General features: G+C 66.8%; 52 protein-coding genes, 1 pseudogene and 1 riboswitch (1 of these 54 running past the window's edge). Of the genes and pseudogenes, 12 read left to right on the top strand and 41 right to left on the bottom strand.

The genetic code is table 11. The annotated features are described in order from the left end of the window. From IV088_RS11920 to IV088_RS11900, 5 genes are all read right to left on the bottom strand, one after another. Positions 1-20: the 5' portion of a branched-chain amino acid ABC transporter permease gene (locus tag IV088_RS11920; protein ID WP_291102083.1), read on the bottom strand. 1,273 nt of this gene lie to the left of the window's left edge; only the first 20 of its 1,293 coding nucleotides appear in the window; it begins with the start codon at positions 18-20; the stop codon falls past the left edge of the window. Positions 21-26: 6 nt separating this feature from the next. Then, complete coding sequence (locus IV088_RS11915; RefSeq protein ID WP_291102081.1) at positions 27-1,049, bottom strand: branched-chain amino acid ABC transporter permease; 1,023 nt, start codon at positions 1,047-1,049, stop codon at positions 27-29. Between the two features lie 187 nt (positions 1,050-1,236). Beyond that, positions 1,237-2,469 carry a branched-chain amino acid ABC transporter substrate-binding protein gene (locus tag IV088_RS11910; RefSeq protein ID WP_291102077.1) on the bottom strand — a complete coding sequence of 411 codons (1,233 nt, stop codon included), beginning with the start codon at positions 2,467-2,469 and terminating at the stop codon, positions 1,237-1,239. Between the two features lie 129 nt (positions 2,470-2,598). Further along, positions 2,599-3,834 carry an ABC transporter substrate-binding protein gene (locus tag IV088_RS11905; protein ID WP_291102075.1) on the bottom strand — a complete coding sequence of 412 codons (1,236 nt, stop codon included), beginning with the start codon at positions 3,832-3,834 and terminating at the stop codon, positions 2,599-2,601. 149 nt (positions 3,835-3,983) lie between these two features. After that, the gene (locus tag IV088_RS11900; protein ID WP_291102073.1) at positions 3,984-5,627 is read right to left on the bottom strand and encodes a 3-(methylthio)propionyl-CoA ligase; all 1,644 of its coding nucleotides are present in this window, start codon (positions 5,625-5,627) and stop codon (positions 3,984-3,986) included. 201 nt (positions 5,628-5,828) lie between these two features. Here IV088_RS11900 and msrB point away from each other — a divergent pair, with 201 nt between their 5' ends. The 3 genes from msrB to IV088_RS11885 are packed head-to-tail and all read left to right on the top strand — an operon-like array spanning position 5,829 to position 7,412. Continuing rightward, complete coding sequence (msrB, locus tag IV088_RS11895; RefSeq protein WP_291102071.1) at positions 5,829-6,239, top strand: peptide-methionine (R)-S-oxide reductase MsrB; 411 nt, start codon at positions 5,829-5,831, stop codon at positions 6,237-6,239. A 22-nt stretch (positions 6,240-6,261) separates the two neighbouring features. Beyond that, positions 6,262-7,182 carry a cysteine synthase A gene (cysK, locus tag IV088_RS11890; RefSeq protein ID WP_291102069.1) on the top strand — a complete coding sequence of 307 codons (921 nt, stop codon included), beginning with the start codon at positions 6,262-6,264 and terminating at the stop codon, positions 7,180-7,182. A gap of 17 nt (positions 7,183-7,199) precedes the next feature. Beyond that, positions 7,200-7,412, top strand: coding sequence for a SlyX family protein (locus IV088_RS11885; RefSeq protein ID WP_236961898.1), 213 nt, complete (start codon positions 7,200-7,202; stop codon positions 7,410-7,412). Positions 7,413-7,428: 16 nt separating this feature from the next. Here IV088_RS11885 and IV088_RS11880 read toward each other — a convergent pair whose 3' ends face one another. From IV088_RS11880 to IV088_RS11865, 4 genes are all read right to left on the bottom strand, one after another. Further along, positions 7,429-8,157 (bottom strand): ABC transporter ATP-binding protein, encoded by a 729-nt coding sequence (locus IV088_RS11880; RefSeq protein WP_291102067.1) that lies wholly within the window; start codon positions 8,155-8,157, stop codon positions 7,429-7,431. A gap of 3 nt (positions 8,158-8,160) precedes the next feature. Beyond that, the gene (locus IV088_RS11875; RefSeq protein ID WP_291102065.1) at positions 8,161-8,964 is read right to left on the bottom strand and encodes an ABC transporter permease; all 804 of its coding nucleotides are present in this window, start codon (positions 8,962-8,964) and stop codon (positions 8,161-8,163) included. A 184-nt stretch (positions 8,965-9,148) separates the two neighbouring features. Next, positions 9,149-9,727, bottom strand: a complete 579-nt coding sequence (locus IV088_RS11870) for a TMEM165/GDT1 family protein (protein WP_291102063.1) — start codon at positions 9,725-9,727, stop codon at positions 9,149-9,151. 7 nt (positions 9,728-9,734) lie between these two features. Beyond that, positions 9,735-9,918: riboswitch (yybP-ykoY riboswitch) on the bottom strand. A gap of 24 nt (positions 9,919-9,942) precedes the next feature. Next, entirely contained in the window at positions 9,943-10,764 is an 822-nt protein-coding gene (locus IV088_RS11865) for a hypothetical protein (protein ID WP_291102061.1), read from the bottom strand. Positions 10,765-10,889: 125 nt separating this feature from the next. Here IV088_RS11865 and IV088_RS11860 point away from each other — a divergent pair, with 125 nt between their 5' ends. Then, positions 10,890-13,169: an ATP-dependent DNA helicase gene (locus tag IV088_RS11860; protein ID WP_291102087.1), complete on the top strand. Its 2,280-nt coding sequence runs from the start codon at positions 10,890-10,892 to the stop codon at positions 13,167-13,169. A 6-nt stretch (positions 13,170-13,175) separates the two neighbouring features. Here the strand turns inward: IV088_RS11860 and IV088_RS11855 are convergent, their stop codons facing one another. From IV088_RS11855 to IV088_RS11845, 3 genes are all read right to left on the bottom strand, one after another. Continuing rightward, a complete protein-coding gene (locus IV088_RS11855; RefSeq protein WP_291102058.1) occupies positions 13,176-13,415 on the bottom strand; it encodes a hypothetical protein in 240 nt (79 codons plus the stop codon). Between the two features lie 116 nt (positions 13,416-13,531). Further along, the gene (locus tag IV088_RS11850; protein WP_291102055.1) at positions 13,532-14,539 is read right to left on the bottom strand and encodes a cupin-like domain-containing protein; all 1,008 of its coding nucleotides are present in this window, start codon (positions 14,537-14,539) and stop codon (positions 13,532-13,534) included. A gap of 143 nt (positions 14,540-14,682) precedes the next feature. Then, entirely contained in the window at positions 14,683-15,102 is a 420-nt protein-coding gene (locus IV088_RS11845) for an Lrp/AsnC family transcriptional regulator (RefSeq protein ID WP_291102053.1), read from the bottom strand. Between the two features lie 129 nt (positions 15,103-15,231). Here IV088_RS11845 and IV088_RS11840 point away from each other — a divergent pair, with 129 nt between their 5' ends. Together IV088_RS11840 and ctlX are read left to right on the top strand one after the other, a co-directional pair. Beyond that, the gene (locus IV088_RS11840; protein WP_291102051.1) at positions 15,232-16,326 is read left to right on the top strand and encodes an ornithine cyclodeaminase; all 1,095 of its coding nucleotides are present in this window, start codon (positions 15,232-15,234) and stop codon (positions 16,324-16,326) included. A 19-nt stretch (positions 16,327-16,345) separates the two neighbouring features. Further along, positions 16,346-17,293, top strand: a complete 948-nt coding sequence (gene ctlX, locus IV088_RS11835; protein ID WP_291102049.1) for a citrulline utilization hydrolase CtlX — start codon at positions 16,346-16,348, stop codon at positions 17,291-17,293. 21 nt (positions 17,294-17,314) lie between these two features. Here ctlX and IV088_RS11830 read toward each other — a convergent pair whose 3' ends face one another. From IV088_RS11830 to IV088_RS11805, 6 genes are all read right to left on the bottom strand, one after another. Then, a complete protein-coding gene (locus IV088_RS11830; RefSeq protein ID WP_291102047.1) occupies positions 17,315-17,851 on the bottom strand; it encodes a pseudouridine synthase in 537 nt (178 codons plus the stop codon). A gap of 94 nt (positions 17,852-17,945) precedes the next feature. Beyond that, on the bottom strand, positions 17,946-18,263 hold the full coding sequence (locus tag IV088_RS11825) for a hypothetical protein (protein WP_291102045.1): 318 nt from the start codon (positions 18,261-18,263) through the stop codon (positions 17,946-17,948). 25 nt (positions 18,264-18,288) lie between these two features. Further along, entirely contained in the window at positions 18,289-20,646 is a 2,358-nt protein-coding gene (locus tag IV088_RS11820) for a nitric oxide reductase activation protein NorD (protein ID WP_291102043.1), read from the bottom strand. A 5-nt stretch (positions 20,647-20,651) separates the two neighbouring features. Continuing rightward, positions 20,652-21,455, bottom strand: a complete 804-nt coding sequence (locus IV088_RS11815; RefSeq protein ID WP_291102042.1) for a CbbQ/NirQ/NorQ/GpvN family protein — start codon at positions 21,453-21,455, stop codon at positions 20,652-20,654. A gap of 177 nt (positions 21,456-21,632) precedes the next feature. Continuing rightward, on the bottom strand, positions 21,633-21,980 hold the full coding sequence (locus IV088_RS11810; protein WP_367171583.1) for a ribulose bisphosphate carboxylase small subunit: 348 nt from the start codon (positions 21,978-21,980) through the stop codon (positions 21,633-21,635). 38 nt (positions 21,981-22,018) lie between these two features. Next, on the bottom strand, positions 22,019-23,440 hold the full coding sequence (locus tag IV088_RS11805) for a form I ribulose bisphosphate carboxylase large subunit (protein WP_291102038.1): 1,422 nt from the start codon (positions 23,438-23,440) through the stop codon (positions 22,019-22,021). Positions 23,441-23,623: 183 nt separating this feature from the next. On the opposite strand from IV088_RS11805, the gene IV088_RS11800 reads away from it, so the two are divergent. Next, positions 23,624-24,538 (top strand): LysR family transcriptional regulator, encoded by a 915-nt coding sequence (locus IV088_RS11800; protein ID WP_291102036.1) that lies wholly within the window; start codon positions 23,624-23,626, stop codon positions 24,536-24,538. A gap of 11 nt (positions 24,539-24,549) precedes the next feature. Here IV088_RS11800 and IV088_RS11795 read toward each other — a convergent pair whose 3' ends face one another. Beyond that, the gene (locus tag IV088_RS11795; RefSeq protein ID WP_291102034.1) at positions 24,550-25,842 is read right to left on the bottom strand and encodes a hemolysin family protein; all 1,293 of its coding nucleotides are present in this window, start codon (positions 25,840-25,842) and stop codon (positions 24,550-24,552) included. Positions 25,843-25,913: 71 nt separating this feature from the next. Here IV088_RS11795 and IV088_RS11790 point away from each other — a divergent pair, with 71 nt between their 5' ends. Continuing rightward, entirely contained in the window at positions 25,914-26,750 is an 837-nt protein-coding gene (locus IV088_RS11790) for a symmetrical bis(5'-nucleosyl)-tetraphosphatase (RefSeq protein ID WP_291102085.1), read from the top strand. A gap of 6 nt (positions 26,751-26,756) precedes the next feature. Here IV088_RS11790 and IV088_RS11785 read toward each other — a convergent pair whose 3' ends face one another. The 7 genes from IV088_RS11785 to IV088_RS11755 all read right to left on the bottom strand — a co-directional run bounded on the left by IV088_RS11785 (position 26,757) and on the right by IV088_RS11755 (position 34,903). Further along, a complete protein-coding gene (locus tag IV088_RS11785; protein WP_291102032.1) occupies positions 26,757-28,226 on the bottom strand; it encodes a DEAD/DEAH box helicase in 1,470 nt (489 codons plus the stop codon). Between the two features lie 108 nt (positions 28,227-28,334). After that, positions 28,335-29,249, bottom strand: a complete 915-nt coding sequence (locus IV088_RS11780; RefSeq protein ID WP_291102030.1) for a neutral zinc metallopeptidase — start codon at positions 29,247-29,249, stop codon at positions 28,335-28,337. Between the two features lie 113 nt (positions 29,250-29,362). Then, positions 29,363-30,463: a fatty acid desaturase gene (locus IV088_RS11775; RefSeq protein ID WP_291102028.1), complete on the bottom strand. Its 1,101-nt coding sequence runs from the start codon at positions 30,461-30,463 to the stop codon at positions 29,363-29,365. A 172-nt stretch (positions 30,464-30,635) separates the two neighbouring features. Next, the gene (gene dcd, locus IV088_RS11770; RefSeq protein WP_236961923.1) at positions 30,636-31,211 is read right to left on the bottom strand and encodes a dCTP deaminase; all 576 of its coding nucleotides are present in this window, start codon (positions 31,209-31,211) and stop codon (positions 30,636-30,638) included. A 110-nt stretch (positions 31,212-31,321) separates the two neighbouring features. Then, positions 31,322-32,596, bottom strand: coding sequence for a guanine deaminase (gene guaD, locus IV088_RS11765; RefSeq protein WP_291102024.1), 1,275 nt, complete (start codon positions 32,594-32,596; stop codon positions 31,322-31,324). Positions 32,597-32,696: 100 nt separating this feature from the next. After that, complete coding sequence (locus tag IV088_RS11760) at positions 32,697-33,806, bottom strand: BMP family ABC transporter substrate-binding protein (protein WP_291102022.1); 1,110 nt, start codon at positions 33,804-33,806, stop codon at positions 32,697-32,699. An 89-nt stretch (positions 33,807-33,895) separates the two neighbouring features. Continuing rightward, positions 33,896-34,903 carry an adenosine deaminase gene (locus IV088_RS11755; protein WP_291102020.1) on the bottom strand — a complete coding sequence of 336 codons (1,008 nt, stop codon included), beginning with the start codon at positions 34,901-34,903 and terminating at the stop codon, positions 33,896-33,898. 136 nt (positions 34,904-35,039) lie between these two features. Between IV088_RS11755 and IV088_RS11750 the strand changes: the two genes are divergently transcribed. Genes IV088_RS11750 through IV088_RS11740 form a run of 3 tightly spaced genes read left to right on the top strand, consistent with a single transcriptional unit; the run spans position 35,040 to position 36,381 of the window. After that, a complete protein-coding gene (locus tag IV088_RS11750; RefSeq protein ID WP_291102018.1) occupies positions 35,040-35,423 on the top strand; it encodes a DUF6463 family protein in 384 nt (127 codons plus the stop codon). 2 nt (positions 35,424-35,425) lie between these two features. After that, positions 35,426-35,977 (top strand): TetR/AcrR family transcriptional regulator, encoded by a 552-nt coding sequence (locus IV088_RS11745; RefSeq protein WP_291102017.1) that lies wholly within the window; start codon positions 35,426-35,428, stop codon positions 35,975-35,977. Further along, complete coding sequence (locus IV088_RS11740) at positions 35,974-36,381, top strand: hypothetical protein (protein ID WP_291102015.1); 408 nt, start codon at positions 35,974-35,976, stop codon at positions 36,379-36,381. The genes IV088_RS11745 and IV088_RS11740 overlap by 4 nt, the downstream gene beginning before the upstream one ends. A 21-nt stretch (positions 36,382-36,402) precedes the next feature. Here IV088_RS11740 and IV088_RS11735 read toward each other — a convergent pair. From IV088_RS11735 to IV088_RS11665, 15 genes and pseudogenes are all read right to left on the bottom strand, one after another. Continuing rightward, positions 36,403-37,539, bottom strand: a pseudogene (locus tag IV088_RS11735) (aromatic ring-hydroxylating dioxygenase subunit alpha); the annotation flags it as partial. A 72-nt stretch (positions 37,540-37,611) separates the two neighbouring features. Continuing rightward, the gene (locus IV088_RS11730; protein WP_291102013.1) at positions 37,612-38,439 is read right to left on the bottom strand and encodes a siderophore ferric iron reductase; all 828 of its coding nucleotides are present in this window, start codon (positions 38,437-38,439) and stop codon (positions 37,612-37,614) included. Beyond that, positions 38,436-40,313, bottom strand: coding sequence for an IucA/IucC family siderophore biosynthesis protein (locus IV088_RS11725; protein ID WP_291102012.1), 1,878 nt, complete (start codon positions 40,311-40,313; stop codon positions 38,436-38,438). The genes IV088_RS11730 and IV088_RS11725 overlap by 4 nt, the downstream gene beginning before the upstream one ends. Continuing rightward, complete coding sequence (locus IV088_RS11720; RefSeq protein WP_291102011.1) at positions 40,310-40,915, bottom strand: GNAT family N-acetyltransferase; 606 nt, start codon at positions 40,913-40,915, stop codon at positions 40,310-40,312. The genes IV088_RS11725 and IV088_RS11720 overlap by 4 nt, the downstream gene beginning before the upstream one ends. Further along, the gene (locus IV088_RS11715; protein WP_291102010.1) at positions 40,905-42,143 is read right to left on the bottom strand and encodes an MFS transporter; all 1,239 of its coding nucleotides are present in this window, start codon (positions 42,141-42,143) and stop codon (positions 40,905-40,907) included. The genes IV088_RS11720 and IV088_RS11715 overlap by 11 nt, the downstream gene beginning before the upstream one ends. A gap of 10 nt (positions 42,144-42,153) precedes the next feature. Further along, positions 42,154-43,467, bottom strand: a complete 1,314-nt coding sequence (locus IV088_RS11710) for a SidA/IucD/PvdA family monooxygenase (protein WP_291102009.1) — start codon at positions 43,465-43,467, stop codon at positions 42,154-42,156. A gap of 67 nt (positions 43,468-43,534) precedes the next feature. After that, the gene (locus tag IV088_RS11705) at positions 43,535-45,928 is read right to left on the bottom strand and encodes a TonB-dependent siderophore receptor (protein WP_291102008.1); all 2,394 of its coding nucleotides are present in this window, start codon (positions 45,926-45,928) and stop codon (positions 43,535-43,537) included. Positions 45,929-46,054: 126 nt separating this feature from the next. Beyond that, positions 46,055-47,122, bottom strand: coding sequence for a FecR family protein (locus IV088_RS11700; RefSeq protein WP_291102007.1), 1,068 nt, complete (start codon positions 47,120-47,122; stop codon positions 46,055-46,057). 79 nt (positions 47,123-47,201) lie between these two features. Further along, positions 47,202-47,759 (bottom strand): sigma-70 family RNA polymerase sigma factor, encoded by a 558-nt coding sequence (locus tag IV088_RS11695; protein ID WP_291102006.1) that lies wholly within the window; start codon positions 47,757-47,759, stop codon positions 47,202-47,204. Between the two features lie 214 nt (positions 47,760-47,973). Continuing rightward, a complete protein-coding gene (locus IV088_RS11690; protein WP_291102005.1) occupies positions 47,974-49,041 on the bottom strand; it encodes an aromatic ring-hydroxylating dioxygenase subunit alpha in 1,068 nt (355 codons plus the stop codon). Positions 49,042-49,195: 154 nt separating this feature from the next. Continuing rightward, positions 49,196-50,350, bottom strand: coding sequence for a BMP family ABC transporter substrate-binding protein (locus IV088_RS11685; protein WP_291102003.1), 1,155 nt, complete (start codon positions 50,348-50,350; stop codon positions 49,196-49,198). A 167-nt stretch (positions 50,351-50,517) separates the two neighbouring features. Next, complete coding sequence (locus IV088_RS11680; RefSeq protein ID WP_291102001.1) at positions 50,518-51,438, bottom strand: ABC transporter permease; 921 nt, start codon at positions 51,436-51,438, stop codon at positions 50,518-50,520. A gap of 12 nt (positions 51,439-51,450) precedes the next feature. Then, the gene (locus IV088_RS11675; RefSeq protein ID WP_291102000.1) at positions 51,451-52,506 is read right to left on the bottom strand and encodes an ABC transporter permease; all 1,056 of its coding nucleotides are present in this window, start codon (positions 52,504-52,506) and stop codon (positions 51,451-51,453) included. Next, positions 52,493-54,034 carry an ABC transporter ATP-binding protein gene (locus IV088_RS11670; protein WP_291101999.1) on the bottom strand — a complete coding sequence of 514 codons (1,542 nt, stop codon included), beginning with the start codon at positions 54,032-54,034 and terminating at the stop codon, positions 52,493-52,495. The genes IV088_RS11675 and IV088_RS11670 overlap by 14 nt, the downstream gene beginning before the upstream one ends. Positions 54,035-54,059: 25 nt before the next feature. Next, complete coding sequence (locus tag IV088_RS11665) at positions 54,060-55,013, bottom strand: LysR family transcriptional regulator (protein ID WP_291101998.1); 954 nt, start codon at positions 55,011-55,013, stop codon at positions 54,060-54,062. A 95-nt stretch (positions 55,014-55,108) separates the two neighbouring features. On the opposite strand from IV088_RS11665, the gene xdhA reads away from it, so the two are divergent. Further along, on the top strand, positions 55,109-56,374 hold a 1,266-nt coding region (gene xdhA / locus IV088_RS11660), incomplete at its 3' end, for a xanthine dehydrogenase small subunit (protein ID WP_291101997.1).

Genomic DNA, 56,374 nt, shown 5'->3' with positions numbered 1-56,374 from the left:
TCGTAATGGGTTTTAGACATGTCGGGTCATCCTTCTCGCGTACCCAGCAAGCCTTTGGGCCGGAAGATCAGGATCAGCACCAGGAACAGGTAGGGCAGGATCGGCGCCACCTGCGACAGCGTGAGCTTGAGCACCGAGTTCTCGCGCATCGCGTCGCTCACCTGCATGCCGAACTGCTGCGCGACGCTGACGAAGGAGTGGTCGAGCCCCACCGCAAAGGTCTGGATCACGCCGATCAGCAGCGAGGCCAGGAAAGCGCCCGAGAGCGAGCCCATGCCGCCCACGACCACCACCACGAAAATCACCGAGCCCACCGTGGCCGCCATGTTGGGCTCGGTCACGAAGGTGCTGCCACCGATCACCCCCGCCAGGCCGGCCAGGCCGGTGCCCGCGCCGAACACCAGCATCAGCACGCGGGGCACGTTGTGGCCCAGGCTCTCGACCATCTCGGGGTGGGTCAGGGCGGCCTGGATGACCAGGCCGATGCGGGTGCGCGTGAGCAGCAGCCACAAGGCCACCAGCATCAGGAGCGCGACCAGCATCATGAAAGCCCGGGTGGCGGGGAACGGGGAACAGATCGTGCCCGCCACGCTGCACACATCGCTGCCCACCGCCCCCCAGAACACCGACAGCGTGTCCTGCGCGTCGTGCACCAGCGTGAAGGCCGGGCCACGCAGCAGCTCGGGCGGCGTGAACTCCACCGCCGTGCGGCCCCAGATCAGCTGCACCAGCTCCAGCACGATGTACGAGAGGCCGAAAGTCACCAGCAGCTCGGGCACATGGCCGAACTTGTGCACCCGGCGCAGGGTCAGGCGCTCGAACAGCGCGCCCAGCGCCCCTACCACGAGCGGCGCGACGATCAGGCCAGGCCAGAAGCCCACCAGCTGCGCCACCGAATAGCCGATGTAGGCACCCAGCATGTAAAAGCTGGCGTGCGCGAAATTGAGCACCCCCATCATGCTGAAGATGAGCGTGAGCCCCGAGCTCAACATGAACAGCAGCAAGCCGTAGCTCACGCCGTTGAGCATGGAGATGATGAAGAACTCCATGGATCAGGCCTTTCGAGGGCGAAACGTGGGGGGAAGGAAAACCAGCGAGCGCGATAGCGAGTATGGCCCGCCAGCCAAGTCAACGGAGCGAAGTGCCTGAACCCAGAACGCGGCGGAACCGGCTCCGCCGGGCCGCAGCGCGTTGCCCCCTGGAGGGGGTCGCGCGCAGCGCGGCGGGGGTGCCTCCTTATCCAGGCCGCTTCATGTCGCAGCTCGTCGGCGTGCTGGACACATAAGAAGGGAATTCCTTCACCGGTGCCAGCGTCATGCCGGTGTTCTCCGGGCTGTAGGGGTACTTCTTGTCGGCCTTTTGCCAGACCGTCAGGTACAGCGGTTGCTGCAGCTGGTGGTCCATCTTGCGCACCTCCACTTCGCCGTTGAAGTTCATGACCTTCAGGCCTTCCATGGCAGCGGCCACCTTGACCGGGTCGGCCGACTTGGCCTTGGCCATGGCAGCGCCCAGCACATTGAACGCCGTGGGAATGGCACCGGTGTACATGTCGTCCTTGAACTTGGCCTTGAACTCGTCGCCCCACTTGCCCATCTGACCGCCCATGTTGTAGTGCTGGTAAGCCACCTGGAACACGCGGCCTTCGCCACCCATTCCGAGCGCGGTCGGGGTGCCGGTGACGCCGGTGTAGTAGGTGTAGAACTTGCCGGTGTAGCCGCCTTCGTTCGCCGCTTTCACCATCAGCGCCAGGTCGGAGCCCCAGTTGCCGGTGATCACGGTGTCGGCGCCCGATGCCTTGATCTTGGCGATGTAAGGCGCAAAGTCACGCACCTGGGCCAGCGGGTGCAGGTCTTCGCCCACGATCTTCACGTCGGGACGCTTGCGGGCCAGGTTCTCCTTGGCGAACTTGGCCACTTGCTGGCCGTGCGAGTAGTTCTGGTTGAGCAGGTACACGGCCTTGACGTCCTTCTGGTCCTTCATGAAGGTGGTCATGGCCTCCATCTTCATGGAGGTGTCGGCGTCAAAACGGAAGTGCCAGTAGCTGCACTTGCTGTTGGTGAAATCGGGGTCCACCGCGGCGTAGTTCAGGAAGATCACTTCCTTGCCCGGGTTGCGCTCGTTGTGCTTGTTGACCGCGTCGATCAGCGCACCGGCCACCGACGAACCGTTGCCCTGGGCGATGTAGCGCACGCCCTGGTCCAGCGCGGCCTTGAAGGCGTTCAGGCTCTCTGCGGGGCTGAGCTTGTTGTCGAACGCCACCATCTCGAACTTCACGCCGGCCGGGTTGGTGGCGCTGAACTTCTCGGCAAAAAACTGCCAGCTGCGCAGCTGGTTCATGCCCACCGGTCCCATCAGCCCGGTCTGCGGGTCGATCAGGGCGATCTTGACGGTTTCGCCCTTCTGGGCATGCGCACCCATCATGGTCAAAGACAGGGCGGCGATGGCAACAGCTTGAAGGGCGAATTTCACGTGAAGGCTCCTTGGACAGATGAAGCCGCCAGCGTAGCCGCTATGCCTGTGCCTCCCCTCAGGGATTGCCCCTACCCCCTATCGCACAGGCGACTGGAGGGCCGGCCCATCGGCCCGCACCGCAAGTGCTCAGCCTCCAGGGCGGTCCATCTGACAGGCACTGGGCCGGCCGATCTGGGCGGCGTTGATCGCCATCACTGGCGCAAAGGTGTGGCCCGTGGCTTCGGCCGCGAGCGGGAACCGGGCATCGGTTTTCTGCCAGCGCGACACGAACAAGCCGGCCTGCAGCTGGTGGTCGTCGGCGCGCAGGGTGACCGGGCCGTTGGCGCCCTCAAAGCGCATGCCGCTGAGCACCCGGGCCACGGCCAGCGGTTCGATCGAGCGGGCGCGCGACATCGCATCGCGCAGCATCACGACGCCGTCGTGGCTGGACGACACCACGAAGTCTTCGCCGTGACGGGCGCGGAAGGCCGTGGCCACACGCCCGATCTCGCCTCCCGTGTTGGTGTGGGTCTGGGCCACCTGGTACACGGGGAACCCGACCGTGCCCGCCGCCAGCTCGGTCGGCACCCCTTTGAGCGCCGGGTAGTAAGCCAGCAGAGGCAGCGTCGATTGCCGGGCCTGCAACGAGCGCACCAGGTACACCATGTCGGCCCCCCAGTTCCCGGTCACCAGCGCCTGCGCACCCGAGGCACGGACGCGGTCGACGTGGGGCTTGAAATCCCGGACGAGAAACGGCGCGTGAAACTCGTCGCCCACCACCTCGATGGGCAAGCGGCTCGCGGCCACGGCCTCGCGAAAATAGCGCGAGAACTGCTGCCCGTGCGCGTAGTTCTGGTTCAGCAGGTACACCTTGCGGATCTCGGACCGCTGCGCGAGAAACAGCATGAGCGCCTGCATCTTCATCGCCGTGTCCGGCTCGATGCGAAAGTGCCAGAAGCTGCATTTTTCGCTGGTCAGCGCGGGGTCCATCGCGGCGTAGTTGAGCAGCAGCACCGACTTGTGCGGCAGGCGCTGGTTGTGGCGCGTGATCGCGTCGGACAGCGCGGCCGTCACCCCCGATCCGTTGCCCTGCACGACATAGCGGAAGCCCTGATCGATGGCCGCCTTCAGCACGTTGAGGCTCTCCTGCGGCGAGCCCTTGTTGTCGAAGCCGGCGATCACGAACCGCACACCGGCGCGGTCTTCACCGCCGTTCAGCCGCTCGGCAACGAACTGCCAGCTCTTCAGGCTGTTGCGGCCGATGTCGGCGGCCGGCCCCGACAGCGGATCGATGAAGGCGATGCGCACCGTCTGGCCCTGCTGGGCGCACAACGCCAGCGGCCACCACAGCGCGGCCACCAGCGCGACACAGAACCGGCGCATGCCGTCAGTGCTCCACGGCGCCGGAGCGCCATCCGCACCGCGTGAAACGGTCCAACCCAGAGGCACCGCCGGGCCGGCTTCGCCGGACGGCCAGTGCCGCCCCCCTTGAGGGGGGTGACGCGAAGCGGCGCGGGGGGTGCTTCTTCACCTCACAGCCCGGGCAGCACGTAGTCCTTGAGCTGCTGGCGCAGCGTCATCTTCTGCATCTTGCCGGTGGCGCCCAGCGGGATCGCGTCCACGAAGACCACGTCGTCCGGCACCTGCCATTTGGCGATCTTGCCTTCGTAAAACGCCAGCAGGTCCTCGCGAGTGACCTCGGCGCCGGGCTTCTTCATCACCACCACGATCGGGCGTTCGTCCCACTTGGGGTGCTTCATGCCGATGCAGGCGGCCATGGCCACGGCCGGGTGGGCCATGGCGATGTTTTCCACGTCGATGGAGCTGATCCACTCGCCACCGGACTTGATCACGTCCTTGCTGCGGTCGGTGATCTGCATGAAACCGTCGGCGTCGATGGTGGCCACGTCGCCGGTCGGGAACCAGCCCTTGCCCGCCGCGTCGTAGCGCAGCGGGTCGCCGCCCTCGCCCTTGAAGTAGCTGGCGATGATCCAGGGCCCGCGCACCAGCAGGTCGCCGTAGGCCTTGCCGTCCCAGGGCAGCTCGTCGCCCGATTCGTCCACGATCTTCATGTCCACGCCGTAGACCGCGCGGCCCTGCTTCAGGCGCACCTTCAGCTGCTCCTCGGGCGACAGCACCAGCTGCGCGTTCTTCAGCGTGCACACCGTGCCCAGCGGCGACATCTCGGTCATGCCCCAGGCGTGCAGCACCTCGACGCCGTAGGTGTGATTGAAGGCGTTGATCATGGCCGGCGGGCAGGCCGACCCGCCGATCACCGTGCGCTTCATGGTGCTGAACCTCAGGCCGCCGGCCTGCATGTGGCCCAGCAGCATCTGCCACACCGTGGGCACGCCCGCGGCCATGCTCACCTTTTCGGATTCGATCAATTCGTAGACCGACTTGCCGTCCATCGCCGGGCCGGGGAAGACCAGCTTGCAGCCCACGGCGGCGGCCGAGTACGGCAGGCCCCAGGCGTTGACGTGGAACATGGGCACGACCGGCAGGATGGAATCGCGCGCCGAGCAGCCCAGTGCGTCGGGCAAGGCCGCGCCGTAGGCGTGCAGCAGCGTGGAGCGGTGCGAATACAGCGCGGCCTTGGGATTGCCCGTGGTGCCGCTCGTGTAGCACATGCTCGATGCGCTGTTCTCGTCCAGCTCGGGCCAGACATAGGTTTCACTCTGGCCACCCAGCCAGGCTTCGTAGCTCACCAGCCCGGGCAGGCCGCTGTCGGCCGGCAGCTTGTCGGCGTCGCACAGCGCCACCCAGTGCTTCACGCCCGGGCACTTGCCCGCCACCGCCTGCACCAGCGGCAGGAAGCTCATGTCGAAGCAGATCGCGCGGTCGTCGGCGTGGTTGACGATCCAGGCCAACTGCTCGGGGTGCAGGCGCGGGTTCAGCGTGTGCAGCACGCGGCCGGTGCCGCTGACGCCGAAATACAGCTCCAGGTGGCGGTAGCCGTTCCAGGCCAGCGTGGCCACGCGGTCGCCAAAAGCCAGGTGCAGGCTGTCGAGCGCGTTGGCCACCTGGCGCGCGCGGCGGGCGATCTGGCCCCAGTTGCTGCGGTGGATGTCGCCTTCGACGCGGCGCGAGACGATCTCGGTGCTGGCGTGGTGGCGCTCGGCGTGGGTGATGAGCGACGAGATCAGCAACGGTTGGCTTTGCATCTGTCCCAGCATGGTGGGGGTCTCCTTGGATCGGGTTTCTGAAAAACGAACGGTCGTTCGAAAATTTACCCAGCATCATGCCTCAACTGACAGCGCCCTTCATAGCGGGTTGCCCCCGATAGCCGACCCATCAGGGGGTTCAAGTCATCCGGGGGACAATGCCCCATCGCCCTGCACGTTGCAACGCCCCACGCGGGCCTTTCGGAGATGCCCATGAGCTCTTTCCCCGTCCAGAAAACCGATGCCGAATGGCGCGCCCTGCTCGCCGAGAAGGGTGCCGAACCGGTGGCCTTCGAGGTCACGCGCAAAGCCCACACGGAACGCCCGTTCACGGGCAAATACGAGACCGTGTGGGCCGACGGCAGCTACCACTGCGTCTGCTGCGGCAACACGCTGTTCGACGCCGGCACCAAGTTCGACGCCGGCTGCGGCTGGCCCAGCTTCTCGCAGGCCATCCCCGGCGCCATCACCGAAATCACCGACCGCAGCCACGGCATGGTGCGTGTGGAAACCGTGTGCAGCCAGTGCGGCGCGCACCTGGGCCACGTGTTCGAGGACGGCCCCACCCCCACCGGCCTGCGCTACTGCATGAACTCCGCCTCCCTCGACCTGCAACCCAAATAAGCACTTTGCACAAGGACCTCCCATGAAAGCCCAGAACATCCTCCAGACCATCGGCCAGACCCCCCACATCCGCATCAGCAAGCTGTTTGCCGGCGCCACGCAGCAGGTGTGGATCAAGTCCGAGCGCAGCAACCCCGGTGGCTCGATCAAGGACCGCATCGCCCTGGCGATGGTCGAAGACGCGGAAGCCTCGGGCGCGCTGAAGCCGGGCGGCACCATCGTCGAACCCACCTCCGGCAACACCGGCATCGGCCTGGCCATGGTGGCCGCCGTCAAGGGCTACAAGCTGGTGCTGGTGATGCCCGACAGCATGTCCGTCGAGCGCCGCCGCTTGATGCTGGCCTACGGCGCCAGCTTCGACCTGACGCCGCGCGAGAAGGGCATGAAAGGCTCGATCGCTCGCGCGCAGGAGATCGTGGCCAGCACACCCGGCGCCTGGATGCCGATGCAGTTCGACAACCCGGCCAACACCGAGGTGCACGCCAGGACCACCGCGCAGGAAATCATCGCCGACTTCCCCGAGGGCATCGACGCGCTGATCACCGGCGTGGGCACGGGCGGCCACCTCAGCGGCTGCGCCCGCGTGCTCAAAGCGAAATGGCCCCAGCTCAAGGTCTACGCGGTGGAGCCCTCGGCCTCGCCGGTGATCTCCGGCGGCAGCCCCTCGCCGCACCCGATCCAGGGCATCGGTGCCGGCTTCATCCCGGGCAACCTCGACACCGCGCTGCTCGACGGCGTGATCCAGGTGGACGCCGAACCGGCCCGCGAGATGGCGCGGCGTTGCGCCAGCGAAGAAGGCATGCTGGTCGGCATCTCCTCCGGCGCCACGCTCGCGGCCATCGCGCAGAAGCTGCCCGAGCTGGCGGCCGATGCCGTGGTGCTCGGCTTCAACTACGACACCGGTGAGCGCTACCTGTCGGTCGAAGGCTTCCTGCCCGCCTGAGCGCGCGAGACGGCCCCATGACCGACCGCACCGACGAGCGCCTCACGCAACTCGAAATCAAGCAGAGCTACACCGAGGACCTGCTCGACACGCTCAACGACATGGTGGTGAAGCAGCAGGACCAGATCGACCTGCTGCTGCGCGAGCTGGTGCAGTTGCGCCGGCAGGCGAGCGACGACGGAATGCCCCGCCAGCGCTCGCTGCGCGACGAGCTGCCGCCACACTACTGAAACCCGATCGGCGGGGCTAAGCGGCCACCGCTTCGCTGCGCTCGATCTCCCGCACGGTGCCGTGTTCCAGCCGGAAGAAGCGGTTGCAATAGCGATCGACCAGCTCGTTGTTGTGGGTCGCGAAGACAAAAATGCCCACGCTCTGCAGCAGCGCCTCCATGCGCTTTTTCGCGTTGACCTGGAACTCGGCATCGCCCATGCCGAAGATCTCGTCCACCAGCAGGATGTCGGGCTGCACCGTGGTGGCCACCGCGAACATGAGCCGGGTCGACATGCCCGACGAGTAGGTGCGCACCGGCAGCTCCAGGAACTCCCCCAGCTGGCAGAAATCCTCGATGTCGGCGGTGTGCTTTTCGATCTCTTTCAGGCTCATGCCGAGCAACACGCCCATGCGGGTGATGTTCTCGTAGCCGGAGAGCTCGCCGTCGATGCCCGCGCCCAGTTCCAGCATGGTCGACACCCGGCCCTCGCGCACGATGGTGCCCGAGATCGGGGTGTAGACCCCGGCCAGGGTGCGCAGCATGGTGCTCTTGCCCGCGCCGTTGTGGCCGATCAGCGCCACGGCGTCGCCGTTCTTCAGCTCGAACGACACGTCCTTGAGCGCGGTCACCACGTTGACCTGGCCGGCTTCGCTCTCGATGCGCCCGCCCGTGCTGACCCGCACCAGGTGGTTGCGCAATGAAAAGCTGCGGCTGTTGTACACCGGGTACTGCACCGTCACGTTCGACAGGGAAAGGCGTGCCATGAATCAGATCCAGAAGGCGATGCGATCGCGCTTTTTGTTGAACAGCCAGAACGCCAGCAGCGAGCCGCCGAGCAACAGGGCCAGGTTGACCCAGATGACGAAGAGCGGCGGGGCATGCCCCAGCAGCGGCGAGCGCACCAGCTCGATGCCGTGGGACAGCGGGTTGAACCAGAGAATGCGCTCGCTGAACGGCAGGTAGTTGGGCCGGTAGAACACCGGGCTGATGAACATCAGCAGGGGCAGCACCGCCCCGACGATGTGCTCCAGGTCGCGGAACCGCGCCCCCAGCACGCTGACCAGCACGCAGATCCAGTACAGGTTCGCAATCAGCAGCGCCAGCGCGGGAAACACCAGCAGGCTCGCCCAGGTCACCGGCACGCGGTACACCAGCGCAACGATGAGGAAGATGGGCAGGTTGTGCAGCAGGTTCACCACGTGCCGCAGCAACAGTTGTGGCGGGTAGATGCTCAGCGGCAGGCTCAGGTTGCGGATGATCGACGCCTGGCGCACGTACACCGTGGTGGACTCGCTCAGCACGCCGGACATGAACTGCCACAGGATCAGGCCCGCCGTCAGCGTCGGCACGAACTGCGCGGCCGGCACGTTCATCAACTCGCTCCAGAGCAGCCCCAGGCCCATGGACCCGATGGCCGTGCCCAGCGTGAGCCACAACGGGCCGAGCACGCTGCGCTTGTAGCGCGCGCGCACATCGCTCAGGGCCATGAAACTGATGATGGGCCAGCACTTCAGGCCGGCGGCGACATCCAGGATCGCGGGCCATTGCCGCCAACCCTTGCTTGCACTCATGGAAATACCTCGTTCCGGTCGGTGGTCCCGACGCATGCACACCTGTTCATGGGGGACCGGCCAATGCCCAGCTCCCTGGACCGCCCCTCTCCGGCCGGTGCACCGCCCCATGGTGCGACCGGTCGATCAGGGGCCTCGGGAGAGGCTATCACAGGCCTGCCGGGTCGATGGCGCGGCCACCGCATCAGATGCCCAGGCTGGCGCCGGCACCCAGCAGGGTCGCCACACCCAGCGCCGCGAAGATCGCCGCCGCGATGCCGTGCACCAGCTTCATCGGGATCTTGTTGGCCAGCCGGTCGCCCACGAACACCGCCGGCACGTCGGCGATCAGCATGCCCAGCGTGGTGCCGATCACGACCAGCACCGGCGTGGCGTAGTGGGCGGCCATCGCGATGGTGGCGATCTGGGTCTTGTCGCCCATCTCGGCCAGGAAGAAGGTGATCAGCGTGGCGCCGAACACGCCCAGCTTGTGCGCCACCTTCGTTTCCTCTTCCTCGATCTTGTCGGGGATCAGGGTCCAGATCGCCATGCCGATGAACGAGGCGCCGAGCACCCAGCGCAGGACCCCAGGACTGACCTGCGCCGTGATCCAGGCGCCCAGCGCACCGGCCAGGCCGTGGTTCACGATGGTGGCGAGCAGGATGCCCGCGATGATGGGCAGGGGCTTCTTGAAGCGGGCGGCCAGGATGAAGGCCAGCAACTGGGTCTTGTCGCCGATTTCGGCCAGGGCGACGACACCGGTGGAGACGAGCAGGGATTCCATGAGGGAGATTTCCATTGGGCCGGAGCAAGGACGATTGACCACAACACACCCCCGGCCGCATGCGGGGCGTTGTGGTCAAAGGTCTTGCCAGGTTCGGGAACTGTGTGCGCCATGGTCCGAGGGGGACCAAGTGTGTTGACGCAAACCTCTTCAGGGTGAAGAGCGGCTACTCCCCAATGACCCCGCGATTGTACCGACCGGCGCCGGTGGCCCGCTCAGAGCGACAACTGCGCCACCTCGTCTTCCCGCCAGGCCGGCCCGGCCTTGGCCAGCGCCATCCACACGTGAAACGGCAGGCGCTCCATCGCGCGGCGCGGCGCTTCCCGGGCGACCTTCAGCTCGTCCTGCTCCACCAGCATCACGCCGCACTCGGGCGGCACCTCGTCGGGCGCACCGATGGGCCGGCCCCGGGCGTCCTGCCCCAGCACGTACCAGCAAGCGCCGGCCATGCCGAGGTAGGCGGCGCGCTTGGCCGGTTTTTTGAGGTCGCCCAAGAGGTCGGCGCGGTTCACCTTGATCTCGTGCACCACCGGTTGCAGGTAGGCCTCGACCGAGCTGTGACGGATGGAAAACACATCGGGGCAGGCCATGCACCAGGCGTGGTCCGCCGCCACAGGACCGTCGCCCAGGTCGTCCCACAACGGGTGCAGGCGGACCGACGGCTCGGCCACCACCGGCGCGGCATCGGGCTCGCCGACCAGCAAGGCCCGGGGCAACGCCACCCGCAACGCAAGCCCGCGCCAGGCCAGGCGACCGGACCGCGCCATGGCCGTGGCCACCCGCTGAACCAGCGCCTCGTGGGGCGAGCGCGCGGCCTTGTGGCTGGTAAACACCTGCGCCAGCCGCGCGACGCCCGCGTCGGTGACCCGCAGGGTGTCGTGCCGTCCGTCGACCGAGTGCCGCTCCACCAGGCCGGCCGCCAGCAACTCGACCTCGACCATGTCCTGGCACGGCCACCCCGCCGAACGGTAGATGTCGCGCAGGCGGCGATGGTGGAGTCGGCTCCAGGCCGGAAGGGGTGCAAGGGTATCGGGCATAAAGACTGACTGTATATCCAGTAACATGCCTGTCAACCCGGCCCGGCGTGCGGGTCGGCCACGCTCCGATGCACACGCCGCCGCCGTCCTCCCTCCCGCTGCCCGACACCACCGCCCCCGACGATCTGCCGATCGCCGTGGCGGTGCGCACCCTGTGCCATTTCACGGCGCGCAGCGGCGATCTGGATCTGCGCTTCACGCCGTCGCCCAGCGGGGTCGAGGGCATTGCCGGGCACCAGAGCGTGACCGCGCGGCGCGGCACGGGCTACCAGCGCGAGCTGCCGCTGAGCGCCCGCTTCGGCGACCTGACCGTGCAGGGCCGGGCCGACGGCTTTGACCCCGCCGCGCTGCGGCTCGAAGAGATCAAGACCCACCGGGGCGACGCGGGCCGCATTCCCGCCAACCAGCAGGCCCTGCACTGGGCGCAGGCACAGGTCTATGGCTGGATGCTCTGCGAGCAGCTGTCGCTGCCCGCCATCGACGTCGCGCTGGTGTACTTCAACATCGACAGCGCCGAAGAAACCGTGCTCACGCGCCGCTGCGAGGCCGGCGAACTGCAGGCCTTCTTTGCCGAGCTCTGCACCCGCTACAGGGCCTGGGCGCGCAGCGAGCAGGCGCACCGCCGAGTGCGCGATGCGGCGCTCGCCGACCTGCGCTTTCCGTTTCCGGCGTTCCGCCCCGGGCAGCGCGACATGGCCGCCGGCGTCTACCGCGCCCACACCCGCGGCCGGCACCTGCTGGCGCAGGCCCCCACCGGCATCGGCAAGACCATGGCCTCGCTGTTCGCGTCCCTGCGCGCCGCGCCCGCACAAGGCACGGACAAGGTGTTCTACCTGACCGCCAAGACCACCGGCCGCCAGCTCGCGCTGGACGCGCTGCAGCGGCTCGGCGCGCCCGTGGCGCTGCCGCTGCGGGTGCTGGAGCGCGTGGCCCGCGACAAGGCCTGCGAGCACCCCGACAAGGCCTGCCACGGCGAGGCCTGCCCGCTGGCGCGCGGCTTCTACGACCGGCTGCCCGCCGCCCGCGAAGCCGCCGCCCGCGCGGGCTGGCTCGACCAGGCCACCCTGCGCGACACCGCACTGGCGCACGGCATCTGCCCCTATTACCTCGGGCAGGAAATGCAGCGCTGGTGCGACGTGATGGTGGGCGACTACAACCACTTCTTCGACATTGGCGCGCACTGGCACGCGCTCACGCTGGAGCACGCCTGGCGCGCCGCGCTGCTGGTCGACGAGGCCCACAACCTGATCGACCGCGCGCGCCAGATGCACAGCGCCGCGCTCGACGCCACCACCTTCCAGCGACTGCGCCACGACGCGCCGCCCCACCTGAAAAAGCCGATGGACGCGCTGCAGCGGCGGTGGAGCGCCCTGGCCCGCGACCACGTGGGCGAGCACCATCTGCTGGACGATGTGCCGGGGGAATGGCTCGCCGCGCTGCAGACCACCTGCGCGGCGCTCACCGAACACCTGGCCCTGCACCCGACCGAGGCGCCCGACAGCCCGCTGCAGCGCTGGACCTTCGACGCGCTGCACTTCATGCGCGTGGCCGAGACCTTTGCCGACCACTCGCTGTGCGACCTCACGCGCGGCACCGCGCCGCAGATCGGCCGAGGCCGCCCGCTGCCGACCGTCAACATCCGCAACCTGGTGCCCGGCCCCTTGCTCGCCGACCGCTGGAAGGCCGCGCACAGCGCCACGCTGTTTTCCGCCACGCTGATGCCCATGGACCACGTGGCCGACATGCTGGGCCTGCCCGAGAACACCCTGCGGCTCGACCTGCCCTCGCCCTTTGCGGCAGAGCAGCTGGAGGTGCGCATCGCCCCCTGGATCTCGACCCGCTACCACGACCGCAGCGCGTCACTCGACGCCCTGGTGCGGGTGATCGCCACGCAGTACACCCAGCGGCCGGGCAACTACCTGGCCTTTTTCAGCAGCTTCGACTACCTGCAACAGGCGCTGGACCGGCTGGGGGCCGCGCACCCCGGCATCCCCGTGTGGGCGCAGTCGCGCGGCATGGGCGAACCCGAACGCAATGCCTTCATCGGGCGCTTCGTCGAAGGCGGACAGGGCATCGGTTTCGCGGTGCTGGGTGGCGCGTTCGGTGAAGGCATCGACCTGCCGGGCGAGCGGCTGGTCGGCGCCTTCATCGCGACCCTGGGCATGCCGCAGGTCAACGCGGTGAACGAACAGATGCGCGCGCGGCTGCAGGCGCGCAGCGGGCACGGGTACGACGACACCTACCTGTTCCCCGGGCTGATGAAGGTGGTGCAGGCCGCCGGGCGCGTGATCCGCAGCGAGCAGGACCGGGGCAGCCTGTGGCTGCTGGACGACCGCTTTGCCCGCGCCGAGGTGCGGCGCCTGCTGCCCGCCTGGTGGCGGGTGGCGCTGGCGCCACCGCCTTGAGGCCGTTCAATCCTTTCCGCCGCGACCACGCCCCCGCCCGCGGCCGCCCGCCCACTCACCGCGCACACTGAGCCCCAGCCCATCGGCCCATCCGGCCGGCAGCCCCGCCTGGGTCGCGGCCGCGTGGTCCTGCTGCTCGGCTTCCATCGCTGCCTTGTTGACGGCGTGCAGCACCTTCATGCCCATCTGCTCGGAGAGCTGGTTCAGGCGCTCCACCGACGCCGGGCTCAGCGCGTTGTGGTGCACGCATGCGCTGCATGAACGGCGGCTGTCGGGCGAGCATGTTGTGCGCGGCGACGGCAAGGGTTCGTCCTCGTCGTCGTCGGGCGGCAGCGGCCCATCCGGGAAGCCGATGGCCGGCCCTAAAGGCTGTACCCGGGCGGACCGATCTCCACCTCAGCGGGCGCACGTCGCCCGAATCCGTATTGAACCGTCTTGATCGTGGCCTGCAGGCCGATCACGCCCAGCGCCAGCACAAAGCGCTTGCGCCTGGAAAAGCCGCTGTAGCGCCTGGCGTGCAACACGGCCGCGCGCGCCGCGTCGCGCGGCAGACTCAGGTACCAGTAGTTGACGGCGAGGCCGGCCCCAGGGCCGGAAAACACCTGGTGCCACATGCCCGCCGGCACATACAACAACTGTCCAGGACGGACCACGCACTCGTACCCCCGCGCCCGTGTCCTGGCACCTTCGAACCGGTTGGCTTCTCCGGCATGAAAGCCTGGCGCGATGGTTTGGCGCACCTGGGAGCCGTTCAGCAACACATCCGCCTGGTCATGGGGAAACAGGAGCCACCGCTTGCTGCCCACCACGACGCCATTGAGGTTGTCGAACTCGTCGTAGTGCATGCCGCTGCACTGGTTTCCCGGCCCCATCCACAGGTTGCACTGGGCCAGTGCGTCCAGCGGCCAATAAGGAGGCAAGCTCAGATCTTTGGCCAGCTCGGGCAGCGAAGCGGGCCATGTGCGCCGGGCGGCCATCATCGCGCCCAGTCCGTTGCCCCGCATGACAAGCCCCTGGGTCAGGTACCAGGCCGGTGGCTGGTCAGAAAACAGGCGCTCCACCAGCTCGCCAAAAGCCACCTCGCGGTAGGCCTCATGGTAGTTTTCCCCATCCACATTGCTGGCATCGAGGTCCCGGACAAAGGTGGTCCGGTGACCCGCCGCCGCCGCCAGATAGGTCGGGTCCGACCAGCGTTGCAAGGCTCGCCACGATTGCGCGCCATCGTTGATGACCACGGGCCGCCGAGGGCGCCGATAGCGTTGGTCAAAGTCCTGCACCGACAGGGCATCCACCACCTCGACCGGCTCCAGAGGTGGATCAAACAGCGGTGAGAACTCGCCCGAAAAATCGTTGGAGACGGGGACCGGCATGTTTGCCTTTCTGATTCGATACGTGGGTCAACACCGACAGTCCCGGCAGGCCCATCGACCCACACGTCAGCAGATGTTACGGGAATCTCCCGTTTGACACACCCTCCCGGGCACCCACGGATCGGCACCGGGGCCGCGCGCCATCACCGGTAGCTGGCCAGGTGGATGCTGGTCTCGGTGCCGCGGATGCCGCTGATCAGGCGCACGCGCTCCAGCACGTCGGACAGCTCCTTCATCGAGCCCACCTCCAGCTCGGCCAGCAGGTCCCAGCGGCCGTTGGTGTCGTGCAGCGCGGCCACGCCGGGTTCGCCCAGCAGGCTGGCGATCACCAGCCGGGTCTGGTTGCCCTCGACCTGCACGCTCATCCAGGCCTTGATGCGCTCGGGCTGCGCCTCGGGTTTCAGGCGCACGGTGTAACCCACGATCACCTGCGTGTCTTCGAGCTTGCGCAGCCGGTTGGTGACCGTCCCGCGCGACACCTTGAGCTTGTGGGCGAGGTCGGCCACGGAGAGCCGGGCGTCCTGCCGCAGCAGGGCAATGAGTTGCTGGTCGAGCTGATCCATGGTCAAAAAGCCAATCAATGTTGCCGAATTGATCAATTTTCTACCATTTCTCTACTTTGTTGCCGATTTTCATTGGCATGCCTTCCCGGCAGACTCTTGGAATCGATTCGCGCACCCCAAGAGACGACCATGAAAAACACCGACCTGACCCAATTCCGCGACACCGGCACCCTGTACCTGAGCGCCCCCGAAGCCGCCGAGCTGATCCGCCGCCAGGGCCTGCCGTTCTGCCTGCAGCACATGGCCGAGCACATCCGCGCCGACTTCCTGCGCTGGGCCGATTTCGACAAGACCGCCCGCGTGGCCGCGCATTCGAAGGACGGCGTGATCGAGCTGATGCCCGTCGCCGACGACCACCGCTACAGCTTCAAGTACGTCAACGGCCACCCCGGCAACACCCGCTTTGGCATGTCCACCGTGATGGCCTTCGGCGTGCTGGCCGATGTGGACACCGGCGCCCCGCTGTTCCTGAGCGAACTCACCCTCACCACCGCGCTGCGCACCGCCGCCATGTCGGCCCTGGCCGCCAAGACGCTGGCGCGGCCCGACAGCCGCGTGATGGCGCTGATCGGCAACGGCGCGCAGAGCGAGTTCCAGGCCCTGGCCTTCCAGCACCTGGTCGGCATCACGACCCTGCGCGTGTACGACGTGGACCCCGCCGCCAGCGCCAAGCTGGTGGCCAACCTGCAGGGCAGCGGGCTGCAGATCACGGTGTGCGCCAGCACGGCCGAAGCGGTCAAGGGCGCCGACATCGTGACCACCGTCACCGCCGACAAGGCCATGGCCCTGATCCTCACGCCCGACATGATTCAGCCGGGCATGCACCTCAACGCCGTGGGCGGCGACTGCCCGGGCAAGACCGAGCTGCACGGCGACATCCTCGACGTGGCCAAGGTGTTCGTCGAATACGAACCGCAGTCGCGCGTGGAAGGCGAGATCCAGCACAAGCCGGCCGACTTCGCCGTGACCGAGCTGTGGCAGGTGCTGCGTGGCGAGCGCGCCGGGCGCGACAACGTCAAACAGGTCACGGTGTTCGACTCGGTGGGCTTCGCGCTGGAAGACTTCTCGGCCCTGCGCTTCATGATGGACAGCGCGCTGCGCCTGGGCATGGGCGAGCGCATCGCGCTGATCCCGCAACTGGCCGATCCGAAGAATTTGTTCGACATGCTGAATGCGGCTGCGCCGGTGGCGTCCGTCAAAGCCCCCTTTCGCCTCGCGGCCTGAGCCCGAACGGAACGTTCGAATGCCTCACAGCGAAACCCCCATGTCGATCCAGGCGCCGCCGGCCGTGGTGATGGTGCGGCCCCGGCACTTCACGCCCAACCCCGAGACGGCGGCCGACAACCGTTTCCAGTCGTCGCCCGACAGCCCCGCCGACGAAACCGCGCGTCGCGCATTCGACGAAGTGAGCTGCGCCGTGGACACCCTGCGGGCAGCGGGCGTGACCGTGCACCTGTTCGACGACGACGGCCGGCACCACACGCCGGACTCGGTGTTCCCCAACAACTGGTTTTCCACCCACCCCGGCGGGCACGTGGCCGTGTACCCCATGTTCAACCCGAGCCGGCGGCGCGAGCGGCGCAGCGACGTGCTCGAGTTCCTCAAGCAGCACTACCGCGTGCAGGACGTGATCGACTACAGCGGCCTCGAACACGACAACCTGTTTCTCGAAGGCACGGGCGCCATGGTGCTGGATCACTTGGCGCGCGTGGCCTTCACCGCGCGCTCCCACCGCGCCGACCCGGTGGCGCTGGAGCGCTTCGCGACCCACTTCAACTACGAGCCGCTGGTCTTCGACACCGCCGATGCGCAGGGCCAGCCGATCTACCACACCAACGTGCTGATGTGCATCGCCACGCAGTTCGCGCTGGTCGCTCTGGATGCGATCGTGAGCCCGCAGCGCGCTGCAGAAGTGCGTCAGCGGCTGGAAGAAACCGGCCGCGAAGTGCTGCCCATCACGCAGCAGCAGGTGGCCGATTTCGCGGGCAATGCCATCGAGCTGTCGACGCCGCAAGGGCGGGTGTTGGCGCTGTCGGCGCGCGCCGCCGCGAGCCTGAGCGACGAGCAGCGGCGTTGCATCGAGCGTTCGGCCCGGCTGCTGCCGCTGGACGTGCCGACCATCGAACTGGCCGGTGGTTCGGTGCGCTGCATGCTGGCGGGCGTGCACCTGGCGCCGCGTCGCGCGGTCTGACCGCGCAACCCCACCGGCGACTCAGCCCGCCCAGGCGCCGGGCGCCAGCCCGTCGAGCGTGTGTGGCCCGATCGCTGCGCGGATGAGCCGCAGTGTGGGGTGGCCCACGGCGGCGGTCATGCGCCGCACCTGGCGATTGCGGCCCTCGCGGATGATGAGTTCGACCCATGCGGTGGGGATGGCCTTGCGCTCGCGGATGGGCGGGTTGCGCGCCCACACCTCCGGTGGTGGATCGAGCAGGCGCGCCCTGGCGGGCAGCGTGGGGCCGTCGTTGAGCACCACGCCGTTGCGCAGCGCCGCCAGCGCGGCTTCACCCGGAATCCCCTCCACCTGCACCCAGTAGGTTTTCTCCATCTTGAAGCGCGGGTCTGCAATGCGGGCCTGCAACCGGCCATCGTCGGTGAGCAGCAGCAGTCCCTCGCTGTCGGCATCCAGCCGCCCGGCCACGTACACACCGGGCAGGTCGATGTGGTCCTTGAGGCCCTGCCACTTGCCCTCTGCGGTGAACTGGCTCAACACGCCGTAGGGTTTGTTGAAGCGGATCAGGCGGGCGGTCATGAGAGGGCTGGGTCAGGGTCGGCGGTGGGTCTGCCGAGCATAGCGGCAGCGCCTGCGCTGGCCCGCATCAAGCGTTTGACGCCGGACAACGGCCTCAGTCGTCGTCGCCGAGCTCGGCGCTCCAGCCCATGCTCTTCGCACGCGCCACCGCCTCGGCGTGGATGCGCGCATGGCGCTGTGCCAGATCGGTCGGCAGGCGGCTGGGCAGCTGGCCGTATGGCTCCCAGGCCTTGTGCACCGCCTCGAAGAGGTTCTGCAAGTCGCCCGCGCCCTTGCCCGCAAAGCCCTCGCCCTCGGGCAGCAGGCCAAACACCCAGGCGTCGCGGATGATGCGCCCGGTCATGGTCATGCCGTGGTGCTCCTCTTTGTCGATGCCCGCGTAGGTCTGCTGGCGGCTGTGGATCATGCTCATGGTGTGTTCCTGGTGTAAACGGGCCTTAACGGGTCAGGCCAGCATAGAGCACCGGCAGTTTCTCGGGCAGCTTTTCCACCTTGTCCACCACGAGGTAGTGGCGCTCGCCGAAGATGCGGCGCACGTACTGGTCGGCGCGCGGGTCCAGGCTCATGCAATAGGTCATCACGCCGCTGCGCCCGGCCTCTTCCACCGCTTTTTTGGTGTCGTGGCGCAGGTACTGCGGGTCGCGCACGTCCACGTCGGCCGGCTCGCCGTCGGTGATGACCAGCAGCAGCTTCTTGCTGCTGCGCTGCGCTTTCAGTGAGGCAGCGGCATGGCGGATCGCGGCGCCCATGCGGGTGGAGAGTTGCCCCTCCATGCCGGCCAGACGCGCTTTGGCCACGTCGTCGTAGGGCTGGTCGAAGTCCTTGAAGCGCCAGTAGTTCACGTCGTGCCGGCCGTCGGAGCAGAAGCCGTGGATGGCGAACGGGTCGCCCACTTTCTGGATCGCATCGGCCAGCAGCGCGCAGGCTGAGCGCGTGAGTTCGAGCACCGTGTGCTCCTGGCCCGCCACCTTGTCGTTCGTCGATTGGGACAGATCGAGCAGCACCAGCACCGAGATGTCGCGAGTCTTGCGCACGCTGCGCATCATGATGCGCGGGTCGGGCTGGCGGCCCATGCGCATCTCGATCACCGAGGCCAGCGCCGCGTTCAGGTCGATGTCGTCGCCGTCTTCGAGCTTGCGGATGCGCTGCACGCCCTGCGGCTGCATGGCGTCCAGGATGTACTTCATGCGCCCGATCAGGCGCCGGTGTTCGGTCAGGATGCCGTCGATCACCGCCACATCACCCGCCTTGGGGCGGCGCTCCTGCACCGTGGCCCAGGCCGGGCGTTCGAGCTGGATCATGTGGTCCCACTCGCCGTAGTGCACCGGCGGCAGCACCGGCTCGCGGCCTTCACTTTCATTGAAGGACACGCCCAGGTCTTCGTAGGGAAACAGCTCGGTGCCAAGCACCCAGATTTCCTGCGCGTCGTCTCCAGCGCCTTCCACTTCGAGTTCGTTGACGAACTCCATCAGGTTGACCTGCTTGCGCAGCTGCTGCGGCGGCTCGTAGCCGGCGGCGATGCTGCGCTCGAAGTCGAAACCGTCAAAAGCCCAGAAGTAGCGGTTGTCGTCGCGGTAGGCAGCCGTCTGCCCGTCGGTGCGCGGCTGGTAGCTCGACCCTTGCGTGAGTTCGCGGTAGCTGTGCGCGAGCTGCACACCCAGCGCCCACGACACGGTGTTGTCGTGCGGATCGGCCTGCATGCGCGGCAGCGCCTCGGCGAACAACGCGCGGCCCTGCGCGATCCAGGGGTGGGCGTCTTCATACGCCGGGTCGAGCAGCGCGCGCGCGAGGCGATTGAGGCAGTCGCCGGCCGTCTGGTTGTGTGAAGCCTGCGCGGTGTGCAGCTGCGCCCACAGCGGACGCAGGCCGGGAAAACGCGCCAGCGTCAGCGCCTCGATGCGCGCGTCTTCGATCAGTCCGATCAGCGCCATCTGCCAGGGGCTGAGCGATTCGGCCGAGATCGGCCGGCGCGTGAACACCACGTGCGCGGCGGCGTGCGCGGCGGCGGCGCGGTACAGCTGGGTGGCGTCCACGGTGCCGGCGCTGCCTTCGACCGCATCGTAGGCGTCGGGCAGGTGGATGAAGTGGTCCTCGATGAAGGGGCGGTAGCCTTCGCGGCTCTCGTAGTCGCCCGCGGTGGGGCGCATGAAAAAGTCGCGCCCCCACAGCGCGCGCAAATACATGTTGATGCGCCGCTGCACGTCCACCAGCAGCGTCCCCTTGCGCTCCTGCTGCAGCATGGCCAGCGACTCTTTGGACCGCAGGCCGAAGTAGGCGATCTGCTCCTCGTAGTTCGTGCGGTGGGCCTGCGCGCCCCAGGTGGCCCAGCGCCGCAGGCCGCCGAGCGTGAGCTGGCCGAACAACGCGTCGAGCTGGCCCAGCAGGGGCCGCAGGCCGCGTGGCGCCTGCGCCACCAGGGTGTTGAGGAACTGCAGGTACTGCATGAACAGCGCGCCGTCGGCCAGGCGGCGCGCGGCGGTGGGCGCGGTGGCCAGCACCAGCTCGATCACCGCGCCCGAGGTTTTGGACGCGAGCAGCAGTGCGGTGCTGGCCAGGTCACCCACCACGTCTTCGCCGATCTCGGCGGCCACCTGCGGCGCGCTGTCGATCCAGGCGTTGACCAGTTCGTGGCCCCGGCCCAGGCCGCGCAGCGCGGCGGCGCCCTTGACGTAGTTGTCCAGCCCGCGCGCGGAGAACACCTTGGTGGCGTCCGGCCAACGGTGCTCCAGCAGCTCGCGCGAGGCCGGTTCCAGCGGGTCGGTCCACTCGGCGTGGTCGTGCAGGTGAACGCTCATGGCGGTCAGAAGAACGTTGAAACGGCGGCATCCAGCGCGTCGCGCATGTCCGGGTCGTCCGTGATCGGACGCACCAGGGCCACGCGGCAGGCGGCCTGCGCGGCCACCCCTTTGGCGATCAGGCTGCCCGCGTAGATCAGCATGCGGGTGGAGATGCCTTCGTCCAGGCCGTGGCCCTTGAGGTTGCGCGCACGCTCGGCAATGCCGACCAGCTTGCCCGCCACATCGGCGCTCACGCCGGTCTCGTGGGCCACGATCTCGGTTTCGATGGCGTGTTCGGGGTAGTTGAAATCCAGCGCGCCGAAGCGCTGCTTGGTGGACTGTTTCAGGTCCTTCATCAGGCTCTGGTAGCCCGGGTTGTAGGAGATGACGATCTGGAAGTCGGGGTGGGCCTTGACCAGCTCGCCCTTCTTTTCCAGCGGCAGAACGCGGCGGTTGTCGGTCAGCGGGTGGATGACCACCGTCGTGTCCTGCCGGGCTTCGACCACTTCGTCGAGGTAGCAGATGGCGCCGTGGCGCGCGGCCAGGGCCAGCGGGCCGTCCTGCCAGCGGGTGCCGTTGGCGTCCAGCAGGAAGCGGCCGACCAGGTCGCTGGCGGTCATGTCTTCGTTGCAGGCCACGGTGATCAGAGGCTTGTTCAGCTTCCACGCCATGTACTCGACAAAGCGCGTCTTGCCGCAACCGGTCGGACCCTTGAGCATCATGGGCATGCGCACCGAGTACGCGGCCTCGTACAGCTCGACCTCGTCGGCCACCGGGCGGTAATAGGGTTGTGCGGCGACGCGGTAGGCGTCGAGGTTGTCGCTCATGTTCGTCTCCACAGACCTTGCACTCGTTGTCTTGTTGCGTTGGCCTGCACCGCGTGGTGCGGCGTGGCCGACTCCGTTCGTGTCCCCCGCCGGCCTGCGGCCGGCTCCTCCTTTACCTCACTGCGCCGGTCACCCCGGCTCGCGCTTCATGGCGCTCGTCGGGATGAACTTCCGTGGTCAGACCGTCTTGCCTCGATAGATCACCATGCTCGCGCCCTGCGACTGCTTGAAGTTGTCGTAGCCGATCAGGCGCACGTGGTTGTCCGGGTTGGCCTGGCGGCAGGCCTCGCACTCGGCCAGCACCTTGTCCACGTCGGTCTCGCCGAACATGGGCAGCTTCCACATGTACCAGTAGGAGTCCATCAGGTACTGCGGCTCGGTGTGCTCGATGGCCGGGTTCAGGCCTTTCTTCACGAGGTACTCGACCTGCTTGCGGATCTCGTCCTGGGTCATCGCAGGCAGGTAGGAGAAGGTCTCGAACTTGCGGCTGGCCGGGTCGGACAGGCGGGAGTTGTAGTCTTGCATGCTCATGGTGTATGTCCTTTCGATTCGCTGGTCTCGGATTACTTGTGGGCCACGTCGAGCTTGTCCACGGTGTCGAACTCGAACTTGATCTCTTTCCAGGTTTCCATGGCGATCTTGAGTTCGGGCGAATGCTTGGCGGCTTCGTTCAGCACGGCCTTGCCTTCCTTCTCCACCGCCACACCTTCGTTGCGCGCCTTGACGCAGGCTTCCAGCGCCACGCGGTTGGCCGCGGCCCCGGCGGCGTTGCCCCAGGGATGGCCCAGCGTGCCGCCGCCGAACTGCAGCACCGAGTCGTCGCCGAAGATGTTGACCAGCGCCGGCATGTGCCAGACGTGGATGCCACCGGAGGCCACCGGCATCACGCCGGGCATGGAGCCGAAGTCCTGGTCGAAGAAGATGCCGCGGCTGCGGTCTTCCTGGATGAACTCGTCACGCATGATGTCGATCCAGCCCAGGGTGGAGGCGCGATCGCCTTCGAGCTTGCCCACCACGGTGCCGGAGTGCAGGTGGTCACCACCGGACAGGCGCAGCACCTTGGTCAGCACGCGGAAGTGGATGCCGTGGTGCGGGTTGCGGTCGAGCACGGCGTGCATGGCGCGGTGGATGTGCAGCAGCATGCCGTTGTCGCGGCACCAGTTGGCCAGGCCGGTGTTGGCGCACAGGCCACCCGTGAGGTAGTCGTGCATGATGATCGGCGAGCCCAGTTCCTTCGCGTACTCGGCGCGCTTGTACATCTCTTCGGGCGTGGGCGCGGTCACGTTCAGGTAGTGGCCCTTGCGTTCGCCGGTCTCGCGCTCGGCCTTCTCGATGGCCTCCTGCACGAAGTCGAAACGCTGGCGCCAGCGCATGAAGGGCTGCGAATTGACGTTCTCGTCGTCCTTGGTGAAGTCCAGGCCCCCGCGCAGGCATTCGTACACCGCGCGGCCGTAGTTCTTGCCCGACAGGCCCAGCTTGGGCTTGATGGTGCAGCCCAGCAGCGGGCGGCCGTACTTGTTCATGATGTCGCGCTCGACCTGGATGCCGTGGGGCGGGCCGCCGCAGGTCTTCACATACGCGATCGGGAAGCGGATGTCCTCCAGGCGCAGGGCGCGCAAGGCCTTGAAGCCGAACACGTTGCCCACCAGCGAGGTCAGCACGTTGACGACCGAGCCTTCTTCGAACAGGTCGATCGGGTAGGCCACGAAGGCGTAGAAGCAGGTGTCGTCGCCGGGCACGTCTTCGATGCGGTAGGCGCGGCCCTTGTAGTAGTCCAGGTCGGTCAGCAGGTCGGTCCAGACCGTGGTCCAGGTGCCGGTGGACGACTCGGCGGCCACGGCGGCGGCCACTTCCTCGCGGTCCACACCGGGCTGCGGCGTGATCTTGAAACAGGCGAGGATGTCGGTGTCCTTGGGGGTGTAGTGGGGTTCCCAGTACATGCTGCGGTATTCCTTGACACCGGCGTTGTAGGTTTTGGTGGCCATGCGTGTTGCTCCTTCTCGGGTGGTCGAACGTCTCGATGTGTCGCCCAAAGCGGCCCGGGCTGTGCTGTCTTTCGGGGTGCGACTGCTCTGAACTGAAGCGAATTGTTGGCCGCCACAACAATAAATAAAAGTAAAATGTTTTTACGATGATGATTTATCAAAGTCAATCTTTTAAAAACCCCGATGAACCTGAGACACGCCACCCTGCACCAGCTGCGCATCTTTCTGGCCGTCGCGCGCCACAGCAGCTTTGCCCGCGCCGCCGAGGCGCTGCACCTCTCACCGCCCACGCTCTCGCTGCAGGTCAAGCAGCTGTCGGAAACGGTGGGCCAGCCGCTGTTCGAGCAGTTGGGAAAGAAGATCTACCTCACCGCCGCCGGCCGGACGCTGGCCGAGGCCTGTGAGGACATCGAGAGCCGCATGGAGCGCCTGGCCGAGGAGCTGGCAGCGCTGCAGGGCATGGAGCGCGGCAGCCTGAAGCTGGCCATCCTCACGACCGTGAAATACACCGTGCCCAAGCTGCTGGGCGGCTTCTGTGCGGCGCACCCGGGCATCGAGGTGGCGATGGTGGTCGGCAACCGCGAGAACCTGCTGCAGCGCCTGGCGAACAACCAGGACGACCTCTGCATCATGGGTCAGCCGCCGGAGCAGCTGGACGTGGTGAGCGAACCGTTTGCCGACAACCCGCTGGTGCTGGTGGCGCCGCCCGACCACCCGCTGGTGGGCAAGAAGCGCATCGCGCCGAAGCGCCTGGCGAGCGAGCCGTTCATCATGAGGGAGCCCGGTTCGGGCACGCGACTCACCTCCGAAAAGTTCTTTTCCAGTCAGGGCGTGACGCTGAAGAACCGGCTGGAGGTGGGCAGCAACGAAGCCATCAAACAGACCGTGGCCGGCGGTCTGGGCCTGGCCGTTCTCTCCACCCACACGGTCACGGCGGAGCTGGCGCTGGGCGAGCTGGTGCAGCTCGATGTGGTGGGCTTTCCGTTGATCCGCCGCTGGCACGTGGTGTACCCGCGCGGCAAGCGGCTCTCGGCGGCGGCGCTGGCGTTCAAGGACTGGATGTTCGAGCACCAGCCCACGCCAGGCCGGGCGCGCTGACGATCAGGCGATCAGTCGGGGTCGGTCTCGCCGGGCTGGATCAGCACCTGATCGATGCGGCGCCCGTCGAGCACCAGCACCTCGAAGCGCCAACCGGCGCACTCGACGGCCGCGCCCTGCTCCAACAACTCGCCGGCCACCGTCTGCATCAGGCCGGCCACCGTGGCGTAGCGGCCCTTGTCTTCGTCGGGCAGCTCGTCGATGTCCAGGCGTGACTTCAACTCGGCCACCGGCATCGCCCCGTCGACGAGCCAGGCACCGTCTTCGCGCTGCGTGGCCCAGGCCTCCACGTCTTCGTGCGGCGAGAGCTCGCCGGTGATGGCTTCGAGCATGTCCAGCGGCGTCAGCACGCCCTGCACCACACCGTATTCGTCCACCACGAAAACCATGCGCGTGGAGCGTTCGCGAAACTGCTCCAGCAGCTCCATGCCGCTCAGCGTTTCGGGCACGAACACCGCCGGCTGCACGTGGCGGATGATCGCGTCGGCGACGCCTTCGGCCTGCAGCGCCAGCATCTGCGGCAGGTGGATCACGCCCACCACATCGTCCAGCCCGCCCCGGCAGACCGGGTACCAGGAGTGGCCGGTGGTCCAGGCCTTCTGCACCGCCGCCGACACCGGGTCTTCCGCGTCCAGCCAGGCGATGTCGTCGCGCGGCACCATGATGGAGGTGAGCTGCCGGTCGTCGAGCAGGAACACGTTGCGCACCATCTGGTGCTCGTGCTCTTCGATGATGCCTGCGTCCACGCCCTCCTCCAGGCTGGCGTTGATCTCTTCTTCCGTCACATGCTGCTGTGCGTTGGTGTTGATGCGCAGCAGCTTGAGCACCCACTGCGTGGTGTGCGTGAGCAGCCACACAAAGGGCTTGGCCGCCTTGGCCACGAAGGTCATCGGGCGCGACACGCCGCGCGCCACGGCCTCCGGGTACAGCTGACCGATGCGCTTGGGCACCAGCTCGCCAAAGACGATGGTCACGAAGGTGATGACCGCCACCACGATGGCCGTGGCACTGACTTCGGCGGTACCGGGCGTCAGGCCCCAGCCCTGCAAGGCCAGCGACAGATCGCCGCTGAAAGCCGCCTCGCCCACGATGCCGTTGAGCATGCCGATGGAGGTGATGCCCACCTGCACCGACGAAAGGAACTGGGTGGGGTGCTCCAGCAGCTTCAGCGCGGCCTGCGCCCCCTTGTCGCCCGATTCGGCCATCGCAGCGAGCCGCGCCTTGCGGCTGGCCGCGAGCGACATCTCGGACATGGCGAAGGCGCCGTTGAGCAGGGTGAGAAAGATGATGAGCAGGGTGTCCATGGCTTGAGGGGAATTGTCTCCCAGAAAAATGCCACCCCTGTCTCGATGCGCAGGCCATGGACAATCGCCTCATGGCCAACTACCTCATCGGCGACATCCAGGGCTGCGACGACGCCCTGGGCCGCCTGCTCGACAAGATTCACTTCTCCCCCAGTCGCGACACGCTGTACCTGCTGGGCGACCTCGTCAACCGGGGGCCGGCGTCGCTGGCCGTGCTGCGGCGCCTCATCGCGCTCGACGGCGCCGCGCACAGCCTGCTGGGCAACCACGACCTGCACCTGCTGGCCACGGCGCACGGCGTGCGCAAACCCCACCGCAACGACACCGTCGCCGAGATCCTCGATGCCCCCGACCGCGGTCAGCTGCTGGACTGGCTGCGCACGCGCCCCATGGCGCTGCACGCCCACGGCTGGCTGATGGTGCACGCCGGCGTGCTGCCGCAATGGGACCTGGCGCAGACGCTGGCCCTCGCCGGGGAGCTGGAAGCGGTGCTGCGCAGCCCGGACTGGGCCCGCTTTCTGTGGGACATGTACGGCAACCAGCCCGACTTCTGGAGCGACAGCTGGCAAGGCGCGGAACGCCTGCGCGTCATCGTCAACACCTTCACACGACTGCGCTTCTGTACGGCGCAAGGGATCATGGAGTTCGACACCAAGGACGACGCGAACGCCGCACCCGAGGGATTCATGCCCTGGTTCGACGTGCCAGGACGGCACACGGCCGGCGTGCCGATCGCCTTCGGTCACTGGTCCACACTGGGCAACGTGCAGCGACCGAACCTGCTGCCGCTGGACACGGGCTGCGTGTGGGGCGGGTGCCTCACGGCGGCCCGACTGGGCGGGACGCCGGCCGAGGTGGAGCGCATTTCAGTGAAATGCGTCCAGGCCCGCAAGCCGGGCACCCCCTGACGGGGGTCAGCCGCTCTCGGCCACCGGCGCGCTCTTGAACAGCGCGGGCACCTTCTTGCGGGGCTTGATGTTGGGCGACAGGCGGCTGGTCGGCTTCTGTGCCGTTTCCCACGACGGCGTGGCATCGGCACTCAAGGTCGGCTCATACGGCTTGTCGAACAGCGGATCGGCGGGTGCACGGACCGGGCGCACGGGAGGGCGGCCGGACGGCGCGCGTGCTTCGCGCTCGGGGCGGCTGCCCCGGCTTTCACGGATCTCACGCTGCTCGCGGGCTTCTTCGGGCTGTTGCCACGCGCGCTGACCGTCGTTGAAGTGGCCCGCCGGCCGCTTGTCCGCTTCCAGTTCCAGAGCTTCCAGCTCCAGCTTTTTGCCCAGCAGCTTCTCCAGGTCGCCCATCAGGCGCGCGTCGCGCCCGCTGACGAACGACACCGCCAGACCGGAAGCGCCGGCGCGGCCGGTGCGCCCGATGCGGTGCACATAGTCTTCAGCGTTGAACGGGATGTCGAAATTGAACACCGCCGGCACGTCCTTGATGTCGAGGCCGCGCGCGGCCACGTCGGTGCAGACCAGCAGATCGACGGCACCGCTCTTGAAGGCTTCCAGCGCCTTCAGGCGTTCGTCCTGGCTCTTGTCACCGTGCAGGGCCGTGGTGTTCAGGCCTTCGCGCTCCAGCGAACGCGCGAGTCGCGCACAACCGAGCTTGCTGTTGACGAACACAAACGCCTGCTTGATGCCGCGTTCCTGCAGGATCTTCTTGAGCACGGAGCGCTTGTCGTCGTCATCGATGCGGTAGAAATGCTGCTCCACCGTGGACGCTGTGGCGTTGGAGCGGGCCACCTCGATGGTCACCGGATCCTGCAGGTAGCTGTTGGCCAGGCGTTTGATCTCGGGCGAGAACGTGGCCGAGAACAGCAGCGTGGTGCGCTGCTTGGGCAGGTAGCTCAGGATGCGTTGCAGGTCGGGCAGGAACCCGATGTCGAGCATGCGGTCGGCTTCGTCGAGCACCACGTACTCGACCTGGTTCAACACACAGTTCTTGGCTTCGATGTGGTCCAGCAACCGGCCCGGCGTGGCGACCAGCACCTCGACGCCCTTCTTCAGCTCGGCGGTCTGCGGCTTCATGTCCATGCCACCGAACACCACGGTGCTGCGCAGGTTGGTGTATTTGGCGTAGAGCTTGACCTGCTCGGCCACCTGGTCGGCCAGCTCGCGCGTGGGCAGCAGGACCAGCGCGCGCACCGGATGGCGGGCGGGCGACGTGGACGTGTTGTCGTGTTTCATCATGCGCTGCAGCAGCGGCAGGGTGAAAGCAGCGGTTTTGCCGGTGCCGGTCTGGGCCGCACCCATCACGTCACGCCCCTGCAGCACCACGGGGATGGCCTGCGCCTGGATCGGCGTCATGTTCTCGTAGCCCATTTCGGCCACGGCGCGCTCCAGAAGGGGAGACAGGGAGAGTTGGGAGAAGGATTGGGTCATTGCTGTGCGCGCGGAACAAGACCGTCCGCTGGATACGCGTTAACCCGGTATTGTCTCACTTTGGGCGTTTTTCACCCAGTATTTGCCCCGCACAGGGCGAAACACCGTTCAGATGGCCCGCGCGTTGAAGGTGTCGCACGCCTTCACGCTGCCCGACTCCAGCCCCGTGTTGAACCAGCGCTGGCGCTGTTCGCTGGTGCCGTGGGTGAAGCTGTCGGGCACGACCTGCCCCTGGCTCTTGCGTTGCAAGGCATCGTCGCCGATGGCGGCAGCGGCGTTCAGTGCTTCCTCGACATCACCCGGTTCCAGAATGGCCTTGCTCTTGTGGTTGTGGTGGGCCCAGATGCCAGCGAAACAGTCGGCCTGAAGCTCCAGCCGGACCGACAGCGCGTTGTATTCGCGCTCGCTCACCCGTTGCCGGGCCTGTTCCATTTTGTCCGTCAACCCCATCTGGTTTTGCACATGGTGTCCCACCTCGTGGGCCACCACGTAGGCCTGCGCGAAGTCGCCGGGGGCACCCAACTGGCGGCGCATGGTCTCGTAAAAGCTCAGGTCAATGTAGACCTTCTGGTCGCCCGGGCAATAGAACGGCCCCATGGCGGACTGACCCGTGCCACAGGCGGTGGGCGTGGCACCGCTGAAGAGCACCAGACGCGGCTTCTGGTACTGGGCGCCGCTTTGCTGGAACACGGCGGTCCAGACGTCTTCGGTGCCCGCCAGCACGGACGACACGAACTGCCCCATCTGGTCCGAGGGCTTCCCGGTGCCGACCGTCGCCGGTGCACTCTGGGTGACCTCGGGTGTCAGCCCTCCGCCTCCGCCGAGAAAGCCCAGGATGGTCATGGGATTGATGCCAAAAATCCACCCCGCCAGCAGGGCGACCACGATGGTCCCGAGACCGATCCCACGGCCTCCCACGCGCCGCTGCCCCCCGCCACCACCGCCGAGCATGCCGCCCAGCCCACCGGCCCCATTGCGCCGGTCCTCGACATTGTCGGACTGGCGGTTGTTCTCCCATTTCATGGTCTGTCTCCTCAGAGGGTGGTGGTCAGGGGCAAGCTGCCATTATGCAAAGGAAGCGGGCAGAAAAAAGCGCTGCCGAGGCAGCGCTGGTGAACGGGCATGTGACTGCGGGCTCAGACCACCGCGGGCTTGAATTCGCTGGTCGGCCGGCCCTGGAAATCGGTCCAGCAGCGGCGGGTGAAGTCGTACAGCTTGCACTTGCGTGCCGTTTCAAAGTACCAGCGCCAGGAGAAGTGCTGGATGATGATGCGCCCAGGCAGCGTCTCTTCCAGAATCTTCTGGGCGTTCTTGAGCTTGTACAGCGGGATGCTCATGTCCACATGGTGTGCCGTATGTTCCATGATGTGGTGCATCATCGCGCCCATTTTCATGGGGAAGGTCATGTGGACCGTCGTCGACACAAACGGTGCGGCCTTGGCCCAGGCGTGCTTGTCGTCGTGCCACTGCACCGCGGTGTGGGTGTGGTGCACATAGACCACGAAGCCGATCATGGCGTTCCAGAACAGGAACGGCACGAAAAAACCAAAACCCACGAGCGCCCAGGCAGACTGCTCGGTCGCGTAGGCCGCACCGATCAGGGCGGCCACCCACAAGGCGGCCATCGCCGTGACAAACACACCGTCCCAGGTGAACTCGGCGCGTCGTGTGCCCATGTAGCTCTTGCGGGGGAAATACATGCGGTTCCACCACATCTCCACCAGGTAATACAGCGCAGGACCCCAGCCACTGCGGTAGATGCGCTCCATCAGGCGACGACGGGGCGTCAGCGCCTCGAACTCTTCCTTGGTCAGCGGTGCCCAGACGAAATCGACGCCCTTGAGGTTGGTGTAACCGTGGTGCACCACGTTGTGACCAACTTCCCACAGGCTGTAGGGCGTGAGCGACGGGATCATGGCGATGCGCCCGAGCACGCGATTCAGACCACGGTGCGGGGTGTAGCTTTGATGGCAGGCGTCGTGCCCGATGATGAACAGGCGGCCAATCACGAAGCCGGCCACGAGGCCGCACAACAGCTTGGCCCACCAGGCGTCGAACAGCACCACGCCCGTGATCAGCCCGGAAAACACGGCCAGATCCAGCACCAGCAACAGCACGGCGATCGCGGTGCGGCGCTCCGCGATCGGCGTGAGCCAGCTGCGGATGACCTTGCGGTGGGGCAGGGGTTGCCCGAGCGGGATCGGATCGGGTGAAACGGCGGCAGGAGATTGAGACATGCGGGTCGGAAGGATCAAGAATCCATACAGCGCAGGATGGCGCTCCAGATACGTTCTGCGGTTCGGCAGAACGAGATCGACAAAGTCAGATCGATTTTACCCAATCAGGTCATTTCCCGCATGACAGTTGTCCGCAGGGGAAATGACCACACGGGGCCAAAGGACTCGAAGGTCAGGTCTTGGGCAGGGTGACGCCGACCTGCCCCTGGTACTTGCCACCGCGGTCCTTGTAGCTGGTCTCGCAGACGTCGTCCTTGTCGCTCTCGAAAAACAGCACCTGGGCACAGCCTTCACCGGCGTAGATCTTGGCCGGCAGCGGCGTGGTGTTGCTGAACTCCAGCGTCACATAACCTTCCCACTCGGGTTCGAAAGGCGTCACGTTGACGATGATGCCGCAGCGTGCATAGGTGCTCTTGCCCAGGCAGATGGTGAGCACGTTGCGCGGAATGCGGAAGTACTCCATCGTGCGCGCCAGCGCAAAGCTGTTGGGCGGGATCACACAGACATCCTTGTTGATGTCCACGAAGCTGTTCTCGTCGAAGTTCTTCGGGTCCACCACGGTCGAGTGGATGTTGGTGAAGACCTTGAATTCGGGTGCACAGCGTATGTCGTAACCGTAGCTGCTGGTGCCGTAGCTCACGATCTTCTCGCCCGCAGCGTTCTGCCGGACCTGACCCGGTTCGAAAGGCTCGATCATGCCGTGCTGCTCGCACATGCGGCGGATCCATCTGTCGCTCTTGATGCTCATTGTGTGTGCTCCGAAGTTGCGGAGGATTGTAGGCAGTCGGCACAGCGAGCGATCCGGCGCCGGGCCGCACAGCGCCCCGCGCAGCGGCAAAGCGTGAAGGCGAACGTCCTTCAGGCGGTCACGGTGCGCTCCACCACGCGGTCGTCGCCCAGCACAATCAGCGCAAACAGCAGCTCGTCCAGGCGGCTCGCCTGCGCCGTCTTGCGCGCCAGCAGCGGCGTGGCCCGGGGGTTGAGCACCACGAAGTCGGCGTCACAACCGGGCTGCAGGTTGCCCACCACACCACCGAGACCCAGCGCCTGAGCCGCTCCCGCTGTGTGCTGCCACCATAGCTGGCCCGGCGTCAGGCTCATGCCGGTCTTGCTCTGGCCTTCCCGGCCCACGTAGTAGGCCGCGAGCATGGTGTGAAAGGGCGAGAAGCTGGTGCCCCCGCCCACGTCGCTGGCCAGGCCGTAGCGCATGCCGGTGGCGTCGGCGGCGGCGTGGTCAAAAAACCCGCTGCCCAGGAACAGGTTGCTGGTGGGGCTGATGGCCGCCGCCGCACCGGTCTCGCGCATGAGCGCGCGGTCGGCGGCGTCGAGGTGGATGCAGTGGGCGTAGATGGCGCGCTCGCGCAGCAACCCGAAGTCACCGTACACACCGAGGTAGCTGCGCGATCGCGGAAACAGCTCGGCCACCCACTTCACCTCGTCCACGTTCTCCGCCACATGCGACTGGATCCAGACATCGGGGTACTTCGCGGCCAGCTCGCCCGCGCCGCGCAACTGGGCGGGTGAACTGGTGGGCGCGAAACGCGGCGTGATGGCGTAACCCAGGCGATCCACGCCGTGCCAGCGCTGGATCAGCGTCTCGGTGTCGATCAGGCTCTGCTCGGTGTCATCGCGCACGCCGTCGGGGCTGTGGCGATCCTGCAGCACCTTGCCGGTGATGAAGCGCAGACCCCGGGCCTGGGCCTCCTTGAACGCGGCGTCCACCGACTGCGGGTGCGAGGTGGCGAAGGTCAGCGCCGTGGTGACGCCGTGGCGCTGCAGTTCGTCAAAGAAGAACCCCGCCACTTCGCGTGCATGGCCTTCGTCACTGAACCGCGACTCATGGGGAAAGGTGTACTGCTCCAGCCAGGGCAACAGGCCGGCGGCGGGGGCGCCGATGACGTCGGTCTGCGGGTAGTGGATGTGCATGTCCACAAAACCCGGCGCGATGATCCGGCCCCGCAGGTCTTCCACGGCCACGCCGGGGAAGCGGTCGATCAGGCTTGCGTGGTCGCCGACGGCACGCACCACCTTGCGTCCGGTGGCGTCGGGCCCGACCACCAGCAACCCGTCGCTGTCGTACACGGGCTGGTGCTGGTCGTCGAATCGCAGGAGGGCGGCGCGGTAGGCTTTCATCTGCGGCCGAGCTTAGCCGCGTCACCCGGCACCCGTATACCGGTGGGCCAATAGTCCCCATGCGGCGTGACACAAATCACGCCACCTCCCGCGGCCGGTTTCAGCGCGTGATCTGGCCGATCACGCCCTCGGCCAGCCAGTTCATGCCGAGGATGTCGGCGTCGCTCAGGGCCTTGCCGGCAGGGATCGCCGGCTGACCGGCGTTGTCCTGCACACCGGCCTTGCCGCCCGTGAACACCGCCAGCTTGCCAGCGGCCATGTCGGCCTGGCGCTTCTGCACCTCGGCCTGCACCGCAGCCGGCACCTTGCTGCCAAAGGCATCGACGCGGATCATGCCGTCCTTCACACCACCCCAGACGCTCTCGCTCTTCCAGCGCCCGTCGATCACCGCCTGGACACGGCGGGTGTAGTAGTCGCCCCAGAGGTGGGTCACGGCGGCGATCTGCGCGTCGGGCGCCACCTTGCGCATGTCCGAGTGGTAGGCCACGGCCAGCTTGCCACGCTCCTGCGCGGCCACCATCACGGCATTCGAACCGGTGTGGAAGGCCAGCACCTCGGCGCCCTGGTTCATGAGCGACATCGCGGCGTCGCGTTCGCGCGTGGGGTTGAACCACTCACCGAGCCAGACCACGCGCACCGTGGCCTTGGGGTTCACCGAACGCATGCCCAGCGTGAAGGCGTTGATGCCTTGCACCACTTCGGGGATCGGGAAACCCGCCACGTAACCGGCCTGCGTGGCCAGGCGCCCGGCGGCGATGCCGGCGAGGTAGCGGCCTTCGTAGTAGCGCGCATTGGACGTGGCCACGTTGGGCGCCGTCTTGTAGCCGGTCACGGACTCGAACTTCACGCCCGGGAACTCGCGCGCCACCTTGAGCGTGGGCTCCATGTAGCCGAAGCTGGGGGTGAAGATGATCTGATGACCCTGCATCGCCAGGTCGCGGATCACGCGTTCGGCGTCCGGTCCTTCGGCCACGTTTTCCACGTAGGTGGTGGTCACCTTGCCGGGCAACGCGGCCTCCACGGCCTTGCGGCCCTGGTCGTGCTGGCGCACCCAGCCGGCCTCGGTGAGCGGCGCCACATAGACGAACGCGGCCTTGAGCGGTGCGCCCGCCGGGGCGGCCGTCTGGGCCTGGGCGGTAAATGAAAAAGAGAAGAAAAAGCAGGTGACCGCCAAGGCGCAGGCGCGCCGGGCCACGAGGTTTTTGTACATGGTGTTCCTCGACATGGCTTCCGGTTGGACAAAAAAAGCGAGCCGGGGAAGCACCGGCTCGCTGAGGTGTCGATTCTACCGCCCGGGGTTCAGTCCGCCGCCGCCCTGCTCAAGGCCGCCCGGCATTCCGCGCGCCGCTCGGCGCTGATGAAGCTGGCTTCGAAGCTGTTGCCCGCCAGCGCGATCACGTCATCCCGGCTCAGCGCCAGCGCCTGCGTGGTCTGCTCGAAGTTGGCATTCATGTAGCCACCGAAGTAGGCCGGGTCGTCGGAGTTGATGGTCACGCACAGGCCGGCGTCGAGCATCTGCTTCAGCGGGTGGTCGCGCAGGTCGTTCACCACACAAAGCTTGAGATTGGACAACGGGCACACCGTGAGCGGCAGGCGGGTGTGGGCCAGCTCGGCCATGAGCAGCGGGTCCTGCAGGGCGGCCACGCCGTGGTCGATGCGCTGCACCTTGAGCAGGTCGATGGCCTGCCACATGTACTCGGGCGGTCCCTCTTCGCCCGCGTGCGCCACCAGGTGCAGGCCCAGCTCGCGGCAGCGCGCGAACACGCGCTCGAACTTCTCCGGCGGGTGACCCATCTCGCTGGAATCCAGCCCGACGCCAATGAAGTGCTCGCGGTACGGCAACGCGGCCTCCAGCGTGGCGAAAGCGTCTTCCTCGCTCAGGTGGCGCAGGAAGCACAGGATCAGCGCCGAGCTGATGCCCAGTTCCGCCTCGGCCCTCTTGCAGGCACCCGAGAGGCCTTCGATCACCGTGCCCATGGGCACGCCGCGCGCCGTGTGGGTCTGCGGGTCGAAGAACAGCTCGGTGTGGATCACGTTGTCCGCCTTCGCGCGCAGGAAGTAGGCCCAGGCCATGTCGTGGAAATCCTGGGCCTTCAGCAGCACGCTGGCACCGGCGTAGTAGATGTCGAGAAAGCTCTGCAGGTCGGTGAAGGCGTAGGCCGCGCGCAGGGCCTCCACGCTGGCATACGGCAGGCGCACACCGTTGCGCTGCGCCAGCTCGAAGATCAGCTCGGGCTCCAGGGAGCCCTCGATGTGGATGTGCAGCTCGGCCTTGGGGATGGCGCGGGCGAGTTCGATGGCGTTCATGGCGGGGCGGCTCTCTGGAAAGGTACTGCCGCACATGATACGCAGGGACCTTTGAGCAGCTCTTTGAGAAACACCTTCAAAAATACCATACCGTATGGTATGTTTTGCCTTCTCATTCCATCAAACGGAGGTTTTCATGTGGGCATACCGACGAGGCGGCTGGCTGCTCGTGGCCATCGGCCTGATCCATTGCGTGATCGGCCTGCTGCTCAGCTGGGGCATCCTGGCGGCGTGGAGCGAGGCCGGCTGGTGGCACAGCATTGAGCGCTCGGGCGTGATGCACATGGACCGGTTCGCGGCCCTGTGGTTTCAGGTGGCGGGCGTTTCATGGGTGTTGCTGGGCTGGCTGACGCAGCAATGGCTGGACCGTCTGGGCACAGCACCGGCCTCGCTGGGCTGGGCGCTGTTGCTCATGGGCCTGCTCGTGGCCTATGTGCTGCCCGTCTCGGGTGCCTGGCTGTTCGTCGCGCTGGGCCTGCGCATGGCCTGGCCGCCCCGCCAGCCCCAGAGCGCCGCCTGAACATGGCCCCGCCCCTCACCCGCAACGACTGGCTGGAAAAAGGCCTGCATCTGGTCGGCGATGGCGGTCCGCAGCAGCTCCGGATCGACACCCTGTGCCACGCGCTGGGCGTGACCAAGGGGTCGTTCTATCACCACTTCGCCAGCCAGCCCGCCTACGTGACCGCCCTGCTCGCCCACTGGAAAAACACCTACACGCAGCAGCTCATTGACGCGGTGGCCGGGCTCGACGACCCGCGCTTGCGCAGCGAGCGCCTGAGCCAGCTGGTGTTCAGCAAAGACATGAAACCCGAAGTGGCCCTGCGGGCATGGGGCAACAGCCACCCCGAGGTGGCCGCCACGGTGCAGGCCGTCGACGCCCAGCGCATCGCCTACCTGACGGACCTCGCGCAGGGCATGGGGGCGGCACCAGCCCAGGCCCGTCTGATGGCCAGGATGGGCTACGCGCAACTGATCGGCATCCAGCACCTGCCGACCCTGGTCACGCCCGAGGACGCGATTCAGATGGATCACACCCTGTACCTGCTGCTCTCGACCCAGGGGATGCGGCCATGACCCCTTCGGTGTGGGCCGCTGGCCTGGACTTTCTGGCCGCTGCCTTGCACATCGCCATCATCGTCGGCGGCCCGGCCTGGTACCGGTTCTTTGGCGCCGGGGAGCGCATGGCGCGGTGGGCCGAGCAAGGCCGCCCCGGACCCGCGTTGCTCACAGCGGGCATCGCCTTGGCGCTGGCAGGTTGTGGGCTCTACACACTGTCGCTGGACGGGTGCTGCGACGCGCTGCCGTGGCGCCGCGAGGTGGTGTGGGCGATCACCGGTGTCTATGCCGTTCGCACTGTTGCGGTGTTGGGGCTGGCGCCCTGGATGGCGGCGATGCGCACGCCCTTCATGCTAGGTTCATCGCTGATCTGCGGCTTGTACGCGCTCGTCCACTTCTGGGCGCTGCGCGCCACCGCCTAGGTGCGAGCCTGGGCATGAAACCCCCATGGTGCGGCGATACCACTCATGGAAATGCCGCATGCCGTCCTCCAGGGGCGACTGATAAGGCCCCACGTCAGAGGCGCCTCGCGCGAGCAGTGCGCGGCGACCGGCGTCCATGCGCTCAGCGATCTCATCGTCTTCCCTGGCCGTTTCCATATAGGCCGCTCGGTGTGCCTCGATGAACTCGCGCTCGAAGGCGACGATGTCTTCCGGGTAATGGAACTCCACCACATTGACGGTGTCCTGTGGCCCCTTGGGATAGAGCGTGGACAACACCACCACGTGCGGGTACAGCTCGATCATGTGGGTGGGAAAGTAGGTGACCCACACCGCACCGATATCGGGGGGCGCGCCGGTTCGGTAGCTCAACAGGCGGTCGTGCCAGGCGCTGTAAATGTCCGAACCGGGCGAATTCAATGCATCGTGCACGCCGACGCGCTGCATGCTGTACCAGTCGGCGAAATCCCAGCTCAGGTCGTCGCAACTGACAAAGCTGCCCAGGCCGGGATGAAACGGGGCGACGTGGTAGTCCTCCAGGTAGACCTCGATGAAGGTCTTCCAGTTGTAGTTGCACTGGTGGATTTCCACGTGATCGAGCACGAAACCCGAGAAGTCGAACTCGGGCCGCTCGAACAGGCGGGCCATGTCCCTCGCCGGATCGCGTGCCCCTTCGAACAACAATCCGTGGCAGTTGCGCAGCGGAAACCGCTCCAGGTTCTTGCAGGGGTTGGCTGCAAACCGCGGCGCACCCAGCAACTCGCCCCGATCGTTGTAGGTCCACCGATGCAGCGGACAGACGATGTGCCCGCCTGCGGCTGCCAGGTTGCCCTTGGCATTGGCGGCCCCTGCCACGTTACCGGGCTCCCCGCCCAGGATCAGCGCCTGGCGATGCCGGCAGACATTGGAGATCAGCTCCACCCCCTGCGGGTTGCGCACCAGGACGCGGCCGCCGTCTTCCTGCACGAGCCGGTGCCAGTCGCCCACCTGCGGAACGGCCTGTTCATGGCCCACATAGCGGGCGGACCGGTTGAAGATCAACGCCTGCTCATGCGCAAACAGGACCTCGTCAAAGTAGGCCCCCACTGGCAACTGAGGGGACGCCGGAAGCACATGCGCCAGGCGCGCGATGTCGTTCATGGAACTCTCCAGGGCGTGGCGATGCACACCGGCTCGACAAGCACGGCCACAACGCGGAATCAATGGTCCCGACTACGAAGGATCAGCCTGCAATCGGGCGATGCGCTTGTCGATCGGGAGCTTGGGGCAGGTGCTGCATGGCTCACCGTCATGGCGGCGAAAGTGGTGACAGCACACCTTGCGGTCCAGGGCGAGCGCGGGCGTCCCGTCACGGGCCCGGTAGGCAAAAAACCCGCAGCCACCGGGAATGCCGAGCTGCACCAGCCAGTGCTCTCCCAACGAAACAACCTCATGCGCGTCGTGCAGACCCGGCGTGCTGCGGTGCACGAGCAGCAGCGCACCCAATACACACTCTGCCTGCAATCGGTCGGCGGCGCGGGCGTGCAGAGCCACGAGCGGCATCAGCGCCGCGCGCATGGGCTGGCACAGACCACGCAACTCGTCCGCCGCCAGGCGGATGCGAGACGGCAGCGACGAACCCCGCGCGGGCGCATGGACCGGCAACTGGAAGCCGCAGGGAAACCCGTTCACCACGGGCTGCGCCAAGCCGGCCAGCCTGGGCACATGCGTGTCGAGGTGCGCGGCCATCACGCAGAGATAAATCGGTTGCCAGATCGCCAACCCCCAACAGCGCAGCGCCACATAGTGCGCGCCGGCTTCCGGGTACGACCGTGCCCAGTGGTTGCACAGCGCCTGAAGCGCGCCCGGCCGGGCCGCCGTCACATCGTCATGGCGCAACGCACCGGGCAGCGGCGCGTTGCCCTGCACGCCCCGCAGCGCGGGCGCGATGCGTGCGGCCAGTTGCAACACGCGGGCAAGGTCGGCATTGGGTGCAAACGACCACGCAGGGCTCGATGCACCGTCCGGCATCGCGTCCCCTGCCCGCATGTCCAGGCTCATGCCAGGCTTTCTTCGATGGGTTCGATCCGCGCGGCGGCGCGTCGCCGAAACCCGGCAATCGGATTCACAAGGTTGCCGGCCATCTTCAAACTGGAAGCCGGGTCAGACAGATTGACCATCTGAACGTTGTTGCCGAGCTGCAGGCGGTTCAGGCAGGAATGCAGGAACTCCGGCACGAACATGTCGTGGTGCGCGAACTTCTCCTCCAGTTCCGGGTGGGCGTCCTGGTAGTCGGAAACGCAGTCCGCCACCGCGCGCCAGAAGTCCTCTTCGCTGCAGCAGGCGTTGTCCACCAGCACCTGGTTGATGTGGCGCAGCACGCCGTCAAACACGTCGATGAAGATGCCCAGCAGCTTGAAGTGGTCGGGAACGGCCACGGCCAGGCGTTGCACGCGCTCCGGCAGCCAGGCCTTGGCCCCGATGTCGAGGATGGCGCATTCTTCGGCGATGTCCTTCATGATGGCCCGCACCGGCACGTGTTGGTCGAGCACCAGGATCAGGTTTTCGCCGTGTGGCATGAAGGTCAGCTCGTACTTGTAGAAGCAGTGCAGCAGCGGCGTCAGGTAAGCCGCCAGGTAGCGCTGCAGCCAGGCGACGGTACCCAGACCGGACCGGCGGATCAGCTCGGGCAACAGGGCGTGACCGTCTTTGTCGACATGCAGCAGCGCGGCCATGGTCATCAGGCGCTCGCCCGGTTGAAGGAGCGGCAGCGGGTTTTCCCGCCACAACGCAGAGAACATCTTCTTGTAGGGCGTGTCGACCGGAATCGCAGCCTCGTAGTGGTGGTTGCGAAAACCAATGGAGGCCACCTCCTGAAGAATGGTGAAGCCGTTCGCGCGCAGGAAGGCATCACCGGTGACCAGCTCCTTGATGAACTCGTTGATGGCCGGCGTGCCCGACATGTAGTAGGGAGACAGACCGCGCATGAAGCCCATGTTCAGGATAGACAGCGACGTCTTGACGTAGCGTTTGCTGCGGTCGCTGGTGTTGAAGAAGGTGCGGATCGACTGCTGGGCGATGTAGTGGTCCTGGCTGTAGGCCAGGCAGATGATCTTGCGCTGGGCCACATAACCGGCAAACGCAATCGACAGCTTGTTGAACCACTGCCAGGGATGGGCTGGCATGAAGTGGTAGTCGGCCGGGTCCACGCCCAGTGCAGCCACCTCGCGGACAAAACCATCCACCGTCGCATGCCCAAGCTCTTCGGCCAGCAGTTGCTCATAGCTGAGCGTGGAGATACTGGAAAAGGCGGCATGGTCCTTGTGCACGGCCAGCCAGATCAAACGGATTTCCGAGCCCGCCTCCGGCGCATAGGCGCGGTAGTCAGCGGCCGTGAAGCCGAGCCGCCCATTGTTGGCGACGAAGCCCGGGTGGCCTTCGGTCATGGCAACCTCAATGGTCTGGAAGTCGGTGGCGTCGGCCAGCTGGGCGCTGCTGGGCGCGTCGGCCTTCATGCGCTTGAAGGCGCTGCCGAACAAGGTGCTGCTGATCTCGTCGAGGTAGATGGGCAGCAGGTCCTCGCGAATCCCCAGGCGCTGGCGGCATTCGATGATGAACTGCAGCGCGTCCAGCGGCCGATCCGCGCCGTTGACCTGCTTGCGGATGGTTTCCGGCTTGATGTGCCAATGGCGCAGCGCCAGGCGCTGGGCCTCGAACTGGTAGCGGGCGGTGCCGTCGTCCGAGAAGAGTTGGTACAGCGAAAAACCAGCCCGAGCAGGACGCAGCTGCTCGGGTTCGACGATCAACTCGTGGGCATATTCCGCGATGGCTTTTCGCAGCAGCAGGCGGTTGGCCTGTGCCCAGGCCTCCGGGTTCAGGTGGGAGGCGAAATGCGCCGGGTTGTGTGCGAGCTGATGGGCGATGGTGACGTTCATGAATGGAGGTCCTCCTGCGTGGCGGCCGTGGCCTGTTGAAAATCTCGTCGGGTGCAAAAGGCAAGGCTGGCGATCTTCTCGGGGAAGGCGACATCCCGGTCGTAGACAAAACCTGCCGAGCGGTTCAAGGCGTGAACCTTGTGGTTGGTGGCGTCGGGCTCCACCACGATGCGTTGCGCACCGAGGTGCTCGAACATGAAGCGCATCAGGGCGTGGAACACGGTGCGTGAGAAGCCGGCAACGTGCCGGGTTGGTGGCCCGATGAAGATGTGCATGCCCAGGTCACCGGGCCGCACCTTGTAGAACGCGCGGATGCGGTCCTGCGCCGGGTCGTAGCACTCGGCGAGGAACGCCGGCCGGTCCCCGTGCCATCCGATGTAGGCGGTGGCGGCGCCGGAATCCATCAGGCGCTGGTAAGCCTCACCCACTTCCGATTCGGTCTTGTCCTGCATCAGCCAGAAGGCGGCGCGCGGCTGGATGAACCAGCGGTGCAACATCGGAATGTCTTCAGGAATGCGCAGCGGCCGGAATACGAAGCCTGCCTCGTCGCGGTGGGGGCGGTGAAGCGCGCTGGCGCGGCGGTGGATCGCGTCAGTGGACATGGGCGGGTTCCTCCAGGGGCGGTGGATGGGCTGGCTGGGTGCCTGGTGCGATGTGACCGGCGCTGGGCACCTTGAGAATCAGGCGGTCCAGCAGCGCGGTGAGCACGAAGCCGGCGGCCGCCAGCCAGAAGGGCACATGGAGCCCGTGTTGCTTGACGATGGCGCCGGCCGCGAACGAGGACAACAGCACGCCCAGGTTCTGAAAGAAGTTGGTGATGGCGTAGTCGTTCGCATAGCGCTGCGGCGTGGACAGGCGGAACAGGTTGACTTCCAGCTTGACGATGATCTGGAAGAAGGCCCAGCCGTACAGCACGCGCCCCAACACGATCAGCACGGGATCGGACGCCGCATGCAGCAACAGGCCGGCCGCGCCCAGCAGCAGGTTGCCCACCGTGTGGTCGGGCAGGTGACCGCCGCGCGCCCGGATCCAGGCGTGCAGGCGCAGCGCCACGATGGCCACCACGCCCGGAATGGCGAAGGCCATGCCGGAAACCAGCTCGCTGTCGTTGCCGGTCACCGCCTGCCAATACAGGGCGAAGAACGGGCGGATCAGGTAAGCACTGAAGTCGAACATCAGCATCACCAGGGCCAGCTTCAGGATGGGCAAGCGGGTCAGCAACCCATCGCGGCGTGCTTCGGCGGCCTCCGTCTGCGCGTGCTCGCCGGTGTTGACGCGCACGAACTTGCCACTGAGGATCAGGTAGAGGCAGACCACCATCTGGAAGTAGTCCCCTGCGGCCATGGCCAGGATGCTGGCGCGCGGCCCCCAGGTCTGCAGCACGAATCCGCCCACCACCGCCCCGAAGATGGCGCCGAAATGCACCACCACCGACAAGATGCCGATGGTGGCCGCGTGCTGCTCCTTGGGGGTCAGGCGCATCAGGTACGGGTACATCAGCAAATAGCTGCTTTTGCACATGAACATCAGCATCGAGAGCACCCAATAGGTCTCCACGGTGGGCGCCCAGTCGCTCAGCAGACTGAAGGTGCCCGCCGCAAACTGGGTGTAGACCAGCAGATGCACAGGTTCGACCCGGCGCGCCACGCGTGCCCAGAAGGGCAGCGTGCACATGACGGCGATGGAGATGGCGGCCACATAGGCGCCCACGTGCACGGGGCTCTCGATGCCGTAGCGTGCGCTGAAAAACTGGGGATAGAAAGGGATGAGGATGGCGTCGCTGATGACCGCCAACACCGTCATCGTGATGATGTGAACTCTCAGATGCATGCCGTGCGCCTCAGAGCAGGACGAAGTCCGCGGTGGACGGCACCGCGAAATCCTGGATCGCGACGCGACGCTCGATCTTGTAGTGCTCCACCCCCGTGAGCTCGCGCAGGATGTAGGAGTTGCGGTAGCAGCTCATGCCCAGGTCCTGGTTGGTCATGCCGTGGGTGTGTTGTCCGGCGTTCTGCACAAAGATCTCGTTGCCGTTGACGTCGGCGGCGTAGTTGCGCGCCAGCCGGTAGCGGCCCCGCTCGTCCCAGTGCAGCCTGTGCCGTATGCCTTCGACGAAGGGCGGGATGTTTTCCCGGTAGCCGGTGGCAAAGATCAAGCCCTCGCTGCGATGGGCGTAGCGCTTCTCGCAGTCGAGTTGCTGGAACTCGATGTCGTACCGTCCTTCGCTGGCGTCGTGGCGGCATGCCTGCAGCTCACAGTTGGTGAGAAGGTGCGTGCGCAACCTCCCCTGCTTGCGCCGGTCGTCCAGCAGGTCGTAGATCCGGTTGATGAGGCTGGCGTTGACGCCCTTGTAGAGGCTGTCCTGCGCTCGGACGATGCGCTCCTTCTGGCCATCGCCCAGGTGGTAGAAGTAATCGATGTAGTCCGGGGAAAACATCTCCAGCGTGAGCTTGGTGGTCTCCATCTGGAAGAAGCGCGGGGAGCGCGTGATCCAGGTCAGGTGGTAGCCGTGCTCGTCGGCTTCCTTGAGCAGGTCGTGATACACCTCGGCCGCACTTTGACCACTGCCGACGATGGTGATGGAGCGCTTTTTCTGCAGTTGCGCCTTGCTCGTGATGTAGTCGGCCGTGTGCAGGTAGCGATGGCCATCGGGCTCGCAGAACGGGGGCAGCAGCGGCTTGGAGCCCACGCCCAGCACGAGCTTTCGACAGCGCATCTGGAACGGTTCACGTTGTGGTCCCTGCACGCCGGTGACCACGTAGCAGCCCTGGTCGGGGTCGTGGGCCAGCGCTTGAACGTCGCACTCGAAGCGCGCCTTGGTCAGGCGCGCCGCCGCCCAACGGCAGTAGGCGTTGTACTCGGCCCGCGTCAGGTAGAAGCTCTCGCGGAAGTAGTACGAATAGAGCTTGCCCTCTTCCTTGCAATGGTTCAGAAAACTGAAGCCACTTGTGGGGTCCGCCATGCTGACCAGATCGGCCAGGAAAGGGTTCTGGAGTGTGGTGTCGTCGATCAGCATGCCGGGATGCCAGTTGAACTCCGCACTTCGCTCCAGAAAGACCGCCTTCACGTCGGCGAGGGGCTCCGTGAGACACGCCAGGCTCAGATTGAAAGGTCCGAGCCCGATCGCCACAAAGTCATGGATGGTCTTGTTCACTGCAAACAACTCCCGATGAACTGGCGCGCTGGTGGGCGGCACGTGAAGGTCTGGCCGAGGCGAGCGACTACCACTCATAGGTCACGGTCGCGGTGGTGCTGCGCGCGTCACCCCAATAGCAGTACTGCTGGCTGTAGCACGACGCCACATAGGCCTTGTCGAACAGGTTGTTGACGCTCAGGCGCAGGTTGGCGCCCTTGAGCGAGGGGCTCCATTGCGCCAGGTCGACGCGAAACATCAGGTCCACCAGCGTGTGCGAAGGCACCTTGAGGCTGTTGGCGTTGTCGACCCAGCTGGAGCCGACATGGCGCGCCCCGGCACCCATGGTGTAGCCCGGCATGACGTTCCAGTCGCCCCAGATCGAGGCCATGTGACGGGGCGCCTGGTAGGGTGTGTTGCCTGTGAAGCCATCCGATGACTCGACGAACTTCATGTCGGTGAAGGTGTAGCTCGCCAGCACCGACGTTGTTTTGCTCACCCGCGAGCGCGCCTCCAGTTCCAGCCCCCTTGAGCGCACCTTGCCCGTGGGCTCGAAGTAGAAAACGCCCACGGGACGGGTGGCCACATTCTTTTGGGTCAGGTCGTACACCGCCGCAGACAGCAGGGTGCTCGAATCCTTGGGCTGGTAACGCACGCCCACTTCCACCTGCCTGGTTTCAGCGGGCGGCAGGTTGTTGCCTTGCTGGTCACTGCGCAGGCTCGGGTTGAAGCCATCCGAATAGCCCGCATACGGTGCAACGCCGTTGTCGAGCAGGTACACCACACCGGCTCGCTTGGTGAACTGGGATCCACTCCACTGGGCCGGATCGCCGGTACCCATCTGGTTGGACACTTTGGCCTCGTCCACGCGGCCTCCCAGCGTGAGCCGCCAGCGGTCCAGCGCCGTCTGGTTCTGCAGGTAGAGGCCTGTCTGCTCAAGACGGCGATCAATCGGATCGCTGGTCACACCGGTCAAGCCCGGCGCACCGTAGCTGGGATTGAGCACGTTGATGGGCAACGCACTGCCCGATTCCCAATGCCCGGTCACCCGGCGCTTCTGATGGTCCAGCCCGGTCAGCAGGGTGTGCTTGAGCGGGCCTGTCTGGAAGTGGCCCTCCAGCTGGTTGTCGATGGTGTTGCCGCGGGTCGACTCATCTGCGCCTGAGTAGTAGCGGGTCAGTTCGGTGGCGCTGGCCCAGCCGTAGCCGTAGATCTGCCGAAGCGTGGTGTCGGCCGAGACATTGCGGAAGTTCTGCCGGAACTTCCATTGGTCGTTGAAGGCGTGTTCCAGCTGGTAGCCCAGGAAGCGCTGCTGGCGCTGGAATTTTTCGACGCTTGGATCGCCATCAAAGAAGTACCGGGAGATCAGGCGACCGTTGTGGCTGGCGTTGAGGCTGGCGTCCGCCGGGACACCGCTGTGGTAGCTGCCTTCAGGATCATCCTGCACGTAGGCCTGGAGCAGCACCTTGGTGGCGTCCGAGGGGTTGACCTCCAGCGACGCGGCCAGCGCCCGGCGCTGCTCCTTGACGGTGTTGAACTGTGAATCCAGCGAGCGCACCAGTCCTGATACCCGGAAGGCCATCACACCTTCTTTGTCGACCGGCCCCGAGAGATCGATCGCGCCCTCTTGCCGATGTCGGTTCCCGGTGGTGAGCTGAATCTGGCGGAACGGCTGGTACTGCGGCGTGGCGCTCGTGAGCGCCACCAGGCCACCTGGCGACGCGCGCCCGTACAGCACGGAAGCAGGCCCTCGCACCACGTCGATGCGCTCCAGGAAAAAGGGATCGACCTGCATGGACGTGTAGCTGCCCTGATCGCTGAGCATGCGCAGACCGTCCAGCTGGGTGCTGTCCACGCTGCTGTCCTTGAAGCCACGAAGGGCCACATAGTCGTAGCGGTTGGATGCGCCCACGAGACCGGTGAAAACGCCGGGCGAGTAGTTGAGCGCCTCGGGGATGCTGCGTGGTTTCTGGTCTTCGAGCTGCTGCTTGGTCACCACCGAAATGGACTGGGGCGTCTCGGCGATGGGGGTGTCGGTTTTGGACCCCGAAGCGCTGCGCCGGGCGATGTAGCCGACCCCCGCACCCGTGGCGGTTTCCTGCTCAGCGCCGGCCCGCACGATCACCGTGGGCAGGCTCACTGCGTCCGACCTCGCAGGGACGGCCCCGACCACAAAGACACCTCGCTCCATCGTCGCCACCAAACCGCTGCCCGCCAGCAGCTGGTCCAGCGCGGCTTGAGGCGTCAGGCGGCCGGACACTTCCGGCGCCGTCTTGCCCGCCACCAGCGCCGGCTGGACCATCAGTTCGAGCCGGGCCTGCTGCGCCAGGTCATTGAGCGCCTGGGCCAGGGGCTGGACCGCGACTTGGATCTGCACGGGTGTGGAGGCCCGCGTGTTGCCGGGGTCCTGGGAATGGACCACCGGGCTTCCGAGGGCCAACGCCAGGGCCATCGAAGGCAGGTGGATGCGTGAACGGGGCATGCGTGCGATCTCCGAGAGAGTTTTGAATAAGAATCCTTCTCATGTAGACGCAACGGGTTCGCGAAACCCTATGTCGGGTGTTGCAAAAAAATGGGCCGCAGGGAAGGTGGGCCCGCCGACCGCCGGCTATCGAGCGGCGTGAACGACCTCGACCCCGCCGTCTCGCTCGCGCAGCAGCACGGGCAGAACCCTCGGCAGGAGACCGGCGAAGTTGTCCGGCCGGCGCGGGTCAAAGGTGCCTGTCACGCGCAGCGCGGCGACGGCGGGCTCACGCACGGTCAAATGAACCGGACCGTAGCGCTCGAACTCCGCCAGCGCCTGGTCCAGCCGCACATCGTCAAAACTGACGCGGCTCTCGCGCCACGGCGCGATGCCCGCAACGGGTACCGAGGACACGTCCCCCAGCAAGCCCGCCATGTCGCTGGCAATTTGCTGCCCAGCGACCAGTTCGACAGGCGATTCACCGCCGTCGGACCGCGCTGCGCGCGCCACCCGCACGCGTCCTTCTTCCACGGCCACGTGGACCCCTGCGTGGCCAGGCACGTCGGGCGTGTAACGCACCGAAAACCGGGTGCCGACGACCGTGATGCGCAACGGACCCGCCAGCACATCCAGGGGACGCTCCGGATCACCCCGGACCTGGAACACGGCCTGTCCCTGCGGCAGTCGAACCTCGCGCCGCTCGTGGTACATCGCCACATCGGCTCGGGTGAGCGTGTCCAGTCGCAGGCGGCTGCCCTCTGGCAGGGTCACCTCCAGCTGCTGCCCCCGCCCGGTGGCAAATTGCTGCGTGAACACCGGTTGCTGCAACCAATGGTTCCAGGCCAGGTAGCTCCCACAGGCCACCGTGAACGCCACACCGGCCATCGCCGCCTGCGGCACCCACAAAGACCAGCCACGCCACCAGGCGCGCGGGCGCGGCGCGGTGGAGGCCGATGCAGCCTTGTCGTCAGCCAGGTTCTGCCTCAGCGTGCGCACACCGTCCGCGGGCGACGCATCGAGGAGGCGCCAGTCCGCTTGATACCGCGCGAACGCCGCCGCATGGGCACGGTCCGCCGCCAGCCAGGACCGAAGGGCCGCCTCGTCCGCAGCGTCGAGCGGCCCGCCGGCACGTCGCACGAACCAGTCCAGCGCCACATCGTCGGTCTCTGTGGAAGCGCTGGCTGGCGTTGGGGCTGGCTGTGGGGAATTCATGGCGTGGTGTTCGGCTCTTGGATGTAGACGCGCCGAAGAACCCAAACCCCATGCCGGGCAACCAGAGGAACAGGCCCATTCATTCGCGGGCTGACTTTCTTCGCCGAAGCGTCGGCACGGCCGTGGCCTCGGCCGTGCCGTCCAGCGCCGCCTTGCAACGCCTGCAGGCGTCCATGGCCAGCTTGACATGCTGTTCGACCATCTTGCGCGAGATGCCCATCTGCTCGGCCACTTCCGCGTGCGGCAGTCCGTCGAACTTGTGGAGGATGAAAGCCTCCCGGCAGCGCAGCGGCAAGGCGTCGATGGTGGCCAGAAGCGCGTTGACGCCCTGTGTCGAAGCGGCGGCCACATCGGGTTCGCAGGCTTGAGGTGCCGCAAGCTCGTCGAGCTCGGCAGCCGCAGCTTCCGCATCCGGGTGCCTGGTCTCGCCGCGCACCTCGCTGCGGCGGTGCAGGTCGATCTGGAGGTTGCGCGCCGTGCGGTACAGCAACGCCCGGGGCTCCGGCACGGACTGGCCGGCATGCTGAAGCGCCAGGACGCGCGCATACGTCTCCTGCACGACGTCGACCGCAGCCTCGCGACTGCGCACCGTGCGAGAACAGAAATTCAGCAGCTCTTGGTAGTAGCGCTCAAGCACGGGTGGGTGAAGGCCAGTGAGATGACGGCATCCCGTCAACGCGCGACGTCGGGATGTGGAGGGGCTTGGTGAAGCGCCACATTCTAAATGCGAATTATTATCAAATACACCCAACCGACGGCACGGGGGCCCTGCTTGGCGTCCAGACGCACCGGCCCAGCAGGTGCCTGCCGACCGAAGCCGCCCGGTGGCGGGCGCCCGGTTTTCAGGACCGTCAGCACACCCCCAGCGAGACGCCCAGACGGGCCAGGTAGCGGCGGTAGGCGCTCGACATGCGGTCGGCCGGGCCGTGCACTTCGCGGGCCTCGCTGTGTTGGCCGATGGGCAGGGTCTTGGGTTGCTGCGATTCGACGATGGGCCGGTCCTGCGCGAACACAGCGTCCTGGAAGGCGCGCAGTTCTTCATCGTCCGACAGGTCGCCGAGCGTGGCCATGGCGAACCAGGCGGTGCAGGCCTCGGCGCCATCGGGGCGGATGAAGAGCGCGATGGCGTTGCTCACCGGGTCGCCCTCGGCCGCGTCCTTGCGCAGGATGGCCGTGTAGGGGTGGGGCACCTCGTACCGGTAGGCGACCCAGCCGCCCTCTTCGGCGCCGGCGTAGCCCTTGGGCTGCCAAGCCTTGCAGTCGCGCACCGCCACGCCACCCTCGCCCTCTTCCACCCGGCCGGTGTCCACCTGAGCGTGGCTGCGCGCGCCGAGCCAGCCCTCGTGCACGAAGCCGAAGTGGCTCAGGTCGAGGAAGTTTTCCACCAGGCGCGGCGCGCTGGTCTGCACCTCGTATGGACCGCAGACCAGCTGGCGCCAGACAGGATCGGTCCAGGGCTCGAACACCGGCGGTTCGGCGAGAGCGGCGGGCACACGGGTGCGGTCCGGGCGCTCCAGCCGCACCCACACCAGGCCGTGGCGTTCCACCGCTTCAAACGCCGTCGCACAGTGGGACGCCGGCGGCTCGAACGTGGGCGACGCCGGCACATGGGCACAACGACCGACCGCCACCGCTTCACCGTGCGCCGAACGGGCCGCCACGTCGCCCGCGAACTGCCAGCCGTGGTAAGGGCACTCCAGCCGCGCGCCGTGCAGGTGGTTGAGCACCCGGCCCAGCGAGAGCTTCGCGCCCCGGTGCGGACAGCGGTCGGCCCAGGCGTGCACCACGGCGTCGTGCCCATGGTCGTGCGCCGGTTCGCGCCAGAGCACCAGCGGCTGGCCCAGCAGGTCCACCGCCGCCGGCTCGTCCCGCAGGTGCATGGACGCCACCACCGGGTGCCAGAGTTGTTTCTCGATCATGTGCTGTGCCCTCAAAGAAAAACGCCGCTGCGGGAAGGCAGCGGCGATGGTCTCCGGCGCGCATGTCTTCGCCCCAGGATGCGGTGGAACCGGCTTTGCCGGGCCACTCGCATCGCCCCCTCGGGGGGTGACGCGAAGCGGCGCGGGGGGGGCCTCAGTTCGGCACCTTGCCTTCAACGCCCTTCACATAGAACTTCACGCCGCCCAGGAACTTGTCGTCGGCGACCACGTCCTTGGCCAGCACTTCCTTGCCGTCCTGACCCACGATCGGGCCCTTCCAGATGGAGAAGCTGCCGTCCTTCAAGCCGGCGCGGATGGTGTCGACCTTGGCCTTGACTTCAGCAGGCACGTCTGCGGCCACAGAGACCATGTCGATCGCACCCTCCTTCACGCCCCACCACACGCCACCGGTGGACCAGGTGCCTTCCAGCGCGTCCTTGGTGGCCTTGATGTAGTACGGCGCCCAGTTGATGACGGCCGAACCCAGGTGGGCCTTGGGGCCGTAGGCGGTCATGTCGGAATCCCAGCCGAAGGCGCGCTTGCCCAGTTCTTCGGCGGTCTGCAGCACGGCGGACGAATCGGTGTTCTGCATCAGCACGTCGGCGCCGCCGTTGATCAGCGAGGTCGCGGCTTCGGTTTCCTTCGGTGGGTCGAACCAGCCGTTGACCCAGACCACCTTGGTCTTGACCTTGGGGTTGACCGACTGCGCCCCCAGCGTGAAGCTGTTGATGTTGCGGATCACTTCAGGGATTGGGATCGAGGCCACGACACCCAGGGTGTTGGTCTTGGTCATGGAACCCGCGATCACGCCCGCCATGTACGCGCCTTCGTAGGTGCGGCTGTCGTAGGTGCGCATGTTCTCGGCCGTCTTGTAGCCGGTGGCGTGCTCGAACTTCACGTCCTTGAAATCGGGCGCCACCTTGAGCATGGGCTCCATGTAGCCGAAGGTGGTGCCGAAGATCAGCTTGTTGCCCTGGGTGGCCATGTCGCGGATCACGCGCTCGGCGTCGGGGCCTTCGGGCACGCCTTCGACGAAGCTGGTCACGATCTTGTCGCCGAACTCGGCCTCGACCGCCTTGCGGGCGTTGTCGTGGGCAAAGGTCCAGCCACCGTCACCCACCGGGCCCACATAGGCAAACGCGATCTTCAGCGGCTCGGCCTTGGGGGCTTCGGCAGCGGCGGGCGCCGGTGCGGGCGCTGCGGCCGGGGCAGCCGCTTCTTCCTTCTTGCCGCAGCCGATCAGGGCGGCGCTGGCCAGCGCGGTCAGCGCGAAGGCCTTGATCAGGGAACGTTTGCTCAGTTCTGTCATGGAAACCTCTTGGTGGGTGGGTTAAAGAAAACGAAACAACAAATGGGATTGAAACACGAGTCTATGCGCAGGCCCACCCCTCCGGGGACACCGCCGGGCCGGCTTTGCAGGACGGCTGGTGTCGCCCCCTGGGGGGTGACGCCGAAGGCGGCGCAGGGGGAGCTTCATCATGCGCCCGGGTAAAAGGGTTTACCGATGCTCGTCGGCATGTTGATGCGGATCCAGCTCGGGTTGCGCGAGATCAGCACCAGCACCACGATGGTGGCCAGGTACGGCATCATGGTCAGGAACTGGCTGGGCACGTTGACGCCGATGCCCTGCAGGTGAAACTGCAGCATGGTCACGAAGCCGAACAGGTACGCACCAAGCAACACGCGTGCCGGTCGCCAGGTGGCGAAGGTGGTGAGCGCCAGCGCGATCCAGCCCTTGCCGGCGATCATGCCCTCCACCCACAGCGGCGTGTACACGGTGGAGACGTAGGCCCCGGCCAGACCACAGAGCGCGCCGCCGGCCATCACGGCCATGAGGCGGATGCGGCGCACCGGATAGCCCAGCGCGTGGGCCGACTCCGGGCTCTCGCCCACGCTGCGCAGCACCAGGCCGGCGCGCGTGCGGTAGAGAAACCAGATCAGGCCCAGCACCAGCCCCACGCACACATAGACCATGGGATGGTGGCGGAACAACATGGGGCCGAGCAGCGGGATGTCGGCCAGCACCGGAATGGTGAACGGCGGCAGCGACGGCAGCTTGGCCTGCACGTAGCTGGTGCCCGCGAAGGCCGAAAACCCCGCGCCAAACAGCGACAGCGCCAGCCCCGTGGCGTACTGGTTGGTGTTGAGCCAGATCACCAGCACACCGAACACCCCGGCCAGCAAGGCGCCCACCGCCATGCCGGCGGCAAAGCCGGCGACGGTGCTGCCGGTGTGCACCACGGTGGCAAAGCCGGCCAGCGCCGCACAGAGCATCAGGCCCTCGGCGCCGAGGTTGACGATGCCGGCTTTTTCGTTGATCAGCAGGCCCAGCGAAGCGATGGCCAGCACGGTGCCCGCGTTGAGCGAGGCGCCGATGAGGAGGGCAATGGATTCCATGGTGGTCGTTCCTCACTTCTTCCAGACAAGGCGATACGCGATGAGGGTGTCACACGCCAGCAGCGCAAACAGCAGCAGGCCCTGGAACACCCCGGTGATCGACTTGGGCAGGCCCATGCGCGACTGCGCCAGTTCGCCGCCGATGTAGAACATGCTCATGAGGATGGCCGAGAACACGATGCCCACCGGGTGCAGCCGACCCACATAGGCCACGATGATGGCGGCGAAGCCGTAGCCCGCCGGCACGTAGGGCGTGAGCTGGCCGATCGGCCCGGCCACCTCCAGCGCACCGGCCAGACCGGCGGCGCCGCCCGAGGTGAGCAGCGCGATCCACAGCGCCTTGCGTGAGGAGAAGCCGGCGTAGCGCGCGGCGGCGGGCGCCAAGCCGCCCACCAGTTGGGCGAAACCGGCGTAGGTGCGGAACAGAAACACCCAGACCGCGGCCACGCCGGCCAGCGCCAGCAGCAGGCCGACGTTGACGCGCGAGCCCTGCATCAGCTTGGGGATCTGGGTGACGGCGTCGAAGGTTTTGGTCTGCGGAAAGTTGTAGCCCAGCGGGTCCTTCCAGGGGCCGTAGACCAGGAAGTTCAGCACCTGGATCGCGACGTAGACCAGCATCAGGCTGACCAGGATTTCGTTGGCGTTGAAGCGGTCGCGCAGCAGCGCGGTGATGCCGGCCCAGAACATGCCCCCCAGCACGCCCGCGAGCAGGATGGCGACCACGATCCAGCGCCCGGTGTCGGGCCCGGCCAGCAGCGCCACGCCGGCCGCGAACACCGCGCCGATCACGAACTGACCCTCGGCACCGATGTTCCACACGTTGGAGCGGAAACAGACCGCCAGCCCGAGCGCGATGATCAGCAGTGGCGTGGCCTTGACCATCAGCTCCGAGAGCGCGTAGGCGCTTTTGAGCGGCTCCCAGAAAAAGACCTGCAGGCCGCGCACCGGGTCTTTGCCCAGCAGCGCAAACAGGATCACACCGATCACCACGGTGATCGCCAGCGCCAGCAGCGGCGAGGCGTAGCCCCAGCGCGCCGACGGTTGGGGTCGGACTTCAAGCCGCAGCATGGGCGGTCTCCTTGTTTTTGTTATTTCCTGTGGTGTCCCACAGACCGGACATCCACTCGCCAATGCGTTCGATGGTGGCATCGGCCCGGTTCAGGCTGGGCGAGAGCCGCCCCTTGGCAATCACGTGCAGGCGGTCGCTGATCTCGAACAGTTCGTCCAGCTCTTCGCTCACCACCAGCACCGCACAACCCGCGTCGCGCAGCGCCAGGATCTCGCCGCGGATCTGGGCCGAGGCGCCCACGTCCACGCCCCAGGTCGGCTGGCTCACGATCAGCAATTTCGGTTTGGCCTCGATCTCCCGGCCGACGATGAACTTCTGCAGGTTGCCACCCGAGAGCGACTTGGCCGCCGCGTCCGGCCCGTTGGCCTTGACGTTGTAGCGTTGGATGATGTCGGTCGCCTGGGCCTTGAGGGCGCCGAGACGCAGCCAGCCACCCGCCCCCAGCGTGTCGCGGCGCGAGAGCAGCAGGTTGTGCGCCAGCGAGAGCGTGGGCACGGCCCCGCGGCCCAGCCGCTCTTCGGGCACGAAATGCAGGCCCAGCGCGCGGCGCTTGCCCGGGCCGAAGCGCGAGGCGTCCTGCCCGCCCACGCGGATGCTGCCCGCCGGGGCGTGGGTGTCTTCGCCCGAGAGCGCGTAGAGCAGCTCGCTCTGGCCGTTGCCCGACACGCCGGCAATGCCCACCACCTCGCCGCTGCGCACGTTGAGGGCGATGTCGTGCAGGTCGGTGCCGAACGGGTCGCCGCTGGCCAGCGTCAAGCCGCTCACGGCCAGCACCGTGGCACCGGCCTTGAGCGCGCGCACGTTCAGCGCGGGCGGCTCGGCGCCGATCATCAGGCGCGAGAGCGAGGCGTTGCTTTCTTCGCGCGGGTCGCACACGCCGGTCACCTTGCCACCGCGCAACACCGTGCAAGCCGTGCACAGCTCGCGGATCTCGTGCAGCTTGTGGCTGATGTACAGGATGCTGCAGCCCTCGGCCGCCAGCTTGTTGAGCACGATGAAGAGCTTCTCCACCGCCTGGGGCGTGAGCACCGAGGTCGGTTCGTCGAGGATCAGCAGCTGCGGGTTCGTCAAGAGCGCGCGGATGATCTCCACCCGCTGCATCTCGCCCACGCTCAGCGTGTGCACCGGGCGGGCGGGGTCGATGTCGAGCCCATATTCGGCTGCCTTGGCGGTGATGCTCGCACTGACCTCGGGCAGGGTCAGCGACTTGTCCAGGCCCAGCCACACGTTTTCGGCCACGGTCAAGGTATCAAACAGGCTGAAGTGCTGGAACACCATGCTGATGCCCAGCGCCCGCGCTTCCTGCGGGTTGCGCACGTGCACCGGCCGGCCGTTGAACATGACCGAACCCTCGTCGGGCTTGACCGAGCCGTAGATGATCTTCATCAGCGTGGACTTGCCGGCGCCGTTTTCGCCCAGCACGGCGTGGATTTCACCGGGCGCAACGGACAGGGACACGTTGCTGTTGGCCACCACGCCGGGGTAGCGTTTGGTGATGCCGTTCAGTTGCAATCGGGGGGTCGTCAAGTCGGTCTCCTGCTGGTCGGGTTATTCAGGCCACCGCGTCCTGGGCTTCGGCCGGGCGCAGCGAGGCCGCCACCGACTTGATCTGCTCGCGCAGCCAGCGGCCGGCCAGCGAGGCATGGGTGCGCTCGTGCCAGAGCTGGTAATACAGCAGCCGCGGAAACTCGATCGGACAGGGCAGCACCTTGACCGGCAGCTGGTCCACGAACCGCTCGGCGTAATGGCGGCCGGTGGTCAGCACCAGCAGGCTGCCGGCCACCATGGCCGGGATCAGGCCGAAATGCGGACAGCGCGCCACGATGTTGCGCGAGATGCCGCGGCTGGAGAGGAAGTCGTCGATCGCGCCGCGCGCGCCGGGGTGCATGGGCGTGGGGGCGATGTGTTCGGCCGCCAGCCAGGCGGCTTCGTCCCAGCCGCGGCGCACCGCCGGGTGCTGGATCGAGACCAGGCTGACGATCTGGTCGCCGAACAGCCGGCCCAGGTGCAGGTCGCCCGGCGGCTTGGGCCAGTTGCCGATCACCACGTCCACATGCCCCTGCGCCAGGTGGGTGCGGTAATCGCCGTCGGCCGAAAGGGGGTGGATCTCGATCGGGCAGTTCGGCGCCTGCGCCTTGAGCTGGATCACCAGCTGCGGCAGGAACTGCGGGTCCAGGTAGTCGCTGGCGGCGACGCTGAAGGTGTGGCGGGCGGTGGTGGGGTCGAAGCTGCGGGCGTCGGAAAAGAGCACTTCTGCACTGAGCAGGATTTCGGCCGCCGGCTCCACCATGCGCAGGCCGGCGGCGGTGGGCATCATGCCCGAGCCCGAACGCACCAGCAGCGGATCGCCGGCCAGTTCGCGCAAGCGTTTGAGGGCGGCGCTGACCGCCGGCTGGTACATGCCCAACTTCAGTGCCGCACGCGACACGCTGCGCTCGGTCAGGACCGTGTGCAGGACGCGAATCAGGTGCAAGTCAATCTTGTCGAACATGGACATGTATTTCATACCCGGTGGGGACGCGTGGAAATGGCACCTGAAGCATTCTGACCATACGTCAGAGCATATGCCGTGCCATGCCGGCTGGCGCTAAGCTGCCGCGCATGAAGCCTGAAATACCCGGACAAACCCTGAGATTCCTGCGCCGAGGCCAGACCGTGGCGGTCGGCAATGTAGCACCCGACCGCACCCTGCTGGAGCTGCTGCGCGACGACCTGCACCTGAGTGCCACCAAGGAAGGCTGCGGCGAGGGCGACTGTGGCGCCTGCACCGTCGTGCTGGGCGAGGTGGTCGACGGGAAACTGCAATACAAAGCCATCAACAGCTGCATCCGGCTGGCCCATTCGGTGGACGGCATGGCGGTGTTCACCGCCGAGGACATCGCGGCGCCCTCGGGCGAGCTGCATCCCAGCCAGGAAGCCATGGTCCGGTGCCACGGTTCGCAATGCGGCTTCTGCACGCCCGGCTTTGTCATGAGCCTGTTCGGCCTGTACCAGAACACGAGCGGCGGCCAGGGCGTCACCCGAGAACAGGCCCAGGTGGACCTGTCGGGCAACCTGTGCCGCTGCACCGGCTACCGGCCCATCCTCGACGCGGCGCAACAGATGGGCGCCCTGCCCCTGCCCGCCGGCTGCGCGGTGGACGAAGCGGCCACGGTGGCGGCGCTCAAGGCGCTGAAACCCAAGGCCGACGCGGATGCGCCCTACCTGCGGCCCCGCAGCCTGAACGCCCTGCTGCAAGCCCGCGCCGCCCACCCCCAGGCCCAGGTGGTGGCCGGCACCACCGACGTCGGCCTCTGGGTCACCAAGCAGCACAAGCGCTTTGCGCAGGTGCTGGACGTGACGGCGGCGCGCGAACTGCAGCGCGTCGAGACCTACCCGCAGCACATCGCCATCGGCGCCGCGGTCACGCTGACCGATGCCTTCGCCGCGCTCGTGAAGGAGCGGCCGCAGTTGCAGACCTTCGGCCAGCGCTTTGCCGGCCTGCCGGTGCGCAATTCCGGCACGCTGGGCGGCAACGTGGCCAACGGCTCGCCCATTGGCGACTCCATGCCGCTGCTGATCGCCCTGGGCGCCAGCGTGGTGCTGATGCGATGGAAGAAGACCAAGGCCGGCGGCGGGATCGCCCACCGCGAGCTGCGGCTGGAAGACCTCTACACCGGCTACCGCACGAACGTGATGCGGCCCGACGAACTGCTGTGCTGGATCAAGGTGCCGCGGCCGAACGGGCATGCGCTGGAAAAAATCTACAAGATCAGCAAACGTTTCGACGACGACATCTCCGCCGTCTGCCTCGCCATCCAGATGACGGTCAAGGCCGGCGTGGTGCAACAGGTCTCCATCGGCGCCGGCGGCGTGGCCGCCACCCCG

Source organism: Hydrogenophaga sp. (assembly GCF_018780075.1).
Classification (GTDB): Bacteria; Pseudomonadota; Gammaproteobacteria; order Burkholderiales; family Burkholderiaceae_C; genus Hydrogenophaga.
This window is presented reverse-complemented; position numbering and strand designations above follow the sequence as displayed.

Excerpts from the sequence above, each read along its gene's own strand:
- IV088_RS11730 (WP_291102013.1), bottom strand. The coding sequence starts at position 38,439 with ATGAGCCTGGACATGCGGGCAGGGGACGCGATGCCGGACGGTGCATCG.
- IV088_RS11690 (WP_291102005.1), bottom strand. The coding sequence starts at position 49,041 with ATGATCGAGAAACAACTCTGGCACCCGGTGGTGGCGTCCATGCACCTG.
- IV088_RS11875 (WP_291102065.1), bottom strand. The coding sequence starts at position 8,964 with ATGAGTGCAAGCAAGGGTTGGCGGCAATGGCCCGCGATCCTGGATGTC.
- IV088_RS11745 (WP_291102017.1), top strand. The coding sequence starts at position 35,426 with ATGGCCCCGCCCCTCACCCGCAACGACTGGCTGGAAAAAGGCCTGCAT.
- IV088_RS11865 (WP_291102061.1), bottom strand. The coding sequence starts at position 10,764 with ATGCCCGATACCCTTGCACCCCTTCCGGCCTGGAGCCGACTCCACCAT.
- IV088_RS11800 (WP_291102036.1), top strand. The coding sequence starts at position 23,624 with ATGAACCTGAGACACGCCACCCTGCACCAGCTGCGCATCTTTCTGGCC.
- IV088_RS11785 (WP_291102032.1), bottom strand. The coding sequence starts at position 28,226 with ATGACCCAATCCTTCTCCCAACTCTCCCTGTCTCCCCTTCTGGAGCGC.
- IV088_RS11760 (WP_291102022.1), bottom strand. The coding sequence starts at position 33,806 with ATGTACAAAAACCTCGTGGCCCGGCGCGCCTGCGCCTTGGCGGTCACC.
- IV088_RS11850 (WP_291102055.1), bottom strand. The coding sequence starts at position 14,539 with ATGCCGGTCCCCGTCTCCAACGATTTTTCGGGCGAGTTCTCACCGCTG.
- IV088_RS11795 (WP_291102034.1), bottom strand. The coding sequence starts at position 25,842 with ATGGACACCCTGCTCATCATCTTTCTCACCCTGCTCAACGGCGCCTTC.
- IV088_RS11810 (WP_367171583.1), bottom strand. The coding sequence starts at position 21,980 with ATGCAAGACTACAACTCCCGCCTGTCCGACCCGGCCAGCCGCAAGTTC.
- IV088_RS11715 (WP_291102010.1), bottom strand. The coding sequence starts at position 42,143 with ATGCATCTGAGAGTTCACATCATCACGATGACGGTGTTGGCGGTCATC.
- IV088_RS11720 (WP_291102011.1), bottom strand. The coding sequence starts at position 40,915 with ATGTCCACTGACGCGATCCACCGCCGCGCCAGCGCGCTTCACCGCCCC.
- IV088_RS11830 (WP_291102047.1), bottom strand. The coding sequence starts at position 17,851 with ATGACCGCCCGCCTGATCCGCTTCAACAAACCCTACGGCGTGTTGAGC.
- guaD (WP_291102024.1), bottom strand. The coding sequence starts at position 32,596 with ATGAAAGCCTACCGCGCCGCCCTCCTGCGATTCGACGACCAGCACCAG.
- IV088_RS11845 (WP_291102053.1), bottom strand. The coding sequence starts at position 15,102 with ATGGATCAGCTCGACCAGCAACTCATTGCCCTGCTGCGGCAGGACGCC.
- dcd (WP_236961923.1), bottom strand. The coding sequence starts at position 31,211 with ATGAGCATCAAGAGCGACAGATGGATCCGCCGCATGTGCGAGCAGCAC.
- cysK (WP_291102069.1), top strand. The coding sequence starts at position 6,262 with ATGAAAGCCCAGAACATCCTCCAGACCATCGGCCAGACCCCCCACATC.
- msrB (WP_291102071.1), top strand. The coding sequence starts at position 5,829 with ATGAGCTCTTTCCCCGTCCAGAAAACCGATGCCGAATGGCGCGCCCTG.
- IV088_RS11685 (WP_291102003.1), bottom strand. The coding sequence starts at position 50,350 with ATGACAGAACTGAGCAAACGTTCCCTGATCAAGGCCTTCGCGCTGACC.
- IV088_RS11700 (WP_291102007.1), bottom strand. The coding sequence starts at position 47,122 with ATGAATTCCCCACAGCCAGCCCCAACGCCAGCCAGCGCTTCCACAGAG.
- IV088_RS11820 (WP_291102043.1), bottom strand. The coding sequence starts at position 20,646 with ATGAGCGTTCACCTGCACGACCACGCCGAGTGGACCGACCCGCTGGAA.
- IV088_RS11825 (WP_291102045.1), bottom strand. The coding sequence starts at position 18,263 with ATGAGCATGATCCACAGCCGCCAGCAGACCTACGCGGGCATCGACAAA.
- IV088_RS11905 (WP_291102075.1), bottom strand. The coding sequence starts at position 3,834 with ATGCGCCGGTTCTGTGTCGCGCTGGTGGCCGCGCTGTGGTGGCCGCTG.
- IV088_RS11775 (WP_291102028.1), bottom strand. The coding sequence starts at position 30,463 with ATGTCTCAATCTCCTGCCGCCGTTTCACCCGATCCGATCCCGCTCGGG.
- IV088_RS11780 (WP_291102030.1), bottom strand. The coding sequence starts at position 29,249 with ATGAAATGGGAGAACAACCGCCAGTCCGACAATGTCGAGGACCGGCGC.
- IV088_RS11680 (WP_291102001.1), bottom strand. The coding sequence starts at position 51,438 with ATGGAATCCATTGCCCTCCTCATCGGCGCCTCGCTCAACGCGGGCACC.
- ctlX (WP_291102049.1), top strand. The coding sequence starts at position 16,346 with ATGCCTCACAGCGAAACCCCCATGTCGATCCAGGCGCCGCCGGCCGTG.
- IV088_RS11725 (WP_291102012.1), bottom strand. The coding sequence starts at position 40,313 with ATGAACGTCACCATCGCCCATCAGCTCGCACACAACCCGGCGCATTTC.
- IV088_RS11915 (WP_291102081.1), bottom strand. The coding sequence starts at position 1,049 with ATGGAGTTCTTCATCATCTCCATGCTCAACGGCGTGAGCTACGGCTTG.
- IV088_RS11815 (WP_291102042.1), bottom strand. The coding sequence starts at position 21,455 with ATGAGCGACAACCTCGACGCCTACCGCGTCGCCGCACAACCCTATTAC.
- IV088_RS11805 (WP_291102038.1), bottom strand. The coding sequence starts at position 23,440 with ATGGCCACCAAAACCTACAACGCCGGTGTCAAGGAATACCGCAGCATG.
- IV088_RS11790 (WP_291102085.1), top strand. The coding sequence starts at position 25,914 with ATGGCCAACTACCTCATCGGCGACATCCAGGGCTGCGACGACGCCCTG.
- IV088_RS11750 (WP_291102018.1), top strand. The coding sequence starts at position 35,040 with ATGTGGGCATACCGACGAGGCGGCTGGCTGCTCGTGGCCATCGGCCTG.
- IV088_RS11675 (WP_291102000.1), bottom strand. The coding sequence starts at position 52,506 with ATGCTGCGGCTTGAAGTCCGACCCCAACCGTCGGCGCGCTGGGGCTAC.
- IV088_RS11880 (WP_291102067.1), bottom strand. The coding sequence starts at position 8,157 with ATGGCACGCCTTTCCCTGTCGAACGTGACGGTGCAGTACCCGGTGTAC.
- IV088_RS11900 (WP_291102073.1), bottom strand. The coding sequence starts at position 5,627 with ATGCTGGGACAGATGCAAAGCCAACCGTTGCTGATCTCGTCGCTCATC.
- IV088_RS11740 (WP_291102015.1), top strand. The coding sequence starts at position 35,974 with ATGACCCCTTCGGTGTGGGCCGCTGGCCTGGACTTTCTGGCCGCTGCC.
- IV088_RS11705 (WP_291102008.1), bottom strand. The coding sequence starts at position 45,928 with ATGCCCCGTTCACGCATCCACCTGCCTTCGATGGCCCTGGCGTTGGCC.
- IV088_RS11840 (WP_291102051.1), top strand. The coding sequence starts at position 15,232 with ATGAAAAACACCGACCTGACCCAATTCCGCGACACCGGCACCCTGTAC.
- IV088_RS11755 (WP_291102020.1), bottom strand. The coding sequence starts at position 34,903 with ATGAACGCCATCGAACTCGCCCGCGCCATCCCCAAGGCCGAGCTGCAC.
- IV088_RS11870 (WP_291102063.1), bottom strand. The coding sequence starts at position 9,727 with ATGGAATCCCTGCTCGTCTCCACCGGTGTCGTCGCCCTGGCCGAAATC.
- IV088_RS11665 (WP_291101998.1), bottom strand. The coding sequence starts at position 55,013 with ATGAAATACATGTCCATGTTCGACAAGATTGACTTGCACCTGATTCGC.
- IV088_RS11885 (WP_236961898.1), top strand. The coding sequence starts at position 7,200 with ATGACCGACCGCACCGACGAGCGCCTCACGCAACTCGAAATCAAGCAG.